The following is a 56,502-nucleotide window of genomic DNA, read 5'->3' as shown; positions in this document are numbered from 1 at the left end:
GAAGATGCTGGGGTAGGGCACGCGCATCTGCTGCGCGACGTAGGCGACCAGTCCGCTGAACGCCAGCGTCAGGGCCAGCAGCCCGTAGGTATTGCGAAGGACGCGGCTGACTTCCAGCTGCTCCGCCTGCGCGGGGTTGAGGGCATAGTTCTGTTCGTTCATCGCGACACTCCCGAAAATGGTTTCCGTGACCTTGGTCAGTTCTGGATATTAACAGAGGCTTTGAAGCCGCCAATTGCAAGAGTTTGACAGCGTGTTGCGTTCCGGTAGTATGGCGCCCCGCGCAAGCGGAGGTGTGGCCGAGTGGTTTAAGGCAGCGGTCTTGAAAACCGCCGAAGGGGAGACTCTTCCGTGAGTTCGAATCTCACCGCCTCCGCCATCTATATAGCTGAAAGCCCCGGATTCCGGGGCTTTTGCTTTTCTGGGGTATTCCCAGTCCGTTCCCATGGCCCGACGTTGGACCCACAGCCTCTCGGACCGTCCTAGTAAATACCCTCCCACATGTCAGTGGCCTCACCAACGCGGTGATTCGCGAACAGGAATGTCGCCGCCTCCATTCGTCCGAGCACCAGATCATCGCATCAAGCGGTGCTGTCGCATGCTTTGGGATGACTTGAATTGCGGCGGTGCGCCGTGTGCGGAGGTATTGATGGCACGCGATAAAGAGTTCGCATTGAAACACGCGCTGGTGGCGGTATTGGCGGCAGCGATTGACCTGGGTGTGGGTGATCAGGTGATTGCGAAGGCTACCGCCGGAATCGTCAGCGACGACCCCAGATATCGATGGCTGCAGCAGTCGCACCTTAAGTCGCCACTCGCAGAAATCGAGCAAACCGCCGGGTGGATAGAACGTCAGAGTGGCTAGTGCCTGCCTCAGGTCGTTGACGATGCGAGCCGGGGAGGGGCGTCATGCCGGGAGCGTCGATTTTGCTGCGATGGCGTGATGCTTTTTGGCGAAGGAGTCGGAAGAATGGGCCAGAAACACAAAACCCCGTGCGAGCAGGACGGGGCTTTGTGTACATCGCGTGGGGCTGATCCTTCAGCTGATTTCACTCTGCGCCCGGGCTTGTGAAAAACTCGTGAAGGCCTTTTGCACAGCTACCTCTTTCACGAACAAGAATGTGGAAAGGGAGCGCCTCGCAGAGGATGCCCCCGATGTGGTTTCAGGCATTCAAATCCGGATTGGCGCGGCCACAAGAGGCCGTGCTCACAAGCGTCAGGTTCTGGTGTTCAACCGAACGCATTCCCCCATCGCTATTGCCTCGTCTTCATGCTTACCGCCGACAAAGTCGCCAGTGGCCTTGTCGATGATCCGGTACCAGTAGGCGTCCAGTGCTGTTCCTCCGAGAACTTCCCCATTCCTGATCCCTTTGGAATGTGAGCGTGGGACTCTTTTCACCGAGAAGCGTGCACTCATGGTGGATCTCCTTGTGTAGGAAGAAGTGGAACATTTTTGATAGTCGTGCCTGGCCGGTCTCGCAACCTTGAAGTCGAAACGGATCGTTTCAGGCTGACATCGCTTTGAGCCTTTTCCCCGTGATTCCTGGGGCCGAGCCCCCTGCGAATCGACAATTCCCCGCTCGTCTATTGGGTGACTCTTTCCCGCTCTCTCGCGCTTCGTTCGGTCGCTCCGGTTGGGGCTGTTCAGTCTTTACAGACAGGCGCGTCAATATCGTGACAACTGGCATTTACATTTTGATACACCTGCTCTTTAGTCAGGTTATTGACGTTCTGCGGCGCTAAACAAAACGAGCGAATGCTCAAACAGCCTATTCCTTCACCGGTGAGGTCCTTACCAGAGGCGCCTTAAGGCGCCCGGCCGGTGTCGAGGGCCAGCAACTGGAGAGAGTCATGAAACGCCCTGACTGCGAGCACGCTACAGGTCGGCCTGAGGATTTGGCAGACGGCGAAGGGAGAAGGACATTTCTGAAATTGACAGCAGCGACGATGGCGGCGCCGTTGCTGATGACGGGCACCAGGGCCCGAGCAGAAGTCGCGCCCCCGGTGTTTCCACCCAGTCCGCCGACTGTTCCCTGGGCCCACGAATTGCCCACCCAGGTGAATCCCATAAGCCCGGTTTCGTCCCTGAGCCCGGTACCTACCGAGGTTGCCAACGTCGCCGGGGGCGAGGCGGGGAGAAATCCCCATCAGCGCTGGGCGCAGTTCGCGCCGGGTGCGCTGCTCTACGAGATCAGCGCAACTGAGCGAAACGACTGGGTCTACAGTCCGTCCTATCCAGCCCAGCGCCTCTGGGGCTTCCAGGCCAACAGCAATCCGGACAAGACCATGCCCAGCGCCACTTTCCATGCGCGCTATGGGCGTCCGTTGATCTGCCGAATCCATAACAAGTTGCCGCAGAACCACGTAGGTTTTGGTACGCCGGAAATCTCTACCCACTTGCACAACCTGCACTGCGGGTCGGAGAGCGATGGCTTCCCGGGTGATTACTACAGCCCGAACAAGCATGGCCCGACCTTGTCGGCCAACGGGCGCTTCAAGGATCACCTGTATTCGAACGTCAAGGCCGGGTTCGAGGCGCGGCAGGACCTGGTGGGCGATCCCACCGAGGCACTGGGGACGCTCTTCTATCACGACCACACCCTGGACTTCACGGCGCCCAATCTCTACCTCGGGCTGGCGGGCTTCTATTACATATTCGACGAGCTGGATTCGGGGGACGAGGCCGACCCCAATCCCAATGCACTGCGTCTGCCGAGCCATCCGTACGACTACCCGCTGAACTTCAATGACCGGCGCTTCGACGCGAACGGTCGGCTGTTCTACGACCAGGTCAACCCGGAAGGAGTCCTGGGCGACAAGGTGGCGGTGAATGGTCGAATCGAGCCGGTTTTGCGGGTCGCGGCTCGCAAGTACCGTTTCCGACTGCTGAACACCGGGCCGAGCCGTTTCTACAACCTGGCGCTGGTCTCACCGACCAATGTGCTGCAGAAGTTCACGCACATCTCCAACGACGGCAATCTGTTCCCGGCGCCACTGCTCAATCAGACCAACGTGACCCTCGGTGTTGCCGAGCGTGCGGACATAGTTGTCGACTTCTCGAAGTACGTGATCGGCACCCAGTTGTACCTGGTCAACCGGATGCGCCAGGTGGAGACCCGCCTGCCCAAGGACATCAAGGAACCAGGCGACCGGGTGATGAAAATCATCGTCGACCGCTATCCGCCGTCCCAGGATTTGAGCCGGGTGCCGGCCACCCTGAGGCCTTTGCCGGTGATTACGCAGGCGGAAATCAACTCCGCACCGGTGCGGCGCTGGATCTTCGAGCGCGATAAGGGCATGTGGGCGATCAATGCCAAGTTCGTCGATGTGAACGTTGCCAGGGCGCAGATTCCGAAGGGCGGCTATGAGATTTGGGAGCTCTCGAACGTCAACGATGGCTGGAGTCACCCCATCCATATCCACTTCGAGGAAGGGCGGATTCTGCAGAAGATCGTCAATGGGGTCAGTGTTCCTATCCCGGCCCATGAGCAGGGGCGAAAGGACGTCTATGTGATTGCGCCCTTCACTACATTGCGGATCTTCCTGCGCTTCCGCGACTACAAGGGCAAGTACCCCATGCACTGCCACAACCTGATCCATGAGGACCACGCCATGATGCTGCGCTGGGACATCGTCTGAGGCCTGCTGCGGCGCAACTTCGAGGTGGGAGGAATCGTCATGAACACGCGAAGAAACATGCTGGCTGGAATCGGCGGCGCTGCTGCCCTGCTGGCCGGTTGGACGGCAATGCGCGGAAGCGCGGGCCAGGCGGAAGCCACTTCCGCACAGGGAGGCGGTGCCATTCCGTTTCCCAATGTCACGCTCTATACCCACGAGGGGCGGAAGGTGAGGTTCTATGATGACCTCATCCGCGGCAAGGTCGTGACCTTCAACATGATGTACACCCAGTGCGAGGGCAAGTGCCCGACCATGACGGCCAACCTGCGTCAGCTACAGGAGCTTCTGGGAGACAGGGCGGGGCGGAGCGTTTTCATGCACTCCATTACCCTGCAGCCGTTGCTGGACACGCCGGATGTGCTCAAGGCCTATGTCGAGGAACATCACATAGGACCGGGCTGGGCATTCCTGACTGGAGCACCGGAGGACATCGACGCCATTCGCTTCAGCCTGGGTTTCTATGACGTCGATCCGGAGGTCGATCGCAACCTGGCCAGCCATACCGGCCTGGTGCGCATGGGGAACGACAACTACCAGCGCTGGACCATGGCCCCGGCATTGACCGGCACGCAGCATATTCTTGCCACGCTGAACCACGTCGACCGCGAATGGGACGCGGTCTCCTGAAGTGAAGAAGGGTGTCCCTGATTTAACAGGGACACCCTCGCGCTCTTTGTCGTCCTTTCTTTATCATCCGCATCTGAAATGTCGGGCAATTCATTGTAATTATTCGTATTCGACTGCCATCGGGTGTCTGATCGGGCCGGCCGGGGGCTCTTTTCGGTTGATAAATTGGCGCTGCCCGTTTGACGGCCCTGCATCCGGAGCTAGGTCATTCTCCGCTCATTTGCTAATGTGAGCTTCATTTGAACAAGCTTGCTGCCATGGCAGCGCGCGATGCACTGAGAGGTGTCGCTTGATTAGGGTGCTGGTGGTCGATGACCACGATCTGGTGAGAACGGGGATTACCCGCATGCTGGCCGATATCGATGGCCTGCAGGTGGTTGGGCAGGCCGATAGCGGCGAGGAGGCCCTGAAGAAGGCGCGGGAACTGAAGCCTGATGTGGTCCTGATGGACGTCAAGATGCCCGGCATCGGCGGCCTGGAGGCGACCCGCAAGTTGCTGCGCAGCCACGCCGATATCAAGGTGGTTGCCGTGACCGCCTGCGAAGAGGATCCCTTTCCCACCCGCCTGTTGCAGGCCGGCGCGGCCGGCTATCTGACCAAGGGCGCGGGCCTGGAAGAAATGGTCCAGGCGATTCGGCAGGTCTTCGCCGGCCACCGTTTCATCAGCCCGCAGATTGCCCAGCAGTTGGCGCTCAAGTCCTTCCAGCCCCAAGCCAGCGGATCGCCCTTCGACTTGCTGTCGGAGCGTGAAATCCAGATCGCGCTGATGATCGCCAATTGCCAGAAGGTCCAGAGCATTTCCGACAAGCTCTGCCTGTCGCCGAAAACGGTGAACACCTACCGTTACCGGATCTTCGACAAACTCTCTATTTCCAGCGACGTGGAACTGGCGTTGCTGGCTGTTCGACACGGCATGGTAGACGCCGTCAGCTAAGATGTCCGACTCATTCGATGCGAGTGCTTTCCTTGCCGCCTGCAGCGGTCGTCCGGGGGTTTACCGGATGCTCGATGCGGGCGGCAAGCTGCTTTATGTAGGCAAGGCGAAGAATCTCAAGAAGCGCCTGGCCAGCTATTTCCGCAAAACTGGCCTGGCCCCGAAGACCGCCGCCCTGGTGGGGCGCATCGCCCAGGTCGAAACCACCATCACTGCCAACGAAACCGAGGCGCTGCTGCTCGAGCAGACACTGATCAAGGAATGGCGGCCGCCCTACAACATCCTGCTGCGTGACGATAAGTCCTATCCCTACGTGCACCTCAGCGACGGTGACTACCCGCGGCTGAGCATCCATCGCGGGGCGAAGAAGCAGAAGGGGCGTTACTTCGGGCCTTATCCCAGCGCTGGTGCCATCCGCGAAAGCCTCAACCTGCTGCAGAAGGCATTCCTGGTCCGCCAGTGCGAGGACAGTTACTACAAGAACCGCACCCGGCCCTGCCTTCAGTACCAGATCAAGCGCTGCAAGGCGCCCTGCGTAGGCTTGGTGGACCCCACCGAGTACGCCGAGGACGTGCGCCACTCGGTGATGTTCCTGGAAGGGCGTAGCAATGCGCTGACCCAGGAGCTTTCCACGGGAATGGAGGAGGCGGCCCAACGTCTGGATTTCGAACGGGCGGCCGAACTCCGCGACCAGATCGCCATCCTGCGCCGCGTCCAGGATCAGCAGAGCATGGAAGGTGGCACTGGCGACATCGATGTGATCGCGGCTATCGCTACCCCCGGCGGCGCTTGTGTGCACCTGATCAGCGTTCGCGGCGGGCGTGTGCTGGGGAGCAAGAACTTCTTCCCGCAGGTGGCCATCGAGGAGGAGGGCGCTGACGTGCTGGTGGCGTTCATTGCCCAGTATTACCTGGGCAATCACGAGCGCGACCTGCCCAGCGAACTCATCGTCAACACGACCCACGAGGATTTCCCGACGCTGGCTGCAGCGTTGGCCGAATTGCGTGGCCGCGAGCCGGATATCAGCCATCGGGTACGTGGTACTCGCGCGCGCTGGCAGCAACTGGCCGTCACCAACGCCGAGCAGGCATTGGCCGCACGCTTGGCCAATCGGCAGCATACGGCGGCACGCTTCGAAGCACTGGCCGAAGCCCTGGGCCTGGACGAGGCGCCACAACGCCTGGAGTGCTATGACATCAGCCATTCAAGCGGCGAGGCGACTGTAGCCTCGTGCGTGGTGTTCGGACCTGAAGGTGCGCTGAAGTCGGATTACCGTCGCTACAACATCGAAGGGGTCACCGCGGGCGACGATTACGCCGCCATGCATCAGGCGCTGTCGCGCCGCTTCAGCAAGTTGAAGGACGGGGAGGGCAAGCTGCCTGACATCCTTCTGGTGGACGGCGGCAAGGGCCAGCTCGCCATGGCCCAGGAAGTCCTGAAGGAGTTGGCGGTGCCCGAGCTGATCCTGCTCGGTGTGGCCAAGGGCGTCACCAGAAAGCCCGGTTTCGAAACCCTTTACCTGAACGATGCCGCTCACGAATTCACCCTGCCGGCGGATTCCCCGGCACTGCACCTGATCCAACAGATCCGTGACGAAGCGCACCGGTTTGCCATTACCGGGCACCGTGCCCGACGCGGCAAGGCGCGACGCACCTCCAGCCTGGAAGACGTCGTCGGGGTAGGGCCCAAGCGACGCCGGGAGCTGCTCAAGCATTTCGGCGGGCTGCAGGAACTGAATCGTGCGAGCATCGAGGAAATCGCCAAGGCGCCAGGCATCAGCAAAAAGCTTGCTGAGTTGATTTATGCGGCCCTGCACAGCGAGTAGAATGCCGCCTTCCTTCAGAACTAGCCGTAACGATGAATATTCCAAATCTGCTCACCGTTCTGCGCGTACTGCTCATTCCCGTCTTCATTCTGCTGTTCTATCTGCCGTTCTCCTGGAGCTATCTGGCAGCCAGCGCAGTCTTCGCCATTGCTGCCGTCACCGACTGGTTCGACGGCTATCTGGCCCGTCGCTGGCAACAAAGCACTCCCTTCGGTGCCTTCCTCGATCCGGTGGCAGACAAGCTGATGGTGGCGGTGGCGCTGGTACTACTGGTGGAAGAGCACCACAACCTCTGGCTGACCCTGCCGGCTGCGATCATCATCGGCCGCGAAATCGTGGTGTCGGCTTTGCGCGAATGGATGGCGGAACTCGGTGCGCGTGCCCATGTGGCAGTGTCCAGTCTGGGTAAATGGAAGACCGCCGCGCAGATGGTGGCGCTGGTCATTTTGCTGGCCAACCCGCCGCTGCTCACCTTCTGGGTCGGCGTTGGCTACTTCCTGCTGATCCTGGCTGCAGCGCTGACGCTCTGGTCGATGCTGCACTACCTGCTGGCGGCTCTGCCGCACCTCAGCACCGACCCGAAGGAAAAATAAAAGTTTTTTGAATCAAGGGGTTGACGGCGCTTCCTGAATCTATAGAATGGCGCCCGTCAACACGACAAAGCGGGAATAGCTCAGTTGGTAGAGCACGACCTTGCCAAGGTCGGGGTCGCGAGTTCGAGTCTCGTTTCCCGCTCCAGTTTCACGCGATGACGCCGCTGCAAGCGGCGTCATCGTTTAGGCCGGATGGCAGAGTGGTCATGCAGCGGATTGCAAATCCGTGTACGCCGGTTCGATTCCGACTTCGGCCTCCATCTAAAAAGCCCCGTAGATCAAAAATCTACGGGGCTTTTTTCATTCCTTGCGAAAGTCCATAGCGCGGCTTCGCGACAGGTGTCATCCCAACGATTCTTCAGCTCCGGCTAGCTCAGACACGGGCTGCAGGCGATGCTACTCCGGTGTGCATCCTTGATGCAGTCGACGTCCCAGGAAAGAGCCCAAGTCAGTCAGCGAAGCTGTGTCTGCGGAGTCGTTACTCGCAACCAGGGTTTTGCGGGTGCGCGGATGGTGCATGGGTGAAAAGAAGCTCACCTTCAAATCGCCTGGATCACTGCCCGGTGATCTTCCTATACCGCCTCTGATACTCCTGGTAGCCCAGACCAGTATCACGTTTTAGCTGATCCAATTGCTGCTGTTTTGACTGTTCGCGAGTGATGCCGCCGCCATCTCCGGTAGCTCCGCCACCACCACCGTCTGATACCGGCTCGTATTCCGCGCCTTCGCGGGCGGGACCTGGCGGTGGCATGGCTGGCTCAGTCGTTGCTGGCGGTGTGGAAGCGGCGGCAGGTTGTGGTGCGAAAATCTGGGGCGGAGCGACCGTACGGATATCATCCACCATGTCTTTGGCGATCGCCTGGATCTGCACATCAGTCTCGGCAGATAAGACATCCTCCCAGGCAGGCGATGAGGTGTCGTAGGTTCGTTCCCCGTATCGCTTCGCTGTCCGCGCATCCAGGTAGGTCACCTCGGCATCCACCCAGGCATCGTCAGTCCAGAAGTCGAAGGCCGCGTTCTTCGCTTCCGTGACATAGCGGAAGTCGTTCACGTCGATCACCACCAGCACCCCAGGAGTGGTGCCCATTCTGATCTCGCCGGCCTGCTCGGATACGGAGAGTCCATATGTCGAAGCTTCACTCTGAAGCGCGGCGCGCCAGGCCGACTTCAATCGTGCCCAGTCGGCGCCGCCCGTAGCCTTTCCGCTGCCCCTGAAATTGACGACCAGCTGGGATCTGGATTCCGCAGGTATCTGAAGCGGCTCAGAGACCTCTTCCCTGGTCATGTCGGCGGCGCAACCGTAGAGCGCCAAGGAGGTGAGGGCGATCGCTATGGTGCGCATCGAAACTCCCTGTTGTGGTTATTCGTGCCGCAGTGAGGTTTCCGAACTCTGCTTCAGCTCGAAACTGCAAGCGGGTATCAACACCGAGTGCCTCAAGGGTTCAGCCTTTGGCGTTTCGCGCTTCACCGATGACGGGGCCTGTTTTCATGTGAGGAATCCTGTGTGTCTTCTGCCCTGGGCGCAAGCGTTGCACGCAGGATTTGCTTGCAAGAAGGCTGCGCCATTCAGAGATGTTGAGCGAATAGTCGGAAGGAAATGACGCGCCGGCTCCGTTGAAAGACGCTTGAGCGAGCGGACTTGCGATACTGCACCGCTGGTTCGGAAGGCCAATGTCGTGGGGGTGAGGTTACGGGTTGAACCATGGGGCAACCTGTCGCCGATCCACTACAAGCAATCCGCCTGAATCGCGACAGCAAATGTCCGTGAACAACGATTTTTGGGCTCTTCCAGATTCAATACATTGGCCTCCCCGTGGCACTCATCCATTGGGCGTGAGTCATCCAGTCGAGCATCAGGGGGCGCTGTATGAACCTCTCGAAATTTCGGACTCGATCGATCTTCCAGGAATGGGACTTTCTGATTGGGGTAGCCCAGGACGCTGATCTGCCGAAGGACGTCCGGCAGGACGCAGCCTGGTTGGTAGAGCACCATCCGTACTCTCAAACGATCCACCTGAGTCTGTCTGTTCGTCCGGAGAGGGGCGAGGAAGATCTAAGGCGTGGAGACGACGAAGACCAGTCGTTCGATGCAATGCCGTCTGTGTAGAAGACGCTTGGTTACAGGCACTGGTAAGCGCCACCGCGTGGTCAGTGGTGCGCTTCAGAATGAGCGTGAAATGGGCATCTGTGCCAGTTGTGAGGCAATGGTGGCTGAGCCGGACCCTACCCGTCGGCGTGGCTACGGAGCACTGATGGCGGTTTGCGTTGAGGGAGCACCCGTTGGCAGGCGTTGTATTCGCATGCGCTGCCTGGAGTGCGGAAAGGAGTGGCTGAAGATCGAGCCGACCAAGGGGCTCTGGGCCGTGTGCTGGATGGAGGGATGACCACCGCGCTGTCTGTCTCTTCCGGTCTATCCACGATCAGATTCAGGCCACGGGTGAACAGCCTGGCCAATTCCTGCGGTACGAATGCCGGCCGCCGGTTCTCGGCAGCCGGAAATTCTGTCGCGCCTACGATTGCCCTGCCTCTGGCCAGGCAACTGCTGCTTACGAACGCGAGCCGCTTTCTTAATAACGCGTCAGGAAATCTGGCGTCATCTCTGGTCGCGTTAATTGAGGTTGAATCCCCAGTTTCCATGAGAGTCAAACTTCGATGGAGGTCCCGCCATACGGGTGATTGCATCGCCTCGAACGACAGCTGATGTGGCTGTAAAAAGGCGCCCAGAGAGGCGAGCTTTCTCTCGTCGATAGACGTGGTGCCATTGGCGAGAAATGTCATTGCCATGCGCCCCGTCGGCACGTGGGGTGTGAATCATGGGCATGAACCAACTGAACCAGCAGCTGTGCCAGGAGTTGCTGAAAATTGAAATGCGGTGCGAGGAAGCCACCGTACCCATCTGGCTGGTTGCCAGGGGCTTACCGGGGAGGCAGGCGTTGGCTCTTATGGATGCGATTGCCTTGCTGCACCAGAACGTCGACTCCTTGCATCTGCTCGCCGAGAAGCTCGAGTCGGGGAAGCTCGTTGCCAAAGGGTCTGTCGTCAGAGTGGTGCACAGGGGGCCAGAAATGGGGTGACTGGGGCGGGTTGAACTCGACTACCCAAGAAAGCCGGCACATTGGCCGATCGTTTTCTTCACACGGCTGTTCCTTTCGTCTGCGATCCAGAGCACTGCGTCGTGTGGCGCTGGCGTGTTGGCTGTTGGAGCTTATTGACTTGGGATAAGGCACCCTGGGTGGATGTCCCGATGAAGAATGACAGAGAGATTGCCTTGATGCAGGCGCTGGTGGCGGTCCTGGCTGCAGCAAAGGACCTTGGTGTAGGTGATCAGGTGGTTGCCAAAGCGACTGCTGGGCTCGTCAGCAATGACCCCAAATACCGATGGCTGGAGCGGTCGCACTCCGTTTCCCCAATCGCAGAGATCGAGCAAACCTCCGGCTGGGTAGGGCGCCAGGGCGGTTAGGAAATCGTCTTTGAGTCGTTGAACACAACGAGCCGAGTCCTGCTCCTGGCCCAGCGAAATCGTGCCGCTGAATCGGCTGGCGGACGCCGCCGGCCTTGTCACCAATCCACTACAAGTACTCGTCGCAATCGCTACAGCAGGTGTCTGCGAACGACGATATTTGGACTTGCCCGGACTCAGTACATTGATAGTTCGTGAGCCTCATGCACCGGCAGGGGCCATTCAATCGAGTTTCAAGGGGTGGTGTATGAATCCGTCCAATGCGCAAGCGCAATCGGTTTACCGGGTGTGGGACTTACTGATGGGATTGGCCAACGACACAAAAATGTCCAGGAATGTCCGGCGCGAAGCGACTTGGTTATTGCGGCACTATCCATATGCCCGGAATGCAAACCTCATCTTTCCACTCCCACCAGGCACCGGAGAGCAAGGGGAAGCTACTACGCGTCCCGAGCGGTAACTGGCTGCCGGCATCAACGCAGCTCACGACATGGGTCCTACGTCGTTGAGTCGATGCGAATTTGTATGCCCTCGACACCGCCGTGCGACATGGAAGTTTTTCGGGCACTCAACCCCCCGCCATAGTGGGGGCGTGGAAGGGCATTTGGCCTAAGTGACCACTTGCCCAGCACGTCATTTCAATTTGAACGGGATGACCGTCCAAGTCGCGCATCCATCTTCAGTACCCTGCGCAAAGAGTCAGAGCCGGCGGCCCGACAACCATGGATTCCATGGCAACCGGGCAGCCGGAGCCATGATGCTCAGCGTCCGCCTGCACCGCTGCGCGAGCGTTCAGAGCTTTCCACCAGTACCGCTTCAGAGAGCTGGTTGAGGCGTTGCCACAGGGCCGGGGAAATCTCCGTTCCATTTTCCAGGGCCTGTTGGCGGGCCAAGGTAAAGTCCGCCGGGGTAACGCAGCGTTCCTCCCGGGCAGCCCCGACCTCAAGCTCCGGTTTCGGGTGGGAGACCGTGCCCAGATCCAGCGTCAGCGACTGCCGATTGGCCTGGGGCGGATGATCGGGAAGCCGGTATTCCCGGTAGCTCGGGTAGGCGGCACCGGCTTCGATCCGGGCGACGTGACGGCGCACCGGGTCATGGCCGTTATCCCAGCGCGCCTGGGCCCATAACCCTTGCCGTGCGCAGTCCGCCAGTAGTTTGAGGATGAACTTGCGGTTGTGGCAGTGCCGGATTTCCACACGGATCGAGCCTTGCTCCAGCGCCTGCACGCAAGCCAGCTCCAGCAGTATCGGCAAGCAGTTCAGGGCGCTGCGGCCATGGCACTCGGCAATCAAAGTGGCCGGTCCTTCAGCGACCAGCTCGTTGGCCTGGCGGTCACGGTCGGCAACCAGGTCCAGCGCTCGCTCGAGTTCACCGAGACCGTCTTCGCGGTGTAATTGCAGCCAGCTGACCAGGGCCGCGGCGTCCTCATAGTGCCCCGGCGTATAGCCCATGCCCTCGAAAACGCGTTTGAGCAGGGCGGTAAGTTCGTTGGCGGAAATCAGCATCAAGACTTCTCCTGGCTAGGGGCGAGCGGCAGGAACCAGTCATCGTCGAAGGGATGGCCGATATCCTCCAGCAAGGGGGCGCCCTGGAACATGGTGTTGCGGACCCACAGACGTGAGCGTGGGTCGAACTTGCTCACCCCGAAGAACGACAGCTTGCAACGCAGCAGGTGCATGGGCAGTACGTCTCGATCCAGCAGATTGGCGCGGATCTCGCCGTAGTGGGTCAACGCCATCCCTTGAATGCGGCGGACTATGCCGCGCTGTTCCGGGTGACGCAGCAGGAAGCGCGCAACCCTGTGCTGCGGGTTCTCGGCCACGTACTCGGTAAGCCGCTGGTAGCACTGCTGCACCAGGTAGCCGATGCCAAGGGGCATCTGCTTTTCCCGACCCTCATCGAGGCTGCAGCTGCCGAGTCGCGGTTCCTGCTTTTCTTCGGACCGGTACCAGAAGGTTTCCTGGGCTCCGTCTGCGTTGAAATCGATTGCCAGGGCCCAGTCGTAAGTCGCCTCGATCAACGCTTTCAGGCGAATGACGGGCATTTCCGGGTTCAATTCGAGCTGCTCGGGCAGGGCGAGCCGATCTTCGAGTTCGTCCACCAGCTCGGGGTGAAGCTCCAGCAGGATGCAGTTGATCAGTTCCTGGCCCTGCAGGCTGGCGTGGCGCTGTGCCCAGTCCAGAAGAGGCTGCCAGGTTTGCAGCGGATACTGGTCCAGGCGCTCGTGCAAGGCTTGCAGGTCCGTCAGGACGCGTTGGTTGTTACCGGTCTGCCATTCATCTTCGGTGAAGGTTTCCTGGAGATGGCGAATGGCGCGGTCCACCAGCTGTGGCAGGCGATCCAGCTTTTCGGGAGCCACCGGGGCCGACGCAAGGATGCGCGCCAGGGCCAGTTCACGCATTTCGATCCAGCGGCTGATCAGTTGCGGGTGATTGATCAGGTAGGGGGCCATGCCCAGGCCGGTGGAATTGCCGATGCCGAAGTAGCGCTTGAGTCTCGGCTCCAGCGTCACGGCAGTGGCCGGTGAGCGGCGTTGGGCGATGTACTCGGCTTGCTGCAGGCTGAAATTACGCAGCATGAAACAGGTGAACATCTCCGCGGCGAAGGGCCGGGCGAAGTCCGGGTGCTTGCGGCTGACCTTCTCCCAGTCAGCCATGCCCAGCTTGCCGCTGCCGTAGACCGCCGTTGTCCGATAGAGGTAGCCGACCCGCGCGATCTGGGCGACGTCTGGCTGCCGGCCACCGGCAAGGGCATCCACCACGCTGTCGAAATTGCGCACGCTGCGGTTGGCGCGTGACAGCACCATCACTTTGGCGTCGAGCCGGCCGGCTTCCTGCAGCGGTACGTTGCGGCGCAGGTAGTCGACATAGGCATCCTCGACTTCGCCCTCGCAGAGCGCCATGGTCAGGTCCCACTCGCTGGCGATGACCCGGTCATTGCGCTTTTCCGGTGCCAGGTACTGAGAGAAAAGTACGAAACTGAACAGGTCGTTGGGTGTACGGATACGGTAGATCACCGTGCCGTAGCCCTCGGCATCCAGGTCGAAGCGCTGCGCGTCGATCTGCCAACGCTCGCTCATGATCCGGCGGACCAGGCTGCGCATGAAGCTCAATCGGCTCTGGTGCAGGCTGCCCAGACGTTCCAGGTCCATGACCAGGCTGGCGGGGCGCATGGGCAGGGACTCGGCCTCGGGCAGACCGGATTCCATGATTGAAGGGGTGCTCATCATTGGGCCCTCAACTGGCGTAACCGCATACCCGGGCCGGCTGGCGACCGGGAGCGGCTTGTTATTGATCTGCCGCCGATGGTGGGACAGCAGGCTGTCCCGAGCAATTCAGATCGCCCTATCGGTTGATAAGGAAGCCTTATTCAATTGGCTAGGTCGATCAGAAGGGCTATCGCCAATCATCCGGCTCGAGTTCGTTGTCGCGCAGGATGAATTCGAACAGGGCTTGGGCCGCCACGGGCAGTGAACGGTTGGCCAGGCGGACGATACCGATGTCGCGGGTCACCAGCGGGTCCGCCAGGGGAATGAAGCGCAATTGGCCGGCTTCGGCGGGGAAGGCGAAGCGGGGCAGGGTGGTGATGCCCATGCCGGCCTCGATCATCGCCAGCAGCGAAATCATGTTGGAAATGTAGAACTGCGAGTCGGCCACGAGCTCCTCGGCGCTGGTACCGGCCAGCAGGCGGGAGGTGCCGTTGGCGATCAGGCGCTCGCCGCGCAATTGCTGCCAGCCGATCTGTTCCTCGGATGCCAGCGGGTGGGCCTGGTGGCAGACCACACCGATGCTGTCTTCCCAGATGGGAATGAAGCGGATATCGCTTTCCGGTTCCCAGAGGCTGGAGATACCGAAATCCACCTGCTGGTTCTCCACCATGGTCAGCACCGCTTCGGAGTTGTCATCGAACAGGCTGACGTGCAGGTCCGTGGCGTCGCCTATGAAGCGCGTGAGGATGTCGGGCAGCAGGCGGCTGGCAATGGAGGGCACCGAGGCGATACGCAGATGCCCCGACTTGTACTGGGCGATCAGGCTCATGTCGCGCACCACGCGATCATGGTGCTCGATCAGTTCCTTGGCATAGGCGAGGAACTGCAAGCCGAAGGGCGTCAGCTCGGGCTTGGTGACGCGTGCGTTGCGCTTCTCGAAAAGGGCCTGGCCCAGCTTGCCCTCCAGGTCGCGGATGGACAGCGAAATGGCCGGCTGGGTGCGGTGCGCCCGCTCGGCTGCCGCATGGAAACCCTGAAGCTCCGCAACCCAGACGAAGTGGCGCAACTGGACGATCTTCAGGTCGGGCAGCATGGTAAGTTTTCCTTATCAATCAATATTTACAACTAATTTTAGTTTATATGAGGTGGCACCTACCATGCGCTCAAAGCGAGAACGGAGGTGCACATGCCCAGCAAGATCTTCAGCAACTACATCGACGGCGCCTGGGTAGAAGGCGGCTCGAGTATTGCCAACCGAAGCCCCGCGAACGTCGAGGACGTCGTGGGCCATTACACCCAGGCCGACGCCCGTCAGGTGGACCAGGCGATCGCCGCCGCCACAGCAGCCCAGGTCATCTGGGCGCGCAGCGGGCTGGAGCAGCGCTACCAGGTGCTCATGGCCATCGGCGACGAACTGATCGCACGCAAGGCTGAACTGGGCGAGCAGCTGTCCCGGGAAGAGGGCAAGACCCTGGCCGAAGGCGTCGGCGAGGTCTATCGCTCCGGGCAGTTCTTCCACTATTACGCCGCCGAGGTCCTGCGTCAGCTGGGCGAGACGGCGGACTCGGTGCGCCCAGGCGTGGAAATCGAGGTGCGCCGCGAGCCGGTCGGCGTGGTCGCGATCATCACCCCCTGGAACTTCCCGATGGCCACCGCCGCCTGGAAGATCGCCCCGGCCCTGGCATTCGGCAACGCGGTGGTGTTCAAACCCGCCAATGCCGTGCCGGCCAGCGCCTGGGCGCTGACGGAGATCATCGCCCGGCAGGCGCTGCCGGCCGGCACCTTCAACCTGGTCATGGGCAGCGGTGCCGAGGTTGGCGAATGCCTGATCCATTCCACGAGCATCAATGCCCTGAGCTTCACCGGGTCGGTGGAAACTGGACGCCGGGTCGCTGCCGCCACCGCCGCCAACTTCGTCCGCTGCCAATTGGAAATGGGCAGCAAGAACGCCCTGGTGGTGCTTGACGACGCCGACCTTCCGCTGGCGGTGGAATGCGCGGTGAACGGTGCCTTCTTCGGCACCGGGCAGAAGTGCACCGCGTCGTCCCGCCTGATCGTGACCGAGGGCATCCATGATCGCTTCGTCGAGGCGCTGGTTGAGCGTATGGGGCAGCTCAAGGTAGGGCACCCGCTGCGCGAAGGCGTGCAGATCGGCCCGGTGATCGACGACCGCCAACTGGCGCAGAACTTCCGCTACATCGAAGACGCCAAGGCCGAAGGCGCGCGCCTGGTGTGCGGTGGCGAGCGCATCGAGGAGGAGCACGAAGGCTTCTACATGCGTCCGGCGCTGTTCGTCGACACCCGCAACGACATGCGCATCAACCGCGACGAGGTCTTCGGCCCGATCGCCTGCGTCATCAAGGCGCGGGATTACGAGGAAGCGCTCGCCATCCTCAACGACACCCGCTTCGGGCTGACCGCCGGAATCATGACCCAGTCGCTGAAACACGCCAGCGACTTCAAGCGCCGCGCCAACACCGGCTGCGTGATGGTCAACCTGCCCACCGCCGGCACCGACTATCACGTGCCTTTCGGCGGCCGCAAGGATTCCAGCTTTGGCCCCCGCGAGCAGGGGCAGTACGCCCGCGATTTCTACACGGTGGTCAAGACCGTCTACGTGCGTCCCTGAGGGAGAGAGCGCCATGCAAGAGCTTCTGATGATCGACGGCCTGCAGTACTCCAACTGGAGTCCCGAGCTGTTCCGGCAGATGCGCGAAGGCGGGCTCAGCGCCGTCCACGCCACCATCGCCTACCACGAGACCGCCCGCGAAACCCTGTCGCGCATTGGCGAATGGAATCGCCGCTTCGAGGCTTTCCCGGACCTGATCCGGCCTGTGCGGCAGGCCTCGGACATCCGCTTGGCGCAGCAGGAAGGGCGTGTCGGGATTTTCTTCGGCTTCCAGAACTGCTCGCCCATCGAGGATGACATCGACCTGGTGGAAGTCTTCCGCCAGCTCGGGGTCTTCGTCATGCAGCTGACCTACAACAACCAGAGCCTGCTGGCGTCGGGTTGCTACGAAAGTGAGGACAACGGCATCAGTCGCTTCGGCCGTCAGGTGATCGAAGAGATGAACCGTGTCGGCATGATCATCGACATGTCCCACAGCGCCGAGCGCAGCACCCTGGAGGCGATCGAGCTGTCGAGCCGGCCGGTGATCATCTCCCACGCCAACCCCACCAGCTTCCATGCGGCCAAACGCAACAAGTCCGACGCGGTACTGCGCGGTATCGCCGAGTCGGGCGGCCTGCTCGGCTTCAGCACCTATCCGTTCCACCTTCGCGGTGGTTCGCAGTGCCAGCTAAGCGAGTTCTGCGACATGGTCGCGCGCACGGCGGACCTGATGGGCATCGACCACATCGGCATCGGCACCGACCTCTGCCAGCAGCAGCCGTTGCAGGTGCTGGAGTGGATGCGCAATGGCCGCTGGAGCAAGGCCAAGGATTACGGCGAAGGCTCGGCGGACAACGCCGACTGGCCGGAGCCGCTGCACTGGTTCCGTGACAGCCGCGATTTCCCCGTCATCGCCCAGGGCCTGCGCGAACGCGGCTTCGCCGAGAACGAGGTGCGCAAGATCATGGGCCTGAACTGGCTCGACCTGCTGGAGCGCGGTACCGCGCCGCGACAGTAACTCTCTGATTCCACCCCACGTGAGGACGCCATGAACAAGAACAAGAAAAGAGCCTCGACCACCTCCCTCTTCGGAGTTGGCCCGCGCCAGAACGCATATCCCCGACACCCCCTGCCTCCAGAGGGCAGGAGCGAAACCTCGCTACCGCGCTGACAGGCGCTTTCGCTCCGTTATCCCAACTCATGGTCATTTGCCCCGCAATGCGGGGACAGAACAACAACCTGGAGGCATCATGAAAGTGTTCCCGACCCAGACCGTAGGCAGCGCGCCGATGAAGCACCCGGCACTGCAAGGCATCGACTGGCCCTTGTTCATCATCAGCGGCGGCTTCCTGCTCAGTTTCCTGGTGGCGGCGCTGGTGGACATCGACGCGGTGTCGGCACTGGTCAACACCCTGTTCGCCTGGTCGACGAAAGCCTTCGGGCTCTATTGGCAGTTGCTGATGCTGGCAACCTTCCTCGTCAGCCTGGGCATCTTCTTCAGCAAGAGCGGCCGCGTTCGCCTGGGCGGCGTCGACCGGCAGCCGGAAACCAGTACCTTCAACTGGATCGCCGTGATCATGTGCGCGCTGCTCGCCGGCGGTGGCGCCTTCTGGGCGGCCGCCGAGCCCCTGATGCACTTCGCCAGTCCGCCGCCGTTGTTCAGCGGCGTGCAGCCGAACAGCGAACATGCCGGCCACCTGGCCCTGGCCCAGTCGTTCGTGCACTGGGGGTTCCTGGCCTGGGCGGTGCTGGGCAGCCTGTTGGCGATCGTGCTGATGCACCTGCACTACGACAAGGGATTGCCGCTGGCGCCGCGTACCTTGCTTTACCCGTTGCTGGGCGAGCGCGCGCTCAAAGGGCCGATCGGCAATCTCGCCGACGCCACGTCGATCATCGCGGTGGTCGCCGGCACCATCGGCCCGATCGGTTTCCTCGGGCTGCAGATCAGCAATGCGCTGAATGCCATCTGGGGTGTGCCGAATGACCTGGTGACCCAGTCCATCACCATCATCCTGGTGACGGCCATGTACACCACGTCCTGCCTGGTCGGCCTGAATGGCATCCGCTTCGTCAGCGAGATCAACGTGTGGCTGATGATCGGTCTGGCAGCCTTCATGATCGTGGCCGGACCGACGCTGTTCATCCTCTCGGGTTTCCCCGTGGCGTTCGGTCTGCAGCTGGAATACTTCCTGCCGATGACGATGTATCGCGCCGACCCGAAGTGGCTCGACTGGTGGACGGTCTTCTACTGGGGCTGGTTCATCGGTTACGCGCCGATGATGGGCCTGTATGTCGCCAAGATTTCCCGGGGTCGCAGCATCCGCCAGATCATCGGGACCCTGTCGATCATCGCGCCGCTGGTGACCATGTTCTGGTTCACCGTGGTTGGCGGCACCGGTATCGGCCTTGAACTGCAGACCCCCGGAATCGTCACCGGCCACGGCAGCCAACCCGAGGCCATGCTGCTGGGTGTCACCCAGAGCCTGCCGCTGGCGGGGTTGGTGTCCGCGCTGTTCCTGTTCCTCAGTTTCATCTCGGTGGCCACCAATGGGGATGCCATGGCCTACACCGTCGCCTTGGCAATGTCCGCCAACGATGCACCGAAGAAATGGCTGCGGGCCTTCTGGTGCATCGGCATGGGACTGGCCGCTGTGGTCCTGATCACTATCGGCTCGGGCGGGGTCACGGCCCTGCAATCCTTCATCGTCATCACCGCCGTGCCGGTCTCCCTGCTGATCCTCCCGGCGCTCTGGAACGCTCCGCAGATCGCACGGCGACTGGCCCGGGAGCAGCAGGTCTAGTCCCTTGGGAGGGTGCGATGCCCATCGCCCCTCCTTTTTTCTTCCCATGCTGGAGAGTTCAATGAAGCAGGCAGTCAGCACTCGCTTGTACCCGTCAAAGGCCCCGTTGGAGTGGGCTGTTATCGGTAATGGCACCTTGTACACGGCGCAGATACCCATCGACGTCGAGGGGCGTGTGGTGGACGGCGGCATCGAGGCCCAAACGCGCCAGACCCTCGACAACCTAAAGCACACCCTGGCGTGCGCGGGTCTCGGCCTGGAGGCGGTGATCCAGGTACTGATCTATGTCACCGACCGCAGCTACCTGGCGACCGTCAATGCGGTCTACGCCGAGTACTTCGTTGCCCCTTACCCGAACCGCGCCGCCATGGTGGTCGCCGGCCTGGCACGCGAAGAGATGCTCGTGGAACTGGTGGTCTACGCGGTGGCCTGACACCAGGCCACCCCTCGCATGCTGTCTGGCGATCCCGGACCGCATGTGCGGTGCTCTGCACCAACGCGCGAGCCCCGGCTCGCAGCGACTTCACTATGCTTGTCCAGGTGCAGGCGCCCATCCGTCACGAGCGGAGCGGCGCCTGCGCCATTGTTCGACCCTTGATCCAGCCCGCTTGGGAGCCTGAGATGGAATGGCTGTTGCGCCCGGAGATCTGGGCGGCGTTCTTCACCCTCACTGCCCTGGAAATCGTCCTTGGCATCGACAACATCATCATGATCGCCATCCTCGTGGGCCGCATGCCGCCTCACCTGCAGGCGCGCACCCGCTTCTGCGGCCTGGCCCTGGCGATGGTCACGCGCATCCTGCTGTTGCTCTCCATCACCTGGATCATGCGGCTCACCGCCGACCTGTTCCAGCTGGCCGGACAAGGCATTTCCGGGCGAGACCTGATCCTCTTCTTCGGTGGCCTGTTCCTGTTGTGGAAGAGCAGCAGTGAGATGTACCAGAGCCTGGAAGGCGAAGAGGACGGTGAAGGAGGGGAGAGCGGTCCACGAAAGCTGGGCGGCGGTTTTGTCGTCACCATCATCCAGATTGCCATCATCGATATCGTGTTCTCGCTGGACTCGGTGATCACCGCCGTCGGCATGGTCTCCGACATTCCGGTGATGGTCGCCGCGATCGTCGCGGCCGTGCTGGTGATGATGCTGGCCGCTGGCACCATCAGCGACTTCATCGACAAGCACCCGAGCCTGAAGATGCTGGCGCTGTCCTTCCTGGTGGTGGTGGGCACCGTGCTGATCGCCGAATCCTTCGATGTCCATGTGCCGAAGGGCTACGTCTACTTCGCCATGGCCTTCTCCCTGGCCGTGGAAGCCCTGAACATCCGCGCGCGCATGGCCCGTGCCCGCCGGCAAGCCGAGCCGGTGAAGCTGCATAAACACCCAATGGGGGATTGATTGGATAAAGGCTGTTGCCGCTCGGGATGGCTTTGAACGCATTCCGAGCGGTTGGCTCATGTGCGCAGGTTGGTGAGCGCAGTGGTCGATTCACGGGGACTGAATGCGTTGATCGCCGTGGCCGCAAGGGCCAGCAAGGCTCCGACTGCTGCTAGGCCGATCCAGCCGGCACGGTGCACGCCGTAATTCCCCAATGCAGCGCCGACCGCACCGCCGAGGAAGTACGACCCCATGAACACCGTATTGAGTCGGCTGCGGGCCTCGGGGCGCAGGGTGTAGATGCGTGACTGGTTGGCAACCAGGCCTGCACGATTGCCGAAGTCGAGTAGCACCATGCCGACGATCAGCCAGCCAAGGCTGTATCCGCCCGCGGCGATGAACGCGTAGCCCACGGCGAGGGCCATCGCACCTGCCAGGACCATGGTGCGCGCACCCAGGCGATCGGCCAGTGCACCGATGCGCGGTGACGCGACGATGCCCAGTAGTGCGACCAAGCCGAACATGCCGATGGTGGCGGAACCGAATGCGTAGGGCGGTTGTGTCAGCAGCGCGGCCAACGTAGCCCATAGCGCGCTGAACGCGGCGAATATCAGGAAGCCGCTCGCCGCACAGAAGCGCAGCACACTTTCCTCGCGCACCAGACTTCCCAGCGAACGCATCAACCCGACATAGCTGATCGAACTCAGCCTCGTGGCAGCGGGCAGGCTCCGGGCAATGATGAGCAGCAACGGTAGATCGATGAGCGCGGCCAGTAGGAACACGGCTCGCCAACCCGTGTGCGCGCCGAGGAAGCCACCGATCGTGCGCGCCAAGAGCAGGCCGGCAGAAAGGCCGCTGAGCAAGGTGCCCACGACGCGGCCCCGTGCAGCGGGTGTCGCCAGACCCGAAAGGGCAGGGATGATGATCTGCGCGGTGATCGCCGTGACGCCAACCGCAAAGCTGCTGGCGCACAGCAACGCGAAGCTCGGTGCCGCAGCGCAGGCGATCAGCGCCACCGCATTCGCAGCAATGGCCAGCAACGCGAGCCTGCGTGGCTGTTGGCAGTCCGCGAGCGGCACGAAGAGCAGAAGGCCGGTCGCATAGCCGAGTTGCGTCAAGGTGGCGACCAGCCCGGCCTGCGTCGGCGCCAGGCCGAACGAGGCGGCCATCTGCGGCAGTAGTGGCTGGTGGTAGTAGATGGTCGACACGGCAAGCGCGCAGCACACCGCCATCGTGGCGACCAGGCGAGCGGGGATCCCGGCCGAGACCGCGGCTGGAGTGGACATGGCGCGCCCCCTTCAGTGCTGCTGCAGGGCGAGAACGAGCCCGCGGGTATCGACGATGCTATGCGCAAAGGTCGGCCCGTTCAGCTCGTGCGCCGCATGCATCATGTCCTTGCTGAAAGCTGCCGTCGCATCGCGCACCAGCGTCACGTGATACCCGAGCTCCATGGCGAAACGGGCTGTCGATTCGATACAGGTGTTCGCCAGCAGGCCAACGACGATTACATGGGTGATGCCTTGCTGCTTCAGCTGGAAATCGAGATCGGTATTGGCGAAGCCGCTTTGGCCCCAGTGCTCCTGGATGATGATGTCGCCGTTCTGCGGCACGAAGTCGGGGTGCCATTCGCCGCCCCACGTGCCCTTGGCGAAGGTATGGCGCTGCTGGACCAGTCGCTGGGTCGGATTCGGGTGATCCCAGTTGTCATAGTCGCCGGGCTGCCAGCGACGATGCGGTACGTAGAACACCTGGATGCCTTGGCCGCGCACGGTTGCGACGGCGGTGCGCAGGTTGTCGAGCAGATTCACGTCCTCCGCAACGGTTTTCAACATGGGGAACAGCTTGCCGCCATCGGACAGGAAATCGTTGTAGGGGTCGACCAGCAGCAGGCCAGTACGCGCGGGGGAATACACAGGATTGGTCATTTCGGTGCTCCAGTTGAAAGGAGGCGCGATTGAACTCGCTCCTCGTAAGTGGGCGCTTGCCTCTACGGCTCCGTTGCGCGATGTCTCGATCCTCGTTACGGCTCATAGTAACTATGAAAAACATAGTGTCAACGGGCATGCTGGTTTGAGAGCGATTTCAGGGGGGCTCGCGTGTCCTGCTCGTGTTACTATGAAAACGATAGTGGCCTTGGGGTGAGCACCGTGATGCAAGTGCAGGACGAGACGACCGATACGCTGTGCCCGGTGGCGCGCTCGGTGGACGTGGTGGGCGACAAGTGGACGATCCTGGTGCTGCGTGAGCTCTACATGGGCGCGACACGCTTCGAGGAAATGCAGATCCAGACTGGGGCTACACCGCAGATGCTGACGTCGCGCCTGAAAGCGCTGGAAGCCGACGGCATGGTCGAGCGCCGGCCCTACAGCGAAAAGCCGCTGCGCTACGAGTACCACCTGACCCGGAAGGGCTGGGACTTCTATCCCGTGATCTACGCGCTGCGCGCCTGGGGCGAAACATGGTGCAAGAACGAGGATGAGGGGCTGGCGGTGCATTTTGTGCACCGTGAGTGTGGCCATGACGTCGGTGTGGCCAGCGTCTGTCCGCACTGTGGCGTTCCTGTGGAGCGCAAGGATCTGGAAGCGTCGATAAGCAATCGTTTCGCAGACGAACGCCTGGCCCGGCGGGAGGCCTTCAAGCGGAAGTAGCCAGCGCTTCGGAATACGAGGCTGCTGGAGTTCATAGCCGCCTGTTTCGGATTCTTCGCCCTGAAAAGCGGGGGCCAGAAGGAGAACTCCCAGCCCCCGCCAAACTCAGCTTCGCACGAAGGCAAGCAGGTCAGCGTTGATGGTATCGGCGTTGATCGTGGGCATGCCGTGTGAGAACCCCGGGTAGATCTTCAGCGTGCTGTTCTTCAGCAACTGCGCCGACAGCACACCAGAGTTCTCATAGGGAACGATCTGGTCGTCGTCACCATGCATCACCAGCACGGGGATCGTGATGCTCTCAAGGTCCTTGGTGAAGTCGGTCTGGGAGAAGGCCACGATGCCGTCGTAGTGAGCCTTGGCGCTGCCCATCATGCCCTGGCGCCACCAGTTCCGGATGATGCCCTCCGACGGCGTCGCTCCAGGTCGGTTGTAGCCGTAGAAGGGCCCCGCCGGAATGTCGTGATAGAACTGCGCGCGATTGGCCGCGAGTTGGGCTTGCAGACCGTCGAAGACATCCTTGGGGAGACCGCCAGGGTTGTTCGCGGTCTTCACCATCAGCGGCGGGACCGCGCTGATGATGACCGCCTTGGGGACAGGGTCTTCAGGATGCCGCGCAATGTAGTGCACGACCTCACCACCGCCCGTGGAGTGGCCGGCATGGATGGCTCCCTGCACGCCGAGGTGGTTCACGACCGCTGCTACGTCATCAGCGTAATGGTCCATGTCGTGGCCATCCCAGACCTGGCTGGAGCGTCCATGGCCGCGGCGATCATGGGCGACTACGCGAAAGCCGTGGGCCAGGAAGAACAGCATCTGCGCATCCCAGTCATCCGCACTGAGCGGCCAGCCGTGATGGAAATGGATTACCGGGGCGTCGCGCGGCCCCCAGTCCTTGTAGAAGATCTCAACTCCATCTTTCGTTGTGACGTACCCCATGTTCACTTCTCCTGTGTATGTGGAGGTCGGGAATTGGCGATGTGTGCGCCAATGGCTATCGCTCATGGCGAGAGTCCCGCACGTATCTCAATGGGCGGATGACTGGATACACGGCTGCAAACGCGCGACAGGCTTCGCGTGCGAGCGCCTGCCATCACCGTTGCATTGTTGGCCGCCTAAGTACTCTAGGATTGAAGTGAGCTTTAAGGTTGCTGCTTCTTCCGAAGTGCTCCTCGCTGGAGGAGATCCGTCATCTGCTGACGGTCGTCCGGAAGCACTGTCAGCACGGGAAGCGTGAGGCAACGTTCATCCCCGCAATTCAGGTCAGGCCACGGTGGCCTGACCTGAGAACAGTTACTCGGTGGCCAGGATGGATTTCAGGGGTTCGGGGGCATAGAGCGCGCTTTGGAACTGAGGCACGTACTCGTACTTCATCAATTTCCCCAGCTTCAGGGACTTCATGAACCTAGAAAGGCTGCCGTCATTCAGTGTGAGGTTGACCGAGTCTGCACTCGTGCTGGAGGCGTGGCTCAGTTGGCGTGATACCGCATAGCCGTAGGCCAACGCTCCGTCATGGCCGACATTGGTGAAGCTATTGGTCACCAGTTCAATTTCATCTGACGTATCACTCAGTTTCTTGCCTTCAAAGACAACGTCAACCTTGCCAGTGTCGTGATCGACAATCTCGAAGATCACGGACTTGTCGTTATCCCGGCGATTGATACCCGTCAGCCACTTCGGCAGGTTGTATCCGACCACACCCCGTACTCTTGCAAGCTCGGTATTGACCGGGAGTTTCAGTACGTACCCCCAAAAATCCTTCGACATAGACTGGCCAATCAGGGAGATGGGGCCCAGGTTCGACGAGCCAGGCTTGTTCGTGACGATGGACAGGGCGATTTCGTTGTAGCTGTCGTTGTCGCAGTACTCATAGGAGTAGGCGGTAAAGGCGACCAGACCTCTGCCCGGCCAGACCTGGAGGGGTTGCACCTTGTCCAGGACTTCTGCAGGTATCAACTCTCTCAGCCGTTCCAGATCGGCCGTGAAGACAGCGGTGATCCTGTTGTTCTTGTAATAGAAGTTCGGCGAGTAGGACTCAAACCCGATGTCGACCTTTGTCTTCTTGAGTCCCTTGAACCAACTCAGGTCAACTTCAGGGGCTTCTGACTCAATGGTGGAAAGAGGGGGGTTGGAGCGGAAGCGGTCATACAGACCACCTGCGACCACAGGAACCTCATGGCCGGCAATATCGATCATCGTATTTCCGGCCCCTTTGACTTCAGTTGGATCCTCTGCCCATGCGAATACCGAAACGGTATTCATGAGTACTCCTGCCATCACTGCAATGCTGCCGATTTTCATGTTTCGAAGTCTCCGCCGTGCTCGTTGTCGTCAATGCCTTGCACTCGGGGGCATTGCTTAGCCAGATGGAAGGTCGGCCAGCGATAACTGTCTTGTCATGCTTCTCGACCATCTGACGATGCATGCCCGCGAGGCCCGCAAGCGAAACCCTAACGTTCAAGTTAAGTTTAATGTCAAGCGTTCCGATTCGAGCAGGCGACGGCGCGTGGTGCAGCACATCCCATCGACTGGCGACGCAGCGTTGCGCGGTGTTTGGCGGGAGAGGTGAGGGATTCACGCCATCAGGATGCGTGACGAACCGTTGGAGGGAACCTGCCCGACCTTTTCCAACCGGGCAGGGTGGAGTCGCGGCGGGCTATCGAAGAGGCGGTTGCGGCACTGCCCGGCAGCCCGGACTGTGCGAAGCTGTTTGCGCTGCTGTTCGGCGCAACGGCCGTCAGCGCCTCGTAGGAAGGGCCTCAGCCCACCGGAGCCTGGAATCGGGCTCCGGCGGCAACCCGCAGAATTGCTGTGAGTCGAGCGATGAGAACGTCATTCGAAAGTGTCTTGAAGAGCAAGAACCTGGCACACCTGGACAGGGCCAGTCGTGCTGGGCTGACGGTGCCGGTTCGCCGTGTGTCCTTCATCCTGCGCGAGCACTTTTCGATGATGGCGTTCACCGGCGCGGTGGATGCGCTGGTCACCGCCAACCTGATGAGTTCGACGCCGGTGTTCGAGGTTCAGGTGGTCGGCGGCGAGAACAACCTGGTGCTGAGCGACCTCGGGATCGCCATCGCTACCGACTGCTCCCTGGCCGAGCTGGACGAAAGGCAGCAGGACATCATCGTCGTGTGCGGTGGCTTCCGAGTCCGCCTCGAAACCGATCCCCTCCTGCGGACCAAACTGCGCCATGCCGATGCGGCGGGTTCCGTGCTTGGCGGTCTCTGGAATGGCTGTTACTTCCTGGCCGACGCGGGCGTGCTGGACGGTCACGACTGTGCATTCCACCCGGATGGTCGGGCCATGATGTCGGAGCTCTTCCCCAAAGTGACGGTGACCAGCCATTCCCACGTGCTGGACCGCAAGCGGATCAGCTGTGCCGGTGCCAACAGTTCGCTCGACATGATGCTCGAAGTGGTCAAGCACAGCGCGGGTCAGGAACTCGTGGACGCGGTCGAGGAGGTCCTGGGTTGCGACAAGATGCGGGAAATCGTTGACGTCTCGGTGGTTTCGATCGACTTCGACCCGACCCTGCCCAGAACCCTCAAGCTCGCGTTGGAGCTGATGCACAGCAACATCGAAGACCCCATAGAGATCAACGAGATCGCCCGCTATGCGCGCATTTCCCGTCGACACCTGGAGCGCCTGTTCCGGCGCCATGTGAAGGCGACGCCCCCACGCTACTACCTGGAACTGCGGCTCACCCACGCGCGCCAGTTGCTGCAGCACACCAACAAGTCCCTGATCGAGATCGCCGTCGCCAGCGGCTTCGCCACGCTGCCGCACTTCCACCGCTGTTTCCGCGAGAAATTCGACATTTCACCGGGGCAGTTCCGCACGCGTACGCACTTCAAGGTCTGATCCGGCCGCTGCCAACAACCGCCAGCCCGCCGCGATCCATGATGGCAAGTGGATATCCCTGCACGGGCGATTATTCTTTAATGGAAACTTGCAGCGATAAGCGTGGGTCAACCGTTCAACGTGCTTCGTGCAGTCTGTGATCCGATCACTTCAGCCCCCTGGGGCCTGGGTACGGTAACGGTAGTCATGTACTCCGGCCTTGAATAACAAGACGGAGAATACTCATGGCGGTAATCGTCGGTACATCCGCGGGGAGTGCGCCCAACCGCGGGATAACCAAAGAGGAGCGGAAGGTCATTTTCGCTTCCTCCCTGGGCACCGTTTTCGAGTGGTACGACTTCTATCTATACGGTTCTCTCGCCGCGATCATCGCAAAGCACTTCTTCGTCGGCGTCAACGAGACCACCTCATTCATCTTCGCTCTGCTGGCCTTCGCCGCGGGCTTCGCCGTTCGTCCCTTCGGCGCCATCGTGTTCGGCCGACTGGGCGACATGATCGGGCGCAAGTACACCTTCCTCATCACCATCGTGATCATGGGTATCTCCACCGCCGTGGTGGGCTTCCTGCCCGGCTACGCGACCATCGGCGTCGCGGCGCCAATCATCCTGATCAGCCTGCGCCTGCTGCAAGGTCTGGCGCTGGGCGGTGAATACGGCGGCGCGGCGACCTATGTGGCCGAGCACGCTCCCCAGGGCAAGCGCGGCTTCTTCACCTCGTGGATCCAGACCACCGCAACCCTCGGCCTGTTCCTCTCGCTGCTGGTGATCCTCACCTGCCGCACCGTGCTCGGCACCGAGGCGTTCGAGGCCTGGGGCTGGCGGATTCCGTTCCTGCTGTCGATCCTGCTGCTGATCGTCTCGGTCTACATCCGCTTGCAGCTCAACGAGTCGCCGGTGTTCAGGAAAATGAAGGCCGAAGGCAAGGCCTGCAAGGCGCCGCTGACCGAATCCTTCGCCCGCTGGGACAACCTCAAGGTGGTGATCATGTCCCTGCTCGGCGGAACCGCCGGCCAGGCCGTGGTCTGGTATACCGGCCAGTTCTATGCGCTGTTCTTCCTGCTGCAGACGCTGAAGATCGACGCGCAGACGGCAAACCTGCTGATTGCCGGTTCGCTGTTGCTTGGTACGCCGTTCTTCATCGTCTTCGGCAGCCTCTCCGACAAGATCGGCCGCAAGAAGATCGTCATGGCCGGCTGCATCCTCGCGGCCTTGACCTATTTCCCGATCTTCAAGGGCCTGACCGAGTACGGTAACCCTGACGTGTTCGTCGCCCAGGAGCTGAACCCGGTCGTCGTCATGGCCGACCCTGACCAGTGCTCGTTCCAGTTCGACCCGGTGGGCAAGGCCAAATTCACCAGTTCCTGCGACCTCGCCAAGAGCCTGCTGGCGAAGAAAGCCATCCCCTACGAGAACGAACGGGCCGAGCCAGGCGCCCTGGCGCAGATTCGGATCGGCGAAAAGGTGATTGCTAGCTTTGACGGCACCGGCATGCCGGCGGCCGACTTCAAGACGCAGAACGAGGCCTTCACCGCCACCCTCGGCACCGCCCTGAAAGAAGCCGGTTATCCGGAGAAAGCCGACCCGGCCAAGACCAATTACCTGATGGTGCTGCTGCTCCTGACCATCCTGGTGATCTACGTGACCATGGTCTACGGGCCGATCGCCGCATGGCTCGTTGAGCTCTTCCCGGCGCGCATCCGTTACACCTCCATGTCGTTGCCGTATCACATCGGCAACGGCTGGTTTGGCGGCTTCCTGCCCACGGTGGCGTTCGCCATGGTGGCGGCCACGGGGGACATCTACTACGGGCTGTGGTACCCGATCGTCATCGCCGTGATGACGGCCATTCTTGGCACTTTCCTGTTGCCGGAAACCAAGGATCGGGAAATTCACCAGGCCTAGGATCAGCTTTCGCCCCCTCCCACGCGGGAGGGGGCGATCATCCTGCTTGGTGATATCTGGTCATGGTTCGTCGCCTAAGTGATTGATTCGAAATTTTATTTCGGCTTAAATCAGCGCCCTGCACCAATGCCCCTCCAGCCCGGATGGCGAAATCGGTATACGCAGAGCACTTAAAATGCTTCGCCCTTTGGGCTTGCGGGTTCGAGTCCCGCTCCGGGCACCATTCAAATCAAACACTTGTGAGCCATTATTCGAGTAGATTCGTGATCTGCGCGATTGCACGGGCGCGCCTGGCCCTCAAGCAGTCGAGAGGCTGAGTGCGTTCGGTTCCAGCTTGTCTTTTCGCTGAAAGAAATTGGTCTAAAAATGCGCTGGCCGCGGCGAGGGGCTTTGCTAGATTCAATATCAGTAGGTGGATACGCAGACTGATGCGCAAGCGGATAGCGAGGAAACGTGGGGCGCGCTCCGAAGGGTACACGGTTAGAAAGATTTCCCCGATGAAATCCAGCCCTTACGCCGTGTGAAGCAGAAGAGTGACTTGCTTCTGTCAGATTCCCGATAAACCTCGTAAGCCGGAAACCAGCACCGGCCACCTACTACGAATTCCAGGCCCGCCATGTGCGGGCCTGTTCGTATCCGTCGATATCTCAGCCACAACCCTTCCTATATGATCGCCAGGCCCACCTCGTCGAGCATTTGGCCTGACCGAACCTTTGACGCCCGTGGGCTGACTAATGCTGGAGTTGCGATGGAGCCTGATGGCCTGTTCATCGCGTAATTTCGGCTAGCTTTAGGGGAACCTGAATGGATCAGGTGAAAGAGAGGTATCGAATGGAATCGAAAGAGCAGCACCTGGTGCGATTGCTCAGCCTGACCACCCGGAGCCTCACGCATCTCACGGCGGCAATGAGCGAAATGTCGTTCGAGATGATGCGCAGCGAGGACCCATCGGTGAAGAGCGCGGGAAGGCGCATGATCGACCACCTGGCCGCCATCGGCGCCGGATTGGACCAGCACTGGGAAGCACTGGCCGTCTACAGCGACCAACCCATTCACCACGAGGGCAACGAAACCCTGGTGGAACTGGAACTGAACGAACTCCCGCAGGAGTCCTGACCGGACGGCCCGATCGGGCCGTCGCTGTTTCTCCGTACTGTCATGTCGCTGTCACGGCACTGCCACGTGCCTTGGATGGAATCCGCCTATCACTGGCGGAGGGGCTTTCCATGCGGCTATGCGTGATTGGTGCGGGTTATGTGGGTTTGGTGACGGCAACCTGCTTTGCCGAAATGGGCAACCAGGTGAGCTGTGTGGAGCGTGATCCCTTCCGCCTGGCGCGCCTTTCCCGGGGCCAGGTACCCATCTACGAACCCGGCCTGGAGCCCATGCTCCAGTCCCATCTCGCCAGCGGCCAGCTGAGTTTCACCGCGAATTTAGAAGAGGGCGTGCATCAGGCAGACGTCATCTTCATCGCCGTCGGCACCCCCAGCGGCGAAGACGGCTCGGCCGACCTCTCCCATGTGCTGGGCGTGGCCGACGAGCTGGGCGCCAGTCTCAGGCGCCCCTGCCTGGTGGTGGACAAGTCCACGGTGCCGGTGGGTACGGCGGAGCGCGTCGCCCAACGCATCCGCGACGGTCTTGCCGCGCGCGGTCTGGGCTTCAAGGTCCAGGTTGCGAGCAATCCGGAGTTCCTCAAGGAAGGCTCGGCCATCGACGATTTCATGCGCCCGGACCGGGTCATCATCGGCTGTGACGACGCGGACGCCACCGAGCACCTGCGCCGCCTCTACGCGCCTTTCCTGCGCAACCACGAGCGCGTGCTGGCCATGAGCGTGCGTGCCGCCGAGTTCACCAAGTACGCCTCCAACGCCTTCCTCGCCACCAAGATTTCCTTCATGAACGAGATGGCCGGCATCTGCGCGCGGCTGGGCGTGGACATCGAAGACGTGCGCCGCGGCGTGGGCAGCGACAGGCGCATCGGCACCCATTTTATCTATGCGGGCTGCGGCTACGGCGGCTCCTGCTTCCCCAAGGATGTGCGCGCGCTGATCCGCACCGCCGAGCAGGAGGGCATGGAGCCCGGCATCCTGCGCGCTGTCGAGGCCCGCAACGCGTTGCAGAAGACCCTGCTGTTCCAGGCGCTGCGCGATCATTTCAGCGGCTTCCTGAAGGGCAGGGTGGTGGCGCTCTGGGGGCTGGCCTTCAAGCCGGGCACCGATGATCTGCGTGAAGCCCCCAGCCTGGTGCTGCTGGATGCCTTGCTGCAGGCCGGCGCACGGGTCCAGGCCCATGACCCGGTGGCCAATGCGGGCGTGGCTGCGCGTTATCCGAAGGCGGTCGAATCCGGCCAGTTGCGTCTGGTGGATTCCCCCTACGATGCGGCCGAAAGCGCTGACGCGCTGGTGCTGGTCACCGAATGGAAGCAGTTCCGCCAGCCGAACTTCGAGCGGATTCGTGGTCTTATGCGCATGCCCGTGATCTTTGATGGACGCAACCTCTACGAGCCGGCGCAGCTGGTCGAAGCGGGGTTCCTCTATCGGGGCATAGGACGGCCCGCAAGCGGCCATTGTAAGGCGAGTGCCGCGTGATTAGACTGCGCGGCAATTCGCCATAACACCCACCCCAAAGGATCGAAATGATCAAGAAATGCCTGTTTCCCGCCGCCGGTTACGGTACCCGCTTCCTGCCGGCCACCAAGGCGATGCCCAAGGAAATGCTGCCAGTGGTCAACAAGCCACTGATCCAGTACGGCGTTGAAGAGGCCCTGGACGCTGGCCTCAGCGAGATCTCCATCGTTACAGGCCGCGGCAAGCGCGCCCTGGAAGACCATTTCGACATCAGCTACGAGCTGGAGCACCAGATCAAAGGCACCGACAAGGAGAAATACCTGGTCGGCATCCGTCGCCTGATCGACGAGTGCAGCTTCTCCTATACCCGCCAGGTGGAAATGAAGGGCCTGGGCCACGCCATCCTCAGCGGCCGTCCGCTGATCGGCGACGAGCCCTTTGCCGTGGTCCTGGCGGACGACCTGTGCTTGAACCTGGAAGGCGATGGCGTGCTGACCCAGATGGTCAAGCTGTACAACCAGTTCCGCTGCTCCATCGTTGCCATCCAGGAAGTACCGCGCGAAGAAACCTCCAAGTACGGCGTGATCGCCGGCGAGATGATCCGCGACGACATCTTCCGCGTGAACAGCATGGTGGAAAAACCGAAGCCGGAAGATGCCCCGTCCAACCTGGCGATCATCGGCCGCTACATCCTGACCCCGGACATCTTCGATCTGATCGAACAGACCGAGCCGGGCAAGGGCGGCGAAATCCAGATCACCGACGCCCTGATGAAGCAGGCCCAGGACGGCTGCGTGCTGGCCTACAAGTTCAAGGGCAAGCGCTTTGACTGCGGTGGTGCCGAAGGCTACATCGAAGCGACCAACTACTGCTTCGAGAACCTGTACAAGACCGGCAAGGCCTACTGATCGGGCCGCGTCAACAAAGAGGCCGCCTTCGGGCGGCCTTTTTCATTTCGGAGGCCGGGCGCGTGGGTAGCTGGTTTCCTGTAGGGGCGAATTCATTCGCCAAGGGCGGCGCAGCTGCCCCCTGAACAATCGAAGGGCGAACCTGCGGTCCGCATGGCGATTGAAATCGCCCTCACAACTGCCCCTACGGAATCGGCATCGCCTCCGACCCCGGCCCGAGCGGTTGGCCATAGCTGAACTCCACATAGTTACCCGCCGGGTCGCGCAGACCGCAGTAGTAGCCCACGGGATAGGGCTCGTCCCGGGGCGGCCAGATCAGGCAGCCCGCCGCCTCGGCCTGGGCGGCGATGGCGTCGACCCGTTCACGGCTGTCCACGGCGAAGCCGAAGTGGCTGTAGTCGTCCGCGGCGAGGTGCCGGTCGTGGCCCCCGGGCATGATCACGAAAATGAACTGGTGTTCCTTGCCGGGCTCGGCCATCCACACGATCTTTGAACCCTTGGCGGCACGCTCGTGGATGACGCGCATCCCGCAGAAGTCCGCATAGAAGCGAACGCAGGGTTCGAGCTCCGGTACATGAAGGGCCACATGGGTGAGGGTGGGGCGCATGGGGAATCTCCTTCTCGATGCCTCAAGAATAGGCCCGGCAACTGGTCAGAGACAGATCTTCCGGTATGCTGGCGGCTTGATTTATGGAGACTTGCCATGGCTTACGACTTCGACCTCTTCGTCATAGGTGCCGGTTCCGGCGGTGTGCGTGCGGCGCGCTTTGCGGCCGGCTTCGGAGCCCGCGTGGCTGTCGCCGAGAGCCGCTACCTGGGCGGCACCTGCGTCAACGTCGGCTGCGTGCCGAAGAAGCTGCTGGTCTACGGCGCCCACTTCGCCGAAGACTTCGAGCAGGCCAAGGGGTTCGGCTGGAGCCTCGATGAGGCCGGTTTCGACTGGCCCACCCTGATCGCCAACAAGAACCGCGAAATCCACCGCCTCAATGGCATCTACCGCAACCTGCTGGTCAACAGCGGCGTCACCCTGCTGGAAGGCCACGCACGGCTGGTGGACCCGCATACCGTGGAAGTCGCCGGTCAGCGTTGCACCGCAAAGAACATCCTCATCGCCACCGGCGGCTGGCCGCAGATCCCGGATATTCCGGGGCGCGAATTCGCCATCAGCTCCAACGAAGCCTTCTTCCTCGAACAGTTGCCCAAGCGTGTGCTGGTGGTGGGCGGTGGCTACATCGCCGTCGAGTTCGCCTCCATCTTCCACGGCATGGGGGCCCAGACCACGCTGCTCTATCGTCGCGAGCTCTTCCTGCGTGGCTTCGATGACGCCGTGCGCACGCACCTGCGTGACGAGCTGGGCAAGAAGGGCATGAACCTGCAGTTCAATGCCGATATCGCCAGTATCGAGAAACAGCCTGACGGCAGCCTGCTGGCCACCTTGCGGGATGGCCGCCACCTGGAAACCGACTGCGTGTTCTACGCCACCGGACGCCGCCCGATGCTCGACGACCTGGGCCTGGAAACCACCGGCGTCGAGCTGGACGAGCGTGGCTTCATCAAGGTGGACGAGCAGTTCCAGACCACCGAACCGTCCATCCTCGCCCTGGGCGATGTGATCGGGCGCGTGCAGCTCACGCCGGTCGCCCTGGCCGAAGGCATGGCCGTCGCCCGCCGCCTGTTCAAGCCGGAGGAATACCGTCCGGTGGACTATCAGCATATTCCCACCGCCGTGTTCAGCCTGCCTAACATCGGTACGGTCGGCCTGACTGAGCAGCAGGCGCGCGCCCATGGGCACAAGGTGAAGATTTTCGAGAGCCGCTTCCGGCCCATGAAACTGACCCTGACCGAGAACCAGGAACGCACCCTGATGAAGCTGGTGGTGGACGCCGAAACCGACCGCGTCCTCGGCTGCCACATGGTCGGGCCGGATGCCGGCGAGATCGTCCAGGGCCTGGCCGTCGCGCTCAAGGCCGGCGCCACCAAGCGCATGTTCGACGACACCATCGGCGTGCATCCCACCGCCGCCGAAGAGTTCGTCACCATGCGTACCCCGGTGGGTGCCTGATACCGAATGGAGAAACTCTTCTACCTTTCCGACCTGTTCGGCGTAGCGGTCTTCGCCATCACCGGCGCCCTGATGGCGGGGCGCAAATCCATGGACCTGTTCGGCGTGCTGGTGATCGCGATCATCACCGCCCTGGGCGGCGGCACGCTGCGTGATGTCATCCTCGGCAACCACCCGGTGAGCTGGATCAGGGACGACACCTACATCCTGGTCGCTTCCCTGGCGGCCGTGGGCACGGTGCTCTGGGTTCGCCTGACCCGGCCGATCAACGAAACCGGCCTGCTGCTGGCGGATGCCTTCGGCCTGGCGGTGTTCACCGTCTACGGCACCGAAGTCGCCCTGCAGCACCACCTGCAGCCGGGCACGGCGGTGATCATGGGGGTGATCACCGGCGTGGGTGGCGGCGTATTGCGCGACATCATCTGCAACGAGGTGCCGCTGATCTTCCAGAAGGAGATCTACGCTATCGCCTGTATCGCCGGTTCCCTGGTCTTCCTGGCCTTGCGCGAGCTGTCGCTACCGGGCTGGCTGGTCTCCGCGGCGGCGATGCTGGTGGTCCTGCTGATTCGCCTGGCGGCCATCCACTGGAGGCTCTCGCTGCCGCGTTTCCATCTGCTGGACCGGGACTGACCTGTGGGAGCGAGCTTGCTCGCGAAGATCGTGCTTGGAGCTTTTTCGCGAGCAAGCTCGCTCCTACAAAACCGATGGCACTACCCCAGATACCCCTCTCAATTCGTATTCACCACGTTTCCTTCCCGGGATTGCTGGCGAAATCCGGCAAACGCGCGACACTGGTTGCAGTCGTTCTTCTCACTTCCGGTTGGAGGAAAGCTGCATGTCCAGAATCGCCCTGTTGCTGGCGCTGCTCCTCGGCACCAGCCTCGCCCAGGCTGAAATCAAGACCAGTGAAATCCCCTACAAAGCCCCGGACGGCACGTCGCTGATCGGTTACTACGCCTACGACGACGCCATCACTGGCAAGCGTCCGGGCGTGGTAGTGGTCCACGAGTGGTGGGGGCTCAACGACTACAGCAAGCGCCGCGCCCGCGATCTCGCCGCCCTTGGCTACAGCGCCCTGGCCATCGACATGTACGGCGATGGCAAGAACACCGAGCACCCGGCCGATGCCCAGGCGTTCATGCAGGCCGCGCTGGCCAGTGCGCCGGCGGCCAAGGCGCGCTTTCTCGCCGGCCTCGATCTGCTGAAGGCCCAGCCCCAGACCGACCCCAACAAGCTCGCCGCCATCGGCTACTGCTTCGGCGGCAAGGTGGTGCTCGACATGGCCCGTGAAGGCGTGCCCCTGGCCGCGGTCGTCAGCTTCCACGGTGTGCTGGCCGCTACATCGGCGGCCAAGCCGGGCGCGGTCAAGGCCAAGGTGCTGGTGGAGCATGGCGAGAAGGACACCCTGGTACCCATGGCGTCGGTCAACACCTTCAAGGACGAGTTCGACGCCGCCCAGGCGGATTACCGGGTCGTGATCCAGCCCAAGGCCAAGCACAGCTTCAGCAACCCGGACGCCGATCGCCTGAGCCATGCCGGCCACGGCAGCGAGAAGGGGCCGGACCTCGGCTACAGCAAGGTGGCCGATGAGAACTCCTGGGCCGACATGCAGGCGCTGTTCAAGGAAGTCTTCGGCCAGTAGACGCGTTGGCTAGGCTGAAACAAGGCAGGCAATCCAGGGGGATCGCTCCATGAGCAAGCTGTTGCAGACCTTTTCACCCATCGATGGCTCGGTCTACGTCGAGCGGCCCTGGGCCTCGCACGCGGAGGTCGCCGCCGCGCTGGAGCGAGCCGAGGCCGCGCGCGGGATGTGGAAGGTCGTGCCGGTTGCCGAGCGTGTGGCCATCACCCGACGCGCGATTGCCGCCTTCGCCGCCCGCGAGGCGCAACTGGCGGAAGAACTCTGCTGGATGATGGGCCGGCCAATCCGCTATGCACCCGGTGAGATTCGCGGCTTCGTCGAACGCGCCAACTGGATGGCTGACATTGCCGAAGACGCCCTGGCCGACATCCGCCTGCCGGACAAACCCGGCTTCACCCGGCTGATCCGCCGCGAGCCGCTGGGTCTGGCGCTGGTGATCGCGCCCTGGAACTACCCCTACCTGACCGCGGTGAACGCCGTGGTGCCGGCGCTGCTGGCGGGCAACTGCGTGCTGCTCAAGCATTCGGCCCAGACGCCGCTCTGCGCCGAACGCATGGTCGAAGCTTTCGTCGATGCGGGCCTGCCGGCCGGCGTGCTGCAGTACCTGCACCTGACCCACGGCGACACCGAGCAACTGATCCAGGCCGAGCCGGTTCGTCATGTCGCCTTCACCGGCTCGGTGGCGGGTGGTGCCATGGTCGAACGCGCGGCTGCCGGACGCTTCATCAGCACCGGGCTGGAGCTGGGCGGCAAGGACCCGGCCTACGTGCGGGCGGATGCCAACCTCGCTCACGCGGTGGAGACCGCCATCGACGGCGCGTTCTTCAATTCCGGCCAGTCCTGCTGCGGTATCGAACGCATCTACGTGCATGCCGATCTCTTCGATGACTTCGTCGAGCAGGCCGTGGCGCTGGTGGGCCAGTACCGACTCGGGCGTTCCGATGATCCGGAAACCACCTTGGGGCCGCTGGTCCGGGCGGAAGCGGCGGAGTTCGTTCGGGCGCAGATCCGCGAAGCCGTGGGGCAGGGCGCCAAGGCCCATCTGGACCCGGCTGCCTTTGTGCGCGACGTGCCTGGCAGCGCCTACCTGGCGCCGCAGGTGCTGACCGGCGTCCATCACGGCATGCGGGTGATGAACGAGGAATCCTTCGGCCCGGTGGTGGGCATCCAGAAGGTTCGCGACGACGAGGAGGCGCTGGCGTTGATGAACGACAGTCCCTACGGGTTGACCGCCGCCATCTTCAGCCAGGATGAAACCGCTGCCCTGGCGCTGGCCGACCGGGTTGAGGCGGGTACCGTGTTTCTCAACCGCTGCGACTACCTGGACCCGGCACTGGCCTGGACCGGCGTCAAGCAATCCGGGCGGGGCTGCACCCTGTCGCGGGTGGGCTACGAGCACCTGACCCGGCCCAAGTCCTTCCACTTCAAGACCAGCCTGTGAGGCGTGCCATGGACCTGAGCCACTTCCGCATGAACTGGAACTACCCGACTTCAGTGCGCGTTGGCGTCGGGCGCATCGCCGAGCTGAACGCGGCGTGTCGCGAACTGGGCATGCGCGCACCGCTGCTGGTCACCGACCCCGGCCTTGCCACGATGCCGATGATCGACGCGGCCCTGCGCCAATGCCGCGACTCGGGGCTCAAGGCCGGGCTCTTCCACCAGATCAAGGGCAACCCCACTGGGCCGAACGTGATGGATGGCGTGGCCGCCTTCAAGGCCGGCGGGCACGACGGCGTGATCGCCTACGGCGGCGGCTCGGCGCTGGACGCCGGCAAAGCCATCGCGCTGATGGTGGGGCAGGACCGTCCGCTGTGGGACTTCGAAGATGTCGGTGACAACGCCTCGCGGGTCAACGTGGCCGGCATGGCGCCGGTGGTCGCCGTGCCCACCACTGCGGGCACCGGTTCCGAAGTGGGACGTGCGGCGGTCATCACCGACGACCAGGCACACATCAAGCGCATCATCTTCCATGCCCGCATGCTGCCGGCCATCGTCATCCTCGACCCGGAACTCACCGTCGGACTGCCGCCGAAAATCACTGCTGCCACCGGCATGGACGCGCTGTCCCACAGCCTGGAAGCCTACTGCTCACCGCTCTACCACCCGATGGCCGAAGGCATCGCCCTGGAGGGCATGCGCCTGGTCAAGGACTACCTGCCACGGGCCACCGCCAAAGGCAGCGACGTTGAGGCCCGGCTGCAGATGCTGGTGGCCTCCAGCATGGGCGCCACCGCATTCCAGCGCGGCCTCGGCGCCATGCATGCGCTGGCCCATCCCCTCGGCGCGCTCTACGACGCCCACCACGGCCTGCTGAATGCCGTGCTGATGCCTTACGTGCTGCAGGCCAACCGCGCCCATATCGAAGGCCCCATGGCTCGCCTTTCCCGCTACCTCGGTCTGCCCAAGGCGGGCTTCGCCGGTGTCCTCGACTGGGTGGTGAACCTGCGCAGCGAGCTGGACATTCCCCATAGCCTCGCGGACATTGGCATCGATGACGCGCGTATCGAACAGGTCGGGCGGATGGCGGAAGTCGATCCCTCCGCGGGCACCAACCCGGTGCCGTACGACGCGCAGACCTACAGCCGCATCTTCGAGAAGGCACTGCACGGCAGGCTCTGAACTAATCTGAACAATGCAGCGGTGAGGCCCACCTGATCCGTACCTGCGCGGGCATTTGCCCGCTCCGGGGCGGTTTCCCGGCGTTCTTCGTACATCCACGAACCAGGTCCTTGCCGGTGCACGCCGGCACGCTCCGGCGCGGGCGTCAGGTTCAACTTCGATGGGAGAACGGTCATGACCGAGTCATTCAAGGCGGTCGGCGGCTGCCGGTGCGATGACAACCCGGTGCGCTACGAATACAGCGCCCTACCTGCGGAAGTGCATTACTGCCTGTGCACCGATTGCACCGATACCTGCGGCGGCGCCATGGCGATCATCGCGGTGGTGGACCGAAGCGCTTTCAAGGTCACCGCCAATGCCGGCAAGCTCAAGTGCTTCCATTCCAAGTCCACCTGCCACCGCCATTTCTGCTCCGAATGCGGTTGCCACATGTACCTGCACGTCGACAGCTTCCCTGATTTCGAACTGGTGCATGTCCCGACCCTGGACCGCGAGTGCGATGTCGGCGGCAAGCCGGATCGCTATGTGTTCGTGCGCTCCAAGCACCCTCTGCTGACCCTGCCGGAAGATGGCTTGCCACGTCACGAGGGTTGGGCCAACAGCGGTGAGCCGGTTGAGTGGCAGGCCGGGTGACCGCGCCGTCGAGTGTCAGTCGATGCTGCGCAGTGCCTCGCGGAACGCTTCGAAGGAGGCGGTTGCATAGTCTTGGCGCCAGACCAGCAGGGTAGGGACCTGCATCAGCGGCAATTGGCCCAGGCGAGATGGCTCGCGCTGCAACTCCAGCACCGAGCGCGGCAGGATGCCGACACTGGAGCCGGCCGCCACGCAGGCGAGGATGGCGTGGTAGGAGCCCACCTGCTGCACCTTCGGCAGTGGGCGCCCATCGGCGGACAACCAGTTTTCGGCGATCTGCCGGTAGGTGCAGCCCTCGGCAAAACCTGCCAGGCCGTTCACCTGGACATCGGCTGGGTTTTCCACGGGCGGGTGACCCGTAGGCAGTACCAGCAGCAGCTCCTCCTCGAATACCGGCAGGGCTTCCAGTCCAAGGGAAGAGACTTCCTCGTGCCATGGCCCCTTGCCCTCTGGCCAGGCCACCAGGGCGCAATCGAGACGGCGGGCGAGCACGCCTTCCAGCAGCGCCTGGCTGGTGCCGGTGCTCACTTCCAGTTCCACCTCCGGGTACTGGGCGTGGAAGCGCGACAGTGGGCCGGGCAGGCGACTGGCGGCAGTGCTTTCCATGCTGCCCAGGCGCAGGCGCCCGCCGGGTTGTTGCGGGTGCATGGCCTGGCGCGCTTCGTCTGCCAGGGCCAACAGGCGCTCGCTGTAGTCGAGAAAGGCCTGGCCGCGATCGGTCAGGGTCATGCGCTTGCCCTCACGGAGGAAGAGGGGCGTGCCCAGTTCTTCCTCAAGCTGGCGAATCCGCGTGGTGACGTTGGACTGCGCCCGCTGCAGGCGCTGGGCCGCGCGGGTCACGCTGTGCTCCAGGGCCACGGCGCGGAATATCTCCAGGCTGGATAGATCCATGGCTAATAATCTCTAGTAGAGAATGAATGCTTAAAATTATTCTTTATTTGAGATAGATTGGCCAGGATTTCACGTACAACGGAGTTGCGGCGTCATGTCCATCACCCAACTGCTCGGTATCGAATACCCCATCATCCAGGCCCCGATGGTGGGTGTTTCCACCCCGGCCCTCGCGGCTGCCGTGTCCAATGCCGGCGCCCTGGGCTCCATCGGCATCGGTGCCAGCACGCCGGCCCAGGCCCGCGCCATGCTCGCGGAAACCCGTGCCCTGACCAGCCGCCCCTTCAACGTCAATCTGTTCTGCCATCGCCCAGCTGTGGCTGACGCCCAGCGCGAGGCCGCGTGGCTGGAGCACCTGCGGCCATTGTTCGCCGAGTTCGACGCCGAGCCGCCAGCCAGCATTCGCGAGATCTACAAGAGCTTCCTCGCCGACCCGGAGATGGTGCAGATGCTGCTGGACGAGCGTCCGGCCGTGGTCAGCTTCCATTTCGGCCTGCCGTCCCGCGACTGGATCGATGCGCTCAAGGCGGCTGGCATTCGCCTGCTGGCCAGCGCCACGAGCCTGGAAGAGGCTCGTCTGGTGGAGGCCGCGGGTGTCGACGTCATCGTGGCCCAGGGCATCGAGGCCGGCGGCCATCGTGGCGTGTTCGAGCCCGAAAAGGGTGACGCCGGCATTGGCACCCTGGCGCTGGTGAGACTGATTGCCCGCAACTGCCGCGTGCCGGTGATCGCTGCCGGCGGCATCATGGACGGGCAGGGCATCCGTGCCGCGCTGGCGCTCGGTGCCCAGGGCGCGCAACTGGGCACCGCCTTCGTGCCCTGCCCGGAATCGGCCGCCAATGCCGCCTATCGCACGGCCCTGAAAGGCGAGCGCGCCCACCAGACGCGCATCACCGCCGCCATTTCCGGCCGTGCCGCCCGTGGCATGGTCAACCGCCTCTGGACTGATGTCGACACCGCCGATGCCCCGGCCCTGCCGGACTACCCGAATACCTACGATGCCGCCAAGGCCCTTCACGCCGCCGCCAGCGCCAAGGGCTGCAACGACTTCGCCGTGCAATGGGCGGGACAGGGCGCTCCCCTGGCGCGGGAGATGCCCGCAGCGGAGCTGGTGAAGGTGCTGGTTGAGGAGATGCATCTGTAGGAGCTGGCTTGCCATTGAACGGCATCGCTTCGCCAGCAAGCTGGCTCCTACAGGAATTCATCGAGTGATGTCGATTTGTCGGGGCGCCAAACGACCAGGGGAGGATCATCTATCGTCATCCCACCCACCAGGAGATGCGCCATGAGCAAGCGGATTCATACCATCGTCCCGTGTCTATGGTTCGACGACCAGGCAGAGGCTGCTGCCAACTTCTACGTCGGCATCTTCCCCAATTCGAAGATCACCACCATGAGTCGCTATGGTGAGGCGGGCAGGGACGTCCACGGCAGGCAGCCGGGGTCGGTACTCACCGTGGACTTCGAGCTGGACGGCCAGCGCTTCACCGCCCTCAATGGCGGGCCGGTCTTTAAGTTCAACGAGGCACTGTCTTTCCAGATCCACTGTGACGACCAGGAAGAGCTGGACTACTACTGGGACCGGCTTTCCGCCGGCGGCGACCCGAATGCCCAGCAGTGCGGCTGGCTCAAGGACCGCTACGGCCTGTCGTGGCAGGTGGTGCCCATCGCCATGCTGGAAATGCTCGAGGACTCGCTTTCGGAGCGTTCCCAGCGGGCCTTTGCAGCCATGATGCAGATGAAGAAGCTGGATATCGCGGCCTTGAAGAAAGCCTTCGACGGTTGAGGCCCGGCGGCCCGGAACGGATTCGGTAGCAACATACACATCCGTTCGATAACCGCACGAATAGTCGATTATCGGATTGTCCAGGGTGGGGCCGGGGAGTACTTTTTGCTCACCCGGCGCCCCAAACGCCCTGGATAACAACACGAGATCGACCATGGCTGAAATCATTTCCCTCCGCGAAGCCGTCGAGCGTTTCATCAACGACGGCGACAAAGTAGCCCTCGAGGGCTTCACCCACCTGATTCCCACTGCCGCTTCCCACGAAATCATCCGCCAGGGCAAGAAAGACCTGCACGTGGTACGCATGACCCCCGACCTGGTCTATGACCTGCTGATCGGCGCCGGCTGCACTCGCAAGCTGACCTTCTCCTGGGGCGGCAACCCCGGCGTTGGCTCGCTGCACCGCCTGCGTGACGCGGTCGAGAAGCAGTGGCCGAACGCCCTGGAAATCGACGAGCACAGCCATGCCGACCTGGCCAACTCCTATGTAGCTGGCGCATCCGGCCTGCCGTTCGCCGTGCTGCGCGCCTACGCCGGTTCCGACCTGCCGAAGGTCAACCCGAACATCAAGTTCATCCAGTGCCCGTTCACCGGTGAGCAACTGGCGGCCGTGCCGTCGGTTCGCCCGGACGTCACTGTGATCCACGCCCAGAAGGCCGACCGCAAGGGCAACGTGCTGCTCTGGGGCATCCTCGGTGTGCAGAAGGAAGCGGCCCTGGCGGCCAAGCGTTGCATCGTCACCGTCGAAGAAATCGTCGACGACCTGAACGCGCCGATGAACGCCTGCGTCCTGCCCACCTGGGCCCTGACCGCTGTTTGCCACGTTCCCGGTGGCGCCCATCCGTCCTACGCTCACGGCTACTACGAGCGCGACAACCGCTTCTACCAGGCCTGGGACCCGATCGCCCGCAACCGCGAAACCTTCACTGCCTGGATCGATGAGTACATCCGTGGCACCAAGGATTTCGCCGAGTTCCAAGCCAAGATTGCGGAGGCCAAGTGATGAGCGCTCAATTCACCCCTGAATACAGCACCAATGAAATGATGACCGTGGCGGCTGCCCGCCGCCTGAAGAATGGTGCCGTCTGCTTCGTCGGCATCGGCCTGCCGTCCAAGGCCGCCAACCTGGCGCGCCTGACCTCGTCCCCGGACGTGGTGCTGATCTATGAATCCGGCCCCATCGGCGCCAAGCCGAGCGTGCTGCCGCTGTCCATTGGCGACGGCGAACTGGCCGAAACCGCGGACACCGTAGTGCCCACCGGCGAAATCTTCCGCTACTGGCTGCAAGGTGGTCGCATCGACGTCGGCTTCCTCGGTGCCGCCCAGGTGGACCGCTTCGGCAACATCAACACCACCGTGATCGGCGACTACAACAGTCCGAAAGTGCGCCTGCCGGGCGCGGGCGGTGCCCCGGAGATCGCCGGTTCCGCCAAGGAAGTGCTGATCATCCTCAAGCAGTCCCATCGCACCTTCGTCGACAAGCTGGCCTTCATCACCTCCGTCGGTCATGGCGAGGGCGGTGACCATCGCAAGCAGCTGGGCCTGCCTGGCAAAGGCCCGGTGGCGCTGATCACCGACCTCTGCATCATGGAACCGGAAGCCGGTACCAACGAATTCATCGTGACCTCGCTGCACCCGGGCGTGACCCGCGAGCAGGTGATCGAGAACACCGGCTGGGCAATCCGCTTCGCGCCGAACGTGAGCGAGACCCAGGCTCCGAACGAGACCGAGCTGACCGCCCTGCGCGCCCTCGAAGCCCGCACCGCCGCCGCCCACGGCCAGCAAGGGGGTGAGGAATGAGCCGCGAGGTCTACATCTGCGACGCCATCCGCACGCCCATCGGCCGCTTCGGCGGTTCGCTGGCACCGGTTCGTGCCGACGACCTGGCCGCCATCCCGATCAAGGCGCTGGTGGAGCGCAATCCGCAGGTCAAATGGGACCAACTGGATGAAGTGTTCCTCGGCTGTGCCAACCAGGCCGGCGAAGACAACCGCAACGTCGCACGCATGGCGCTGCTGCTGGCCGGCTTGCCGGACAGCATTCCGGGCGTGACCCTGAACCGTCTGTGCGCTTCGGGCATGGATGCGGTGGGTACCGCCTTCCGCGCCATCGCCTCGGGCGAAATGGAACTGGCGATTGCCGGCGGCGTGGAATCCATGTCTCGCGCGCCCTATGTGATGGGCAAGGCCGACAGCGCTTTCGGCCGCACCCAGAAGATCGAAGACACCACCATCGGCTGGCGCTTCATCAACCCGCTGATGAAGGCCCAGTACGGCGTCGACGCCATGCCGCAGACCGCGGACAACGTGGCCGACGACTACAAGGTTTCCCGCGAAGACCAGGACCTGTTCTCTGTCCGTAGCCAACAGCGCGCCGGTCGTGCCCAGGCTGAAGGTTTCTTCGCCGAGGAAATCGTGCCGGTGGTGATCAAGGGCAAGAAGAGCGAGACCGTGGTCGACCAGGACGAGCACCTGCGTCCGGACACCACCCTCGAAGCCCTGGCCAAGCTGAAGCCGGTCAACGGTGAAGGCAAGACCGTCACCGCCGGCAACGCTTCTGGCGTGAACGACGGTGCCGTGGCGCTGATCCTGGCATCCGCCGAAGCGGTGAAGAAGCACGGCCTGACCCCGCGCGCGAAAGTGCTCGGCATGGCCAGCGCTGGCGTTGCCCCGCGCGTGATGGGCATCGGCCCGGTGCCGGCGGTGCGCAAGCTGATGGAACGCCTGAACCTGGCCATAGGCGACTTCGACGTGATCGAACTGAACGAAGCCTTCGCCGCACAGGGCCTGGCCGTAATGCGTGAACTCGGCATCGCCGACGACAGCGACAAGGTCAACCCCAACGGCGGCGCCATCGCCCTTGGCCATCCGCTGGGTGCCAGCGGCGCGCGCCTGGTCCAGACCGCCCTGCACCAGCTGGAGAAATCCGGCGGCAAGCTCGGCCTCGCGACCATGTGCGTCGGCGTGGGCCAAGGTCTGGCCCTGGCCATCGAGCGGGTCTGACAGCTCTTGGTGCGCACGGCACACCCTACGTAGGGTGCGCTGTGCGCACCGATCGCGCCGCGTAAAAGCTGGCCCCACACGGCCGGCTGCTATAAAACGAAACACCATCCTGATTTTCCGGAGCACTGGCTTGAACAGCCCGAGCAACCAACTCTTCGATGCCTACTTCACGGCGCCTGCCATGCGTTCGGTGTTCTCCGACCAGGGCCGGGTGCAGGGCATGCTGGATTTCGAAGCGGCACTGGCCCGCGCTGAAGCGAGCGTGGGGCTGATCCCCGCTGATTCCGTCGCTTCCATCGAGGCGGCCTGCAATGCCGAACTCTACGACTTTGCCGCCCTGGCCCAGGCCATCACCAGCGCCGGCAACTCTGCCATTCCGCTGGTGAAGGCTCTGGGCAAGCGCGTCGCCGCCCAGAGCAGCGAAGCCGAACGCTACGTGCACTTGGGCGCCACCAGCCAGGACGCCATGGACAGCGGCCTGGTGCTGCAACTGCGTGCCGCCACCGAACTGCTGGAGCAGGACCTGGCCGGCCTGGCCGAAGCCCTGGCGGTCCAGGCCGAGCGCTTTGCCGATACACCGCTGGCTGGCCGTACCTGGCTGCAACAGGCCACGCCCGTCACCCTCGGCATGAAACTCGCTGGAGTGCTGGGCGCCGTCACCCGTCATCGCCAGCGCCTGGCCGAACTCAAGCCGCGCCTGTTCTGCCTGCAATTCGGCGGCGCGTCCGGCAGCCTGGCCGCCTTGGGCGATCAGGCCTGGCCGGTGGCCGAGGCCCTGGCCCGCGAACTGGACCTCAACCTGCCGGACCAGCCCTGGCACACCCAGCGCGACCGCCTGGTGGAATTCGCCAGCCTGCTCGGCCTGATCGCCGGCAGTCTCGGCAAACTGGGGCGGGACCTGAGCCTGCTGATGCAAACCGAAGCGGGCGAAGTCTTCGAACCCTCCGCGCCAGGTAAAGGTGGTTCTTCCACCATGCCGCACAAGCGCAATCCGGTGAGCGCCGCCGTACTGATCGGTGCCGCTACCCGAGCGCCGGGCCTGGTTTCCACCATGTTCGCCGCCATGCCCCAGGAGCACGAGCGCAGCCTTGGCCTGTGGCACGCCGAATGGGAAACCCTGCCGGAGCTTTGCTGCCTGGTATCCGGTGCCCTGCAGCAGGCGCTGTTGGTGGTGCCCGGTCTTGAAGTGGATGCAGCACGCATGCGCCGCAACCTCGACCTGACCCAGGGCCTGGTGCTGGCCGAGGCGGTGAGCATTGCGCTCGCCCAGCGCATCGGCCGCGACGCCGCCCATCACCTGGTGGAGCAGTGCTGCCGCCAGGCGGTGAAGGAGCGCGCTCACCTTCGTGCCGTGCTCGGTGCCAATGCCGACGTCAGCGCACAACTTTCCGCCGCCGAGCTGGACCGCCTGCTCGATCCGGCCCATTACCTTGGCCAGGCCCGCCGCTGGGTGGACCGTGCACTGGCCGAACACAACGCATTTTCGCGCTAGGAGTTTTCCATGCCTGCCGTACGACTCGCCGATGGCGACCTGAACTACCTCCTCGAAGGCCCGACCGGTAAGCCGGTGCTGGTGCTGTCCAACTCCCTGGGCACCGACCTGCACATGTGGGATGCGCAGATCCCGGCTTTCATCCAGCACTTCCAGGTGCTGCGCTACGACACCCGTGGCCACGGCAAATCCCTGGTCAGCGAAGGTCCCTACAGCATCGAGCAACTGGGCGGTGACGTGCTGGCCCTGCTGGATGCCCTGGACATCGAGAAGGCGTACTTCTGCGGCCTGTCCATGGGCGGTCTGATCGGCCAGTGGCTGGCCATCAACGCCCCCGCGCGCATCGAGCGCCTGGTGCTGTGCAACACCGCCGCCAAAATCGGCGCCCCCGAAGTCTGGAACCCGCGCATCGACACCGTGCTGTCCGGCGGCGCCCAGGCCATGCGCGACCTGCGCGATGCCTCGATTTCCCGCTGGTTCACCCCGGATTTCGCCGAAGCCCAACCGGCCAAGGTCGAGCCCATCGTCGGCATGCTGGCGCAGACCTCGCCCGAGGGGTACGCCGCCAACTGCGCCGCCGTGCGTGACGCCGATTACCGAGAGCAGCTGGGCCGCATCAGCGCCCCGACCCTGATCGTCTGCGGCAGCGGCGACCCAGTGACCACCACCGAACACGGCCGCTTCATGCAGGAGCGCATCGCCGGTGCCGAACTGATGGAGTTCCATGCTGCGCACCTGTCCAACGTGCAGGCTGGCGATGCCTTCAGCCAGCGCGTGCTGGCGTTCCTCACTGCCTGACTATTGATGTAGGAGCGAGCTTGCTCGCGAAGCGGTTCGCGAGCAGAGCTCGCTCCTACGATCCCCATTCGAGGACGTATTGATGGACGAGAAAGAACGCTACGAAGCCGGCATGAAAGTGCGCCGCGCGGTGCTGGGCGACGCCCATGTGGACCGCAGTCTGCAGAACCTGACGCCGTTCAACGAAGAGTTCCAGGAAATGATCACCCGCCACGCCTGGGGTGACATCTGGACCCGCCCGGGCCTGCCGCGCCACACCCGCAGCCTGGTCACCATCGCCATGCTCATCGGCATGAACCGCGAGGGCGAGCTGAAGCTGCACCTGCGTGCCGCGAAGAACAACGGCGTGACGCGCGACGAGATCAAGGAAGTGATCATGCAGAGCGCGATCTACTGCGGCATCCCCGCGGCCAACGCCACCTTCCACCTGGCCGAAGCCGTGTGGGACGAGCTTGGGGTGGAATCGCTGCAAGGCTGATCCGCCGCAAGACCCGAACGCCGCCCGGACCACGCATCCGGGCGGCGTTTTTTGTTAAGGGCTTTGATCGGTAGCACGAGATTCATGTAGGAGCGAGCTTGCTCGCGAAACAACGTGCCTGGACCATTCGCGAGCAAGCTCGCTCCTACAAGTTGGCCTCGGGCCTGCATCGCGGTTGAGACCACTCCCACAAATAGGCACCGGTCGTTCCTTTGTAGGGGCGAATTCATTCGCCAAGGGCAACGCAGTTGCCCCTTTGGAAGCCGGAGGCGGACCTTCGGCCCGCTTGGCGATTGAAATCGCCCCTACAGGCAGGGCTGCGGATCGGAGCTTGTGTGGGGGCATTGTGGGAGCGAATTCATTCGCGAAATGGCGGCGGGCCCTTGGACTGCATCGCGGTTGAAACCGCTCCCACATTGCCCGGCATCAAGCATCCCACACCGGCGCAAACTCCGGGCTGACCACTCGGCGGTCCTTCGGCAGCGCGGCGATCAGGGCGCGGTCTTCGTCATCCAGTTTCAGCTTGAGCGCATCCAGGTTGGCCTGTTGATTCTCCCGACTGGAAGCCTTCGGGATAGCGGCGATGCCGTCCTGGTCCAGCAGCCACTTCAGGGCAACCTGGCTCGGCAGGGCGCCGTGCTTCTCGGCAATGTGCCGAATCGCCGCCTGCTCCGCCGCCTGGCCGCGAGCCAGCGGGGTGTAGGCGGTCAGCGCCAGGCCTTTGCTGCGGGCGTAATCGAGCAGACCACGCTGATCCAACAGCACGTGGTACTCGACCTGGATAGTGGACAGCGGCGCGCCAAGGTCATCCACTACCTGTCGCAGCAGGCCCAGGGGGAAATTGGCGACACCGATGCAGCGCGCCTTGCCTTCATCGCGCAGGGCCACCAGGGTTTCGATGCTGCGCGGCAGATCCCAGTCCTTGGACGGCCAGTGGATCATGAACAGGTCTACCTGCTCGGTGCCCAGGGCACGCAGGCTGTCTTCCAGGGACTGGCGCATGGCGGCCGGTTGCAGCTTGTCCCACCAGACCTTGGTGGTCAGGTGGATGGTTTCGCGGGGCACGTCGCTCTGGCGCAACGCCTCGCCCACGGCTGCTTCGTTTTCGTAGGCCGGTGCTGTGTCGATGTGGCGATAGCCCAGTTCCAGTGCCTGGCGCACGGCGAGCGTGCATTCCTCGCCCTTCATCGGCCAGGTGCCGAGACCGAGCTGGGGCATGTCGAGTCCATGGTGGGTGGTGAGATTCCGCATGTGCTGCTCCTTATGCATCAAGGGTGGTGCCGGCCGCATGGCGGCCGGCGATGTAGCCGAAGGTCATGGCTGGTCCCAGGTTGATCCCGCCGGACGGGTAATGGCCGCCCAGCACGCTGGCCATGTCGGTGCCAGCGGCATAGAGCCCGGGAATCGGTTGGGCGTGCTCGTCCAGTACCCGTGCCTGGCCGTCGGTGCGCAGGCCGGCGAAGGTGCCGAAACAACCCGGTTGTACTTTCACGGCATAGAAGGGGCCCTGTTCGATGGGGGCCACGCAGGGATTGGGGCCGTCGTGCAGGGCGTCACCGTTGCGGCGGTTGAACGGGGTACTGCCCCGGCCGAACTCTGGGTCCTGGCCCCGGCGGGCATGGTGGTTGAACTCGGCGACAGTGGTGGTCAGGCCCGCCGGGTCGATGCCGCAGGCGTGCGCCAGTTCGACCAGGGTCCTGCCGCGCTTGAGGTAGCCATTACGCAGGTGCGGCCACAGCGGTACGGGAGCGGGGCGGGCGAAGCCCAGGCCATAACGGCGCTGGAATCGGTGATCGCAGACCAGCCAGGAACAGCTTTCCTCGCCTTCCGGCACGGCCCGGTTCATGGCGTCGACGTAGTCGTAGTAGCCACCGGCTTCATTGACGAAGCGCCGGCCATTCTGCAGGACGCCGATGATGCCGGGCTTGCCGCGATCGATGATGTGGGGGAAGTGGCCGAAGGTGCCGTTGGGGTAGGGCACCTTGGAAACCGGTGCCCAGGCCACCGGGGAACGCAGGTCGTTGGCTACAACGCCGCCGGCGGATTCGCCCAGGCGCAGGCCGTCGCCGGAGCAGGAGGCTGGGGGCAGGGCGAGGTTGTCGTGGCCGCTGGCATCGCGAGGGAACAGTGCCTTGCGCCGCACCGGATCGTTGGGAAAGCCTCCGGCTGCCAGCACCACCGCCTTGGCGTGGATGGCAACTTCGTGGCCGTCCCGTTCGACCACCGCGCCGCGAACGGTGCCTTCTTCAATCAGCAATCGGCGGGCCGGTGCCGATTCCAGCAATTGGACGCCCAGGTCATTGGCCGATTTGGCCAGGCGCGCCACCAGCGCCACGCCGTTCACCAGGTGCATGGCGCGGCCGTAGCGAACCAGGTGGTAAAGGTGGGTGAGGAAGCGCCGGGTCACGTAGGCGAACGCCTTCAGCGAGCGGGTCATACCGAGGAAGGCAGCCAGATCGGCACCGGCCATGATCGGCATGCCCATGAAGGAGGTTTCGCGCATGGTCTTGCGCAGACGCGGCAGCAGGTCGCCCACCTCACGGGCGTCATAGGGCGCCGCGATCACCTGGTGGCCGCCGGTAGCCGCGCCGGGTGTGTCGCCATGCATATCGGGGATGCCATTGCCGTCGACGAATTGCAGGGCGGTGTGCTGCTCGAAGAACGCCACCATCTCCGGGCAGGCTTCGAGGAAGGCATCCACCAGTTCCGGGCGGAAGTGCTCGCCCAGTTCGTTGCGCAGGTAGGTGCGCGGTTGCTGGATGTCCTCAATGATTCCGGCGCGCCGGGCCAGCGGGTTGCGCGGCACCCACATCCAGCCACCGGACCAGGCGGTAGCGCCGCCGAAGACCGGCTCCTTCTCGACCAGAATCACCTTCTGTCCATGGTGGGCCGCAGTGACCGCCGCAGCCAGGCCCGCAGCGCCGGAGCCGATGACCAGAAGGTCGCAGTCGAGGTGGTTCGGTGTTGGGTGTTCGGCAGGCATATCGGGGAATCCTTAAATACTGGAACCATGTTCCGTATTTTATGAGCGCTGTTCGCCGCGACCAAGGGCAGGGGGACGCAAGTGGCCGGTCAGCGAACGGAAATCGGGCGTGCCGTTAGAGAGGTTTTGCCCAGCCAGAAAAAAGCCCGCCAGAAGGCGGGCCAAGGTAGTCAAAGCACGCTTGCCAAAGGATCAGAGGATCGACAGCGGATAGCTGATGATCAGACGGTTTTCGTCGAATTCGTTGTTGCTGTAGTCGCGGCGGATGCTCGAATTGCGCCACTTCACGTTGAGTGCCTTGAAGGTGCCGGACTGGACCACATAGGCCAGTTCGGTTTCGCGGATCCATTCCTTGCCGTCGGTCACGCTGCCTACGTGGGCGTCCTCGCCGCTGATGTAGCGGTTCATCAGGGTCAGGCCGGGAACGCCGAGGGCGGCGAAGTTGTAGTCGTGGCGGACCTGCCAGGACTTCTCGTCGGCGTTGTCGAAGCTGGAGTTGTAGCTGTCGTTGGCCAGGGTGCCGCCGCTGGTGCCGTTGACGCGCATCCAGGCGTCGTCGCCGGTGACTTTCTGCAGGCCGACGTAGAAGGTGTTGCCGCCGTACTTGGCCGACAGCAGGGCGGACCAGGTCTGGTTGTCCAGGTCGCCGGCCAGCGCCGAGCCGTCTTCCTTGCCGGTGAAGTAGCCGAGGTTGGCGCCCAGGGTCCAGTCGCCCACGGGCTGGCTATGCACCACCTGCAGGTATTGCTGCTGGTAGATGTCTTCCAGCTCGGCGTACCACAGGCCAACCAGGGTGCGCTTCTCGTTGAAGGCGTATTCGCCGCCGGCGAAGTTGAAGCGGTCCGAAGTGAAGGCCGCTTTGCCGTTCATGGACATGTCTTCCATGCTCGCGTCGTTGCGCGGGCTGTTCTGGCGGAACTGGCCGCCGTAGAGGGTCAGGCCGTCGATCTCCTGGGAGGTCACCTGGCCGCCCTGGAAGGTCTGCGGCAGGGAGCGGCCGTCATCGGAACGTAGGATCGGCAACACCGGCATCCACTCGCCCACTTTCAGTTCGGTCTTCGATACGCGCATCTTTCCGGCCACGGCCAGGCGGCCGAAGTCGTCGGCCGGGCGGCCATCGTCATGCACCGGCAGCAGCTGGGTGCCCTTGGTGCCCTTGCCGCCGTCGAGCTTGACCGACAGCAGGCCGAGCATGTCGACGCCAAAGCCTACAGGGCCTTCGGTGAAGCCCGAGCGGGCATCGAGGATGAAGTTCTGGGTCCATTCCTCGGCCTTGCCTTGCGGGTTGGTCGGGTTCACGAAGTTGCGATTGATGTAGAAGTTGCGCAGGTTCAGCGTGGCGGTGGCGTCTTCGACGAAGCCGTGCTCGTCGGCGGCCTGGGCGGGCAGGGCGGCCAGGGCGACGGCGGCGGAGAGGATGCACGGGACAAAGGTTTGGAGCTGGCGGCGGCTGGAATTCATGCTCGTTCTTGCCTCTTTGATTGTTGTTTTCGGGTGCGCAAAAGCCCCTTCGCGGCGGTTGCGCGAATGCAGATGGGGGTTGGAGCTATGGGGGCGTCAGCGGACTTTGCGGCGCTCGATCAAACGGGCGAGACCGCGTTGCAGCCGGTTGCCCAGATGCTCGCCGCTGGCCAGTTGGACCAGGGCAATGGAGGCGAACGGCGACGCGCAATCGAAGAATGGCCCGGGTATGGGCGGCAAGGCATCGGAGGTGCGGGGCTGGAACATCGTTTCGACCTTTCTTGTATTTATGTCGGTAAAAGGCGAGGCGTTGCGGGGATCGCAGGCTGGTTGCGGCAACGCCTCGCGCCTGGAACCGATAGTGAAATCCGCAGGTCCCGCGTTCAATCCGCCGGAAGCGCTTTTGTTCGATTATCGAACTAAAACTAACCATTCCGTACATTTATCGCGCCGATCTGCATGAATGGGCTGTCGCAGTTCCAGGTTTCTTAAGACGGGTGTTGTCTTCTAGAATCGGCGCACACTCAGGAGGACCTATCCCCCATGGCCGGTAGCCAGATCGAACGCGCCTTCAACCTGCTCGAACGCCTCACCACCGACCCGCGTGGCCTGCCCATGCAGACCCTGGCCGATGAGCTGAACATCCCCAAGAGCGCTACCCACCGCATGCTGGCCGAGCTGATTCGCCTGGGTTACGTGCGCCAGAACCAGGAGAACAGCCGCTACCAGTTGTCCACCCGGCTGGTGGCCATGGCGTTCCGCTACCTGGCCAGCAGCGGTGCCGACATCGTCCAGCCGATCCTCGATCGCCTGGCCGGGGAGACCGGCGAGCTGGTTCGCCTGGGGGTGATCGAAGGGGATCGCCTGACCTGGATCGTCAAATCCCAGGGCGCGCGTTCCGGCCTGCGCTACGACCCTGATATGGGGCGCGATGCGCCGCTGTTCTACACAGCCTCCGGCCATGCCTGGCTGGCCAGCCTGAGCGACGCCGAGGCGCTGGGTCTGGTGGAGCGCCAGGGAGTGGGCGACCCGGCCAGCTTCGGACCCAACGCGCCGCGCTCCAACATCGAACTGCTGGAACGCCTGCGTGTGGCTCGCGAGCATGGTTACGCCTGGGTGGTGGAAAGCTCGTCGGTGGGCATGTCAGCCCTGGCTGCGGTGGTGCGCGATCCGCGTACCGACAAGGCCATCGGTGTACTCAGCGTCGCCGGCCCGACCGCGCGCCTGCCGGTGGAGCGCATGCATGAATTGGCGCCGCTCCTGCTGGAAGCCGTGGCGGAACTCTCGGCAGCCAGCCAGGCGTCCGAGTTCTTCGTCTGATCGTATTCCCCCCACTCGGGAACTACCTGTAGGGGCGAATTCATTCGCCAAAGGGCCGCGCAGCGGCCCCATGTCGGTCCTTAGGGCAACCCTGCGGGCTGCTTGGCGATTGAAATCTCTACAAGTCTCTGCGCCCCCTCCAAATCTTCGTGAATCCCGCTTTCGTCAGTCGGTCGAATTTTCTTCTTGAGATTATTTGGAACTGAGTTCTAAATATCGCGAATCCAATTGTGGAACTGGATTCCGAGAAGATCATGACTGAACGCGTTTTCTCCCTCGCCGCTCTGACTGTCCTCGAACTCTCGCCGCCAGAAATGGTGGAAGTGGCCGCGAGCACCGGCTATAGCCACGTCGGGTTGCGCCTGGTGCCGGCTACCCCTGAAGAGCATCACTTCCCGCTGGTGGCCGACGCCGGGCTTCGTCGCCAGACCCTTGGGCGCCTGCGCGATACCGGCGTACAGGTGCTGGATATCGAGATCCTGCGGCTGAAGGCGGAAACCCAGGTGCCCGACTTCGAGCCAATCCTCGCGGCTGGTGCCGAGTTTGGTGCCACTGAGGTGCTGGTGGCCGGCAACGACGCTGACGAGGCGCGCCTGACCGACAATTTCGCCGCCTTCTGCGACCTCGCCGCGCAATTCGGGATTCATCCGAGCCTGGAATTCATGCCCTGGACCGACGCCCGCAATCTCACCCAGGCGGTACGCATCGTGGAGAACGCGGGGCGGAAGAACGGCGGCGTGCTGGTGGATGCTTTCCACTTCAACCGTTCGGCGTCGTGCCTGGGCGACCTGGCGCGGGTCGCGCCGGCCCGTCTTCGTTACGTCCAGCTCTGCGATGTGGCCGGGCCGCGTCCGGACGACATGGAGGAAATTCTGCGTCAGGCACGCAATGAACGGCGCTTCCCAGGCGATGGCGACAGCGACCTGATCGGCCTGCTGCGCGCGCTGCCGGCGAACATTCCCCTGAGCCTGGAAATCCCCACGCGCCAGCTGATGGAGCAGGGCGTCAGTGCCCGGACACGCGCGCAAATGGCCATGGACAAGACGCAGGCACTGCTCCAGCGCCTCTGAGATTTCACCCTTCGCGCGGCCGGCTGGGCCGCGTTCTTTTTTCGAGCACCCCATGAGCGCCAGTACTCCGCTGTCCGGTACCAACCAACCGCTGCGGGGCATCCTGCTTGTGCTGTTGGCCACCTTCCTTTTCGCCGGGCATGACGCCCTGTCCAAGTTCCTCGGCGGCCTCTATCCGGTGGTGATGGTGGTGTGGGCCCGGTACCTGGTGCACACCCTGCTGATGGCCGGGATATTCCTGCCCCAGGCGGGTCTGCGCGTATTGCGCACCAGGTGTCCGTTGCTCCAGGTGCTGCGGGCCTTGAGCCTGCTCAGCACCAGCCTGCTGTTCACTGCCGGCCTGCAATACATTCCGCTGGCGGAGGCCACGGCGGTCAACTTCCTCGCTCCGGTCCTGGTGACGGCGCTGTCGGTACCGCTGCTCAAGGAAAAGGTCACCAGGGGACAGTGGGCGGCGGTGGTGATGGGGTTCGTCGGCGTGCTGGTGGTCGTCCATCCCGGCGGCGACCTGTTTACCCCGGCCATCCTTTTTCCCTTCGGTTCGGCCTTGGGTTTCTGCTTCTACCAACTGCTCACACGCAAGGTCGCGGCCCATGACAGCCCCACCACCAGCAACTTCTTCGCCGGCCTGTGCAATACCCTGGCGATGAGCGCCCTGGTGCCGTTCTTCTGGCAGGTGCCGAACCTGGGCCACGGCCTGCTGATGCTGGCCCTGGGCGGGGCGGGGATGACCGCCCACCTGCTGCTGACCCAGGCCTTTCGACTGGCGGCTCCGGCCCTGCTGGCGCCCTTTGGCTACTGCCAGATCGTGTTCGCCGGCCTGCTGGGTTTCCTGATCTTCTCCCACACACCGGACGCCACCAGCCTGGCCGGCATCGCCATCATCTGCCTGAGTGGCCTTGGCGCGGCCTGGATGCAGCGGGGTAGGTGAGGGCTGCGCGCTGGCTTTCACAAGGAAGGGCAGGACTGTGTCCTGCTTGGCGATTGAAATCGCCCCTACAGGACTGTGCCCAGACAGAACACAGGCACGGACAACCCCCTCTCCCTCTGGGAGAGGGCTGGGGTGAGGGCAGTTAAAGGCTTGCACGGTGCCCCGCCATCTCGCGAATAAATTCGCTCCTACAAAGCAGGGCTGCGCCCTGCGTAGCGATTGAAATCGCCCCCACAGGACTGTGCTCAGACTGAACACAGGCACGTACAACCCCCTCTCCCTCTGAAGTGGCCTAATGATTCTGGACACCCCGATAGGGCGTTAAGCTGCGCCCAAGCAAGAGG

At 63.0% G+C, this 56,502-nt stretch carries 52 protein-coding genes and 4 tRNA genes (1 of these 56 only partly in view); 40 read left to right on the top strand and 16 right to left on the bottom strand.

Annotation, left to right across the window (positions count from 1 at the left end):
• On the bottom strand, positions 1–162 hold the 5' portion of the coding sequence (locus E8E91_RS23350) for a Bax inhibitor-1/YccA family protein (protein ID WP_280365403.1). It extends 507 nt beyond the left edge of the window; the window shows 162 of its 669 coding nt (coding positions 1–162); its start codon is at positions 160–162; the stop codon falls past the left edge of the window.
• A 127-nt stretch (positions 163–289) separates the two neighbouring features.
• On the opposite strand from E8E91_RS23350, the gene E8E91_RS23345 reads away from it, so the two are divergent.
• Together E8E91_RS23345 and E8E91_RS23340 are read left to right on the top strand one after the other, a co-directional pair.
• Positions 290–379: transfer RNA gene (locus E8E91_RS23345), tRNA-Ser, on the top strand.
• Positions 380–649: 270 nt separating this feature from the next.
• Positions 650–865, top strand: coding sequence for a hypothetical protein (locus E8E91_RS23340; RefSeq protein ID WP_280379194.1), 216 nt, complete (start codon positions 650–652; stop codon positions 863–865).
• A gap of 351 nt (positions 866–1,216) precedes the next feature.
• Here E8E91_RS23340 and E8E91_RS23335 read toward each other — a convergent pair whose 3' ends face one another.
• Positions 1,217–1,417, bottom strand: a complete 201-nt coding sequence (locus E8E91_RS23335; RefSeq protein WP_190833484.1) for a hypothetical protein — start codon at positions 1,415–1,417, stop codon at positions 1,217–1,219.
• A gap of 641 nt (positions 1,418–2,058) precedes the next feature.
• Between E8E91_RS23335 and E8E91_RS23330 the strand changes: the two genes are divergently transcribed.
• From E8E91_RS23330 to E8E91_RS23300, 7 genes are all read left to right on the top strand, one after another.
• Complete coding sequence (locus tag E8E91_RS23330) at positions 2,059–3,639, top strand: multicopper oxidase domain-containing protein (RefSeq protein WP_348532228.1); 1,581 nt, start codon at positions 2,059–2,061, stop codon at positions 3,637–3,639.
• 39 nt (positions 3,640–3,678) lie between these two features.
• Positions 3,679–4,305 carry an SCO family protein gene (locus E8E91_RS23325; RefSeq protein ID WP_280379189.1) on the top strand — a complete coding sequence of 209 codons (627 nt, stop codon included), beginning with the start codon at positions 3,679–3,681 and terminating at the stop codon, positions 4,303–4,305.
• 289 nt (positions 4,306–4,594) lie between these two features.
• Positions 4,595–5,239: a UvrY/SirA/GacA family response regulator transcription factor gene (uvrY, locus tag E8E91_RS23320; protein WP_151133991.1), complete on the top strand. Its 645-nt coding sequence runs from the start codon at positions 4,595–4,597 to the stop codon at positions 5,237–5,239.
• Position 5,240: 1 nt separating this feature from the next.
• Positions 5,241–7,064: an excinuclease ABC subunit UvrC gene (uvrC, locus tag E8E91_RS23315; RefSeq protein WP_280379186.1), complete on the top strand. Its 1,824-nt coding sequence runs from the start codon at positions 5,241–5,243 to the stop codon at positions 7,062–7,064.
• Between the two features lie 32 nt (positions 7,065–7,096).
• A complete protein-coding gene (pgsA, locus tag E8E91_RS23310) occupies positions 7,097–7,657 on the top strand; it encodes a CDP-diacylglycerol--glycerol-3-phosphate 3-phosphatidyltransferase (protein WP_190833490.1) in 561 nt (186 codons plus the stop codon).
• A gap of 69 nt (positions 7,658–7,726) precedes the next feature.
• A tRNA-Gly gene (locus tag E8E91_RS23305) sits at positions 7,727–7,802 on the top strand.
• A 41-nt stretch (positions 7,803–7,843) separates the two neighbouring features.
• Positions 7,844–7,917: transfer RNA gene (locus E8E91_RS23300), tRNA-Cys, on the top strand.
• 293 nt (positions 7,918–8,210) lie between these two features.
• Here E8E91_RS23300 and E8E91_RS23295 read toward each other — a convergent pair.
• Positions 8,211–8,999: a hypothetical protein gene (locus E8E91_RS23295; protein WP_280379184.1), complete on the bottom strand. Its 789-nt coding sequence runs from the start codon at positions 8,997–8,999 to the stop codon at positions 8,211–8,213.
• A gap of 1,477 nt (positions 9,000–10,476) precedes the next feature.
• Here E8E91_RS23295 and E8E91_RS23290 point away from each other — a divergent pair.
• Complete coding sequence (locus tag E8E91_RS23290) at positions 10,477–10,731, top strand: hypothetical protein (protein WP_280379182.1); 255 nt, start codon at positions 10,477–10,479, stop codon at positions 10,729–10,731.
• Between the two features lie 170 nt (positions 10,732–10,901).
• A complete protein-coding gene (locus E8E91_RS23285) occupies positions 10,902–11,117 on the top strand; it encodes a hypothetical protein (protein WP_280379181.1) in 216 nt (71 codons plus the stop codon).
• Positions 11,118–11,878: 761 nt separating this feature from the next.
• Here the strand turns inward: E8E91_RS23285 and E8E91_RS23280 are convergent.
• From E8E91_RS23280 to E8E91_RS23270, 3 genes are all read right to left on the bottom strand, one after another.
• On the bottom strand, positions 11,879–12,622 hold the full coding sequence (locus E8E91_RS23280) for a DUF3726 domain-containing protein (RefSeq protein ID WP_280379179.1): 744 nt from the start codon (positions 12,620–12,622) through the stop codon (positions 11,879–11,881).
• The gene (locus E8E91_RS23275; RefSeq protein WP_280379261.1) at positions 12,622–14,325 is read right to left on the bottom strand and encodes a hypothetical protein; all 1,704 of its coding nucleotides are present in this window, start codon (positions 14,323–14,325) and stop codon (positions 12,622–12,624) included. Before E8E91_RS23275 ends, E8E91_RS23280 begins: the two co-directional genes overlap by 1 nt.
• A 187-nt stretch (positions 14,326–14,512) precedes the next feature.
• Positions 14,513–15,418 (bottom strand): LysR family transcriptional regulator, encoded by a 906-nt coding sequence (locus E8E91_RS23270; RefSeq protein ID WP_280379178.1) that lies wholly within the window; start codon positions 15,416–15,418, stop codon positions 14,513–14,515.
• A gap of 93 nt (positions 15,419–15,511) precedes the next feature.
• On the opposite strand from E8E91_RS23270, the gene E8E91_RS23265 reads away from it, so the two are divergent.
• From E8E91_RS23265 to E8E91_RS23245, 5 genes are all read left to right on the top strand, one after another.
• Positions 15,512–16,954, top strand: a complete 1,443-nt coding sequence (locus E8E91_RS23265) for an aldehyde dehydrogenase family protein (protein ID WP_280379176.1) — start codon at positions 15,512–15,514, stop codon at positions 16,952–16,954.
• Between the two features lie 13 nt (positions 16,955–16,967).
• Complete coding sequence (locus E8E91_RS23260; RefSeq protein ID WP_280379175.1) at positions 16,968–17,954, top strand: dipeptidase; 987 nt, start codon at positions 16,968–16,970, stop codon at positions 17,952–17,954.
• Between the two features lie 271 nt (positions 17,955–18,225).
• On the top strand, positions 18,226–19,737 hold the full coding sequence (locus tag E8E91_RS23255; RefSeq protein WP_348532230.1) for a BCCT family transporter: 1,512 nt from the start codon (positions 18,226–18,228) through the stop codon (positions 19,735–19,737).
• A 61-nt stretch (positions 19,738–19,798) separates the two neighbouring features.
• Positions 19,799–20,170 carry a RidA family protein gene (locus E8E91_RS23250; protein WP_280379173.1) on the top strand — a complete coding sequence of 124 codons (372 nt, stop codon included), beginning with the start codon at positions 19,799–19,801 and terminating at the stop codon, positions 20,168–20,170.
• Positions 20,171–20,358: 188 nt separating this feature from the next.
• On the top strand, positions 20,359–21,129 hold the full coding sequence (locus E8E91_RS23245) for a TerC family protein (RefSeq protein WP_280379171.1): 771 nt from the start codon (positions 20,359–20,361) through the stop codon (positions 21,127–21,129).
• A 56-nt stretch (positions 21,130–21,185) separates the two neighbouring features.
• On the opposite strand, the gene E8E91_RS23240 is transcribed toward E8E91_RS23245, so the two are convergent.
• Both E8E91_RS23240 and E8E91_RS23235 read right to left on the bottom strand, forming a co-directional pair.
• The gene (locus E8E91_RS23240; protein ID WP_280379168.1) at positions 21,186–22,394 is read right to left on the bottom strand and encodes an MFS transporter; all 1,209 of its coding nucleotides are present in this window, start codon (positions 22,392–22,394) and stop codon (positions 21,186–21,188) included.
• A gap of 12 nt (positions 22,395–22,406) precedes the next feature.
• Positions 22,407–23,033 carry an isochorismatase family cysteine hydrolase gene (locus tag E8E91_RS23235; RefSeq protein ID WP_280379167.1) on the bottom strand — a complete coding sequence of 209 codons (627 nt, stop codon included), beginning with the start codon at positions 23,031–23,033 and terminating at the stop codon, positions 22,407–22,409.
• 225 nt (positions 23,034–23,258) lie between these two features.
• Here E8E91_RS23235 and E8E91_RS23230 point away from each other — a divergent pair, with 225 nt between their 5' ends.
• Positions 23,259–23,756 carry a helix-turn-helix domain-containing protein gene (locus E8E91_RS23230; RefSeq protein ID WP_280371853.1) on the top strand — a complete coding sequence of 166 codons (498 nt, stop codon included), beginning with the start codon at positions 23,259–23,261 and terminating at the stop codon, positions 23,754–23,756.
• 105 nt (positions 23,757–23,861) lie between these two features.
• On the opposite strand, the gene E8E91_RS23225 is transcribed toward E8E91_RS23230, so the two are convergent.
• Positions 23,862–24,692 (bottom strand): alpha/beta hydrolase, encoded by an 831-nt coding sequence (locus E8E91_RS23225; RefSeq protein ID WP_190833516.1) that lies wholly within the window; start codon positions 24,690–24,692, stop codon positions 23,862–23,864.
• A gap of 354 nt (positions 24,693–25,046) precedes the next feature.
• Positions 25,047–26,054 (bottom strand): acetoacetate decarboxylase (ADC), encoded by a 1,008-nt coding sequence (locus tag E8E91_RS23220; protein WP_280379164.1) that lies wholly within the window; start codon positions 26,052–26,054, stop codon positions 25,047–25,049.
• A 522-nt stretch (positions 26,055–26,576) separates the two neighbouring features.
• Here E8E91_RS23220 and E8E91_RS23215 point away from each other — a divergent pair.
• From E8E91_RS23215 to galU, 6 genes are all read left to right on the top strand, one after another.
• On the top strand, positions 26,577–27,614 hold the full coding sequence (locus E8E91_RS23215) for a GlxA family transcriptional regulator (protein WP_280379161.1): 1,038 nt from the start codon (positions 26,577–26,579) through the stop codon (positions 27,612–27,614).
• A gap of 224 nt (positions 27,615–27,838) precedes the next feature.
• Positions 27,839–29,515, top strand: a complete 1,677-nt coding sequence (locus E8E91_RS23210) for an MFS transporter (RefSeq protein WP_280379158.1) — start codon at positions 27,839–27,841, stop codon at positions 29,513–29,515.
• Between the two features lie 137 nt (positions 29,516–29,652).
• A tRNA-Leu gene (locus tag E8E91_RS23205) sits at positions 29,653–29,738 on the top strand.
• Positions 29,739–30,346: 608 nt separating this feature from the next.
• A complete protein-coding gene (locus tag E8E91_RS23200; protein ID WP_280379156.1) occupies positions 30,347–30,631 on the top strand; it encodes a hypothetical protein in 285 nt (94 codons plus the stop codon).
• A gap of 110 nt (positions 30,632–30,741) precedes the next feature.
• Positions 30,742–32,103 (top strand): UDP-glucose/GDP-mannose dehydrogenase family protein, encoded by a 1,362-nt coding sequence (locus E8E91_RS23195; protein ID WP_280379154.1) that lies wholly within the window; start codon positions 30,742–30,744, stop codon positions 32,101–32,103.
• A 47-nt stretch (positions 32,104–32,150) separates the two neighbouring features.
• Positions 32,151–32,990: a UTP--glucose-1-phosphate uridylyltransferase GalU gene (gene galU / locus E8E91_RS23190; RefSeq protein ID WP_028628025.1), complete on the top strand. Its 840-nt coding sequence runs from the start codon at positions 32,151–32,153 to the stop codon at positions 32,988–32,990.
• 184 nt (positions 32,991–33,174) lie between these two features.
• Here the strand turns inward: galU and E8E91_RS23185 are convergent, their stop codons facing one another.
• On the bottom strand, positions 33,175–33,597 hold the full coding sequence (locus tag E8E91_RS23185; RefSeq protein WP_190833528.1) for a VOC family protein: 423 nt from the start codon (positions 33,595–33,597) through the stop codon (positions 33,175–33,177).
• A gap of 96 nt (positions 33,598–33,693) precedes the next feature.
• On the opposite strand from E8E91_RS23185, the gene gorA reads away from it, so the two are divergent.
• The 6 genes from gorA (at position 33,694) to E8E91_RS23155 (ending at position 39,946) form a co-directional block, all read left to right on the top strand.
• On the top strand, positions 33,694–35,052 hold the full coding sequence (gene gorA, locus E8E91_RS23180; protein ID WP_280379150.1) for a glutathione-disulfide reductase: 1,359 nt from the start codon (positions 33,694–33,696) through the stop codon (positions 35,050–35,052).
• A 6-nt stretch (positions 35,053–35,058) separates the two neighbouring features.
• Positions 35,059–35,682, top strand: a complete 624-nt coding sequence (locus tag E8E91_RS23175; protein WP_280379148.1) for a trimeric intracellular cation channel family protein — start codon at positions 35,059–35,061, stop codon at positions 35,680–35,682.
• A gap of 205 nt (positions 35,683–35,887) precedes the next feature.
• Positions 35,888–36,694, top strand: a complete 807-nt coding sequence (locus E8E91_RS23170; protein WP_280379146.1) for a dienelactone hydrolase family protein — start codon at positions 35,888–35,890, stop codon at positions 36,692–36,694.
• Positions 36,695–36,743: 49 nt separating this feature from the next.
• The gene (locus E8E91_RS23165; RefSeq protein ID WP_280379143.1) at positions 36,744–38,135 is read left to right on the top strand and encodes an aldehyde dehydrogenase family protein; all 1,392 of its coding nucleotides are present in this window, start codon (positions 36,744–36,746) and stop codon (positions 38,133–38,135) included.
• 8 nt (positions 38,136–38,143) lie between these two features.
• The gene (locus E8E91_RS23160) at positions 38,144–39,313 is read left to right on the top strand and encodes an iron-containing alcohol dehydrogenase (RefSeq protein ID WP_280379141.1); all 1,170 of its coding nucleotides are present in this window, start codon (positions 38,144–38,146) and stop codon (positions 39,311–39,313) included.
• A gap of 174 nt (positions 39,314–39,487) precedes the next feature.
• Entirely contained in the window at positions 39,488–39,946 is a 459-nt protein-coding gene (locus tag E8E91_RS23155; protein ID WP_280379140.1) for a GFA family protein, read from the top strand.
• Between the two features lie 15 nt (positions 39,947–39,961).
• On the opposite strand, the gene E8E91_RS23150 is transcribed toward E8E91_RS23155, so the two are convergent.
• Positions 39,962–40,837 carry a LysR family transcriptional regulator gene (locus E8E91_RS23150; protein WP_280379138.1) on the bottom strand — a complete coding sequence of 292 codons (876 nt, stop codon included), beginning with the start codon at positions 40,835–40,837 and terminating at the stop codon, positions 39,962–39,964.
• A 94-nt stretch (positions 40,838–40,931) separates the two neighbouring features.
• Between E8E91_RS23150 and E8E91_RS23145 the strand changes: the two genes are divergently transcribed.
• The 8 genes from E8E91_RS23145 (at position 40,932) to pcaC (ending at position 48,393) form a co-directional block, all read left to right on the top strand.
• Positions 40,932–41,981 carry a nitronate monooxygenase gene (locus E8E91_RS23145; protein WP_280379136.1) on the top strand — a complete coding sequence of 350 codons (1,050 nt, stop codon included), beginning with the start codon at positions 40,932–40,934 and terminating at the stop codon, positions 41,979–41,981.
• Positions 41,982–42,122: 141 nt separating this feature from the next.
• Positions 42,123–42,623 carry a VOC family protein gene (locus E8E91_RS23140; RefSeq protein ID WP_280379134.1) on the top strand — a complete coding sequence of 167 codons (501 nt, stop codon included), beginning with the start codon at positions 42,123–42,125 and terminating at the stop codon, positions 42,621–42,623.
• A gap of 154 nt (positions 42,624–42,777) precedes the next feature.
• The gene (locus E8E91_RS23135) at positions 42,778–43,626 is read left to right on the top strand and encodes a CoA transferase subunit A (protein ID WP_190833547.1); all 849 of its coding nucleotides are present in this window, start codon (positions 42,778–42,780) and stop codon (positions 43,624–43,626) included.
• Positions 43,626–44,423 (top strand): CoA-transferase subunit beta, encoded by a 798-nt coding sequence (locus tag E8E91_RS23130; protein WP_280379131.1) that lies wholly within the window; start codon positions 43,626–43,628, stop codon positions 44,421–44,423. Before E8E91_RS23135 ends, E8E91_RS23130 begins: the two co-directional genes overlap by 1 nt.
• Positions 44,420–45,625: a 3-oxoadipyl-CoA thiolase gene (gene pcaF, locus E8E91_RS23125; RefSeq protein ID WP_271471243.1), complete on the top strand. Its 1,206-nt coding sequence runs from the start codon at positions 44,420–44,422 to the stop codon at positions 45,623–45,625. Before E8E91_RS23130 ends, pcaF begins: the two co-directional genes overlap by 4 nt.
• 130 nt (positions 45,626–45,755) lie before the next feature.
• On the top strand, positions 45,756–47,117 hold the full coding sequence (locus E8E91_RS23120) for a 3-carboxy-cis,cis-muconate cycloisomerase (RefSeq protein WP_280379130.1): 1,362 nt from the start codon (positions 45,756–45,758) through the stop codon (positions 47,115–47,117).
• A 9-nt stretch (positions 47,118–47,126) separates the two neighbouring features.
• On the top strand, positions 47,127–47,915 hold the full coding sequence (gene pcaD / locus E8E91_RS23115) for a 3-oxoadipate enol-lactonase (RefSeq protein WP_280379128.1): 789 nt from the start codon (positions 47,127–47,129) through the stop codon (positions 47,913–47,915).
• A gap of 82 nt (positions 47,916–47,997) precedes the next feature.
• Positions 47,998–48,393, top strand: coding sequence for a 4-carboxymuconolactone decarboxylase (gene pcaC / locus E8E91_RS23110; RefSeq protein ID WP_028628006.1), 396 nt, complete (start codon positions 47,998–48,000; stop codon positions 48,391–48,393).
• A 426-nt stretch (positions 48,394–48,819) separates the two neighbouring features.
• On the opposite strand, the gene E8E91_RS23105 is transcribed toward pcaC, so the two are convergent.
• The 4 genes from E8E91_RS23105 to E8E91_RS23090 all read right to left on the bottom strand — a co-directional run bounded on the left by E8E91_RS23105 (position 48,820) and on the right by E8E91_RS23090 (position 53,104).
• Positions 48,820–49,644 (bottom strand): aldo/keto reductase, encoded by an 825-nt coding sequence (locus tag E8E91_RS23105; protein ID WP_280379126.1) that lies wholly within the window; start codon positions 49,642–49,644, stop codon positions 48,820–48,822.
• A 10-nt stretch (positions 49,645–49,654) separates the two neighbouring features.
• Positions 49,655–51,376, bottom strand: coding sequence for an FAD-dependent oxidoreductase (locus E8E91_RS23100; RefSeq protein WP_280379124.1), 1,722 nt, complete (start codon positions 51,374–51,376; stop codon positions 49,655–49,657).
• A gap of 192 nt (positions 51,377–51,568) precedes the next feature.
• Positions 51,569–52,837, bottom strand: a complete 1,269-nt coding sequence (locus E8E91_RS23095; RefSeq protein WP_280379122.1) for an OprD family porin — start codon at positions 52,835–52,837, stop codon at positions 51,569–51,571.
• A gap of 96 nt (positions 52,838–52,933) precedes the next feature.
• Complete coding sequence (locus E8E91_RS23090; protein WP_280379121.1) at positions 52,934–53,104, bottom strand: hypothetical protein; 171 nt, start codon at positions 53,102–53,104, stop codon at positions 52,934–52,936.
• Between the two features lie 276 nt (positions 53,105–53,380).
• Between E8E91_RS23090 and E8E91_RS23085 the strand changes: the two genes are divergently transcribed.
• The 3 genes from E8E91_RS23085 to E8E91_RS23075 all read left to right on the top strand — a co-directional run bounded on the left by E8E91_RS23085 (position 53,381) and on the right by E8E91_RS23075 (position 56,158).
• Positions 53,381–54,157, top strand: coding sequence for an IclR family transcriptional regulator (locus tag E8E91_RS23085; protein WP_280379119.1), 777 nt, complete (start codon positions 53,381–53,383; stop codon positions 54,155–54,157).
• A 254-nt stretch (positions 54,158–54,411) separates the two neighbouring features.
• On the top strand, positions 54,412–55,227 hold the full coding sequence (locus E8E91_RS23080; RefSeq protein WP_280379117.1) for a sugar phosphate isomerase/epimerase: 816 nt from the start codon (positions 54,412–54,414) through the stop codon (positions 55,225–55,227).
• 52 nt (positions 55,228–55,279) lie between these two features.
• Complete coding sequence (locus E8E91_RS23075) at positions 55,280–56,158, top strand: DMT family transporter (protein WP_280379115.1); 879 nt, start codon at positions 55,280–55,282, stop codon at positions 56,156–56,158.
• Positions 56,159–56,502 lie beyond the last annotated feature (344 nt).

Source organism: Pseudomonas sp. BN515 (assembly GCF_029873155.1).
Lineage (GTDB): Bacteria > Pseudomonadota > Gammaproteobacteria > Pseudomonadales > Pseudomonadaceae > Metapseudomonas.
The sequence above is the reverse complement of the archived record's forward strand: the minus strand, read 5'-3'. Positions and strand labels throughout refer to the sequence as shown.

Coding starts and splice junctions, on each gene's coding strand:
- uvrC (WP_280379186.1), top strand. CDS start 5,241: ATGTCCGACTCATTCGATGCGAGTGCTTTCCTTGCCGCCTGCAGCGGT.
- E8E91_RS23075 (WP_280379115.1), top strand. CDS start 55,280: ATGAGCGCCAGTACTCCGCTGTCCGGTACCAACCAACCGCTGCGGGGC.
- pcaF (WP_271471243.1), top strand. CDS start 44,420: ATGAGCCGCGAGGTCTACATCTGCGACGCCATCCGCACGCCCATCGGC.
- E8E91_RS23100 (WP_280379124.1), bottom strand. CDS start 51,376: ATGCCTGCCGAACACCCAACACCGAACCACCTCGACTGCGACCTTCTG.
- E8E91_RS23230 (WP_280371853.1), top strand. CDS start 23,259: ATGCAAGTGCAGGACGAGACGACCGATACGCTGTGCCCGGTGGCGCGC.
- E8E91_RS23200 (WP_280379156.1), top strand. CDS start 30,347: ATGGAATCGAAAGAGCAGCACCTGGTGCGATTGCTCAGCCTGACCACC.
- E8E91_RS23135 (WP_190833547.1), top strand. CDS start 42,778: ATGGCTGAAATCATTTCCCTCCGCGAAGCCGTCGAGCGTTTCATCAAC.
- gorA (WP_280379150.1), top strand. CDS start 33,694: ATGGCTTACGACTTCGACCTCTTCGTCATAGGTGCCGGTTCCGGCGGT.
- E8E91_RS23285 (WP_280379181.1), top strand. CDS start 10,902: ATGAAGAATGACAGAGAGATTGCCTTGATGCAGGCGCTGGTGGCGGTC.
- E8E91_RS23210 (WP_280379158.1), top strand. CDS start 27,839: ATGGCGGTAATCGTCGGTACATCCGCGGGGAGTGCGCCCAACCGCGGG.
- E8E91_RS23130 (WP_280379131.1), top strand. CDS start 43,626: ATGAGCGCTCAATTCACCCCTGAATACAGCACCAATGAAATGATGACC.
- E8E91_RS23090 (WP_280379121.1), bottom strand. CDS start 53,104: ATGTTCCAGCCCCGCACCTCCGATGCCTTGCCGCCCATACCCGGGCCA.
- E8E91_RS23085 (WP_280379119.1), top strand. CDS start 53,381: ATGGCCGGTAGCCAGATCGAACGCGCCTTCAACCTGCTCGAACGCCTC.
- E8E91_RS23290 (WP_280379182.1), top strand. CDS start 10,477: ATGAACCAACTGAACCAGCAGCTGTGCCAGGAGTTGCTGAAAATTGAA.
- E8E91_RS23145 (WP_280379136.1), top strand. CDS start 40,932: ATGTCCATCACCCAACTGCTCGGTATCGAATACCCCATCATCCAGGCC.
- E8E91_RS23275 (WP_280379261.1), bottom strand. CDS start 14,325: ATGGAATCCGGTCTGCCCGAGGCCGAGTCCCTGCCCATGCGCCCCGCC.
- E8E91_RS23105 (WP_280379126.1), bottom strand. CDS start 49,644: ATGCGGAATCTCACCACCCACCATGGACTCGACATGCCCCAGCTCGGT.
- pcaC (WP_028628006.1), top strand. CDS start 47,998: ATGGACGAGAAAGAACGCTACGAAGCCGGCATGAAAGTGCGCCGCGCG.
- E8E91_RS23175 (WP_280379148.1), top strand. CDS start 35,059: ATGGAGAAACTCTTCTACCTTTCCGACCTGTTCGGCGTAGCGGTCTTC.
- E8E91_RS23235 (WP_280379167.1), bottom strand. CDS start 23,033: ATGACCAATCCTGTGTATTCCCCCGCGCGTACTGGCCTGCTGCTGGTC.
- E8E91_RS23255 (WP_348532230.1), top strand. CDS start 18,226: ATGAAGCACCCGGCACTGCAAGGCATCGACTGGCCCTTGTTCATCATC.
- E8E91_RS23080 (WP_280379117.1), top strand. CDS start 54,412: ATGACTGAACGCGTTTTCTCCCTCGCCGCTCTGACTGTCCTCGAACTC.
- E8E91_RS23260 (WP_280379175.1), top strand. CDS start 16,968: ATGCAAGAGCTTCTGATGATCGACGGCCTGCAGTACTCCAACTGGAGT.
- pgsA (WP_190833490.1), top strand. CDS start 7,097: ATGAATATTCCAAATCTGCTCACCGTTCTGCGCGTACTGCTCATTCCC.
- E8E91_RS23335 (WP_190833484.1), bottom strand. CDS start 1,417: ATGAGTGCACGCTTCTCGGTGAAAAGAGTCCCACGCTCACATTCCAAA.
- E8E91_RS23270 (WP_280379178.1), bottom strand. CDS start 15,418: ATGCTGCCCGACCTGAAGATCGTCCAGTTGCGCCACTTCGTCTGGGTT.
- E8E91_RS23185 (WP_190833528.1), bottom strand. CDS start 33,597: ATGCGCCCCACCCTCACCCATGTGGCCCTTCATGTACCGGAGCTCGAA.
- E8E91_RS23225 (WP_190833516.1), bottom strand. CDS start 24,692: ATGGGGTACGTCACAACGAAAGATGGAGTTGAGATCTTCTACAAGGAC.
- E8E91_RS23220 (WP_280379164.1), bottom strand. CDS start 26,054: ATGAAAATCGGCAGCATTGCAGTGATGGCAGGAGTACTCATGAATACC.
- E8E91_RS23265 (WP_280379176.1), top strand. CDS start 15,512: ATGCCCAGCAAGATCTTCAGCAACTACATCGACGGCGCCTGGGTAGAA.
- galU (WP_028628025.1), top strand. CDS start 32,151: ATGATCAAGAAATGCCTGTTTCCCGCCGCCGGTTACGGTACCCGCTTC.
- E8E91_RS23245 (WP_280379171.1), top strand. CDS start 20,359: ATGGAATGGCTGTTGCGCCCGGAGATCTGGGCGGCGTTCTTCACCCTC.
- E8E91_RS23170 (WP_280379146.1), top strand. CDS start 35,888: ATGTCCAGAATCGCCCTGTTGCTGGCGCTGCTCCTCGGCACCAGCCTC.
- E8E91_RS23340 (WP_280379194.1), top strand. CDS start 650: ATGGCACGCGATAAAGAGTTCGCATTGAAACACGCGCTGGTGGCGGTA.
- E8E91_RS23240 (WP_280379168.1), bottom strand. CDS start 22,394: ATGTCCACTCCAGCCGCGGTCTCGGCCGGGATCCCCGCTCGCCTGGTC.
- E8E91_RS23325 (WP_280379189.1), top strand. CDS start 3,679: ATGAACACGCGAAGAAACATGCTGGCTGGAATCGGCGGCGCTGCTGCC.
- E8E91_RS23140 (WP_280379134.1), top strand. CDS start 42,123: ATGAGCAAGCGGATTCATACCATCGTCCCGTGTCTATGGTTCGACGAC.
- E8E91_RS23215 (WP_280379161.1), top strand. CDS start 26,577: ATGAGAACGTCATTCGAAAGTGTCTTGAAGAGCAAGAACCTGGCACAC.
- E8E91_RS23280 (WP_280379179.1), bottom strand. CDS start 12,622: ATGCTGATTTCCGCCAACGAACTTACCGCCCTGCTCAAACGCGTTTTC.
- E8E91_RS23195 (WP_280379154.1), top strand. CDS start 30,742: ATGCGGCTATGCGTGATTGGTGCGGGTTATGTGGGTTTGGTGACGGCA.
- E8E91_RS23095 (WP_280379122.1), bottom strand. CDS start 52,837: ATGAATTCCAGCCGCCGCCAGCTCCAAACCTTTGTCCCGTGCATCCTC.
- E8E91_RS23150 (WP_280379138.1), bottom strand. CDS start 40,837: ATGGATCTATCCAGCCTGGAGATATTCCGCGCCGTGGCCCTGGAGCAC.
- E8E91_RS23250 (WP_280379173.1), top strand. CDS start 19,799: ATGAAGCAGGCAGTCAGCACTCGCTTGTACCCGTCAAAGGCCCCGTTG.
- E8E91_RS23295 (WP_280379184.1), bottom strand. CDS start 8,999: ATGCGCACCATAGCGATCGCCCTCACCTCCTTGGCGCTCTACGGTTGC.
- E8E91_RS23165 (WP_280379143.1), top strand. CDS start 36,744: ATGAGCAAGCTGTTGCAGACCTTTTCACCCATCGATGGCTCGGTCTAC.
- E8E91_RS23155 (WP_280379140.1), top strand. CDS start 39,488: ATGACCGAGTCATTCAAGGCGGTCGGCGGCTGCCGGTGCGATGACAAC.
- E8E91_RS23160 (WP_280379141.1), top strand. CDS start 38,144: ATGGACCTGAGCCACTTCCGCATGAACTGGAACTACCCGACTTCAGTG.
- pcaD (WP_280379128.1), top strand. CDS start 47,127: ATGCCTGCCGTACGACTCGCCGATGGCGACCTGAACTACCTCCTCGAA.